This window comes from Pseudomonas sp. WS 5503 (assembly GCF_012985385.1).
GTDB classification, from domain to species: domain Bacteria; phylum Pseudomonadota; class Gammaproteobacteria; order Pseudomonadales; family Pseudomonadaceae; genus Aquipseudomonas; species Aquipseudomonas paracarnis.
This window is the reverse complement of sequence record NZ_JAAQWI010000014.1, coordinates 57,672-115,342: the sequence shown is the minus strand read 5'-3', so window position 1 is coordinate 115,342 and position 57,671 is coordinate 57,672. Positions and strand designations below refer to the sequence as shown.

Below are 57,671 nucleotides of genomic sequence, written 5' to 3'. Positions count from 1 at the left end.
GACGCTGGCCCTTTTTGAGGAGGCCAGGCCGTGCAGGGGTAAATAAGGGAATTCAACGCTTTATCTGGAGCCCGACAAACCATTGGGTGATCTGTCGGACTTCTCAATGGGACCGATCGAAGGTCAGCCGTTCTGCGCCGTCAGCTGTGCTCGTCGCTTATCAGTGGCGGCTAGATCCAGCTGAACCTGCTCGTCCAGCACCACGCCATAGACTTCATAGGCTTGGTCCAGGCTGCAGAAGTCATCCAGGACATCTTCGCGCACCTGCTCGGCGCTACGCTCCAGCGGATTGCCGTAACCACCGCCGCAAGGCGAGTAGTACGCCATGACATCACCGGCCCGGGAGGCGTAGCCGGAGAACTTCGATGGCATCGAAACGATATCGTCAGGGGTTGCCACATTGTAGATTTCAGTCTTGCCGACCACGCCCTCACAGCCGCCGAAAATACCCCACGGCACGTCGTAATGGCGTTCGCTTTCATGGGTGATGAACCCGTTGGTCAACACCCGTTGCGCTTTCACCACGCCGATCCCACCGCGATATTTTCCGGCGCCGGGCATGACGTCATCGCGTAACTCGTAACGGTCACAAATCATCGGCAGGTGCATGCCGAGGTCTTCAATCGGGTTATTGCGGGTATTGGCCATGAGGTTGTCGATGGCGTCGGGACCATCAGACCGGGGCCGCCCGCCGTAAGCGCCTTCGTTGACCTCCAGGAACACCCAATAGTCGCCGCTGGGTTTGATGCCCGAATAGGCGGCAAAAGAGATCGACGCCGAACTGCCGGCAATGATCCGCTCTGGCAGTACCGGCGCCAGGGCCTTGATGATCAGGTCAATCATGCGGTTGCACTGGGTGAAACGCGCCTCGGCCGCTGCCGGGAAAATCGGGTTGAAAATAGTCCCTAACGGCGCCAGCACGCTGATCGGTCGGAACGAGCCTTCGTTGGACGGTACCGGGCTTTGCGTGGTGTAGGCATCCAGCAGGATCTTGCGAAACGCAGCAAATGCCGCGACCTTGCACGAGCCCTCGAAGGGTACGTTGTACGCAGTCAAGGTTTGCGCCGCGGAACCGGTCAGGTCCACGATTACCGAATCGCCCTGCACCTTCACCGTCACCACCACCGGTAAGCGCTGATCTCTATGGCGACCGTCGTCGTCGAGAAAGCCTTCGGCGCGGTATTCGCCGTCAGGAATTTCCTGAATCTTCTGGCGCATGATGGTTTCCGAGTAGTCAATCAGTTGATTGATCGCATCGAAAGTGAAGTCCTTACCGTAACGCTGCAGCAACTCCTTGAATCGCTTGACCCCCAAATGCGCAGAGGCCACTTGGGCTTCGATGTCGCGGATCAACTGCGTGGACGCGCGGCTGTTGTACTTGAACATCTGCACCAGCGCCTCATTGCGCACACCCTTCTCGTACAGCTTCAGACCTGCCATGAGCATGCCTTCGGCGTACACATCACCCACATCGATGATCAAGCCCGGTGTCGCCGCACCAATGTCAATGTGATGCGCGGTGTTACCGGAGAAGCCGACCAACTCCCCTTCATGAAAGATCGGAATGATAATGGCCAGATCCGGGCTGTGGCTCGAACCGTGGTACGGGTGGTTATGCACCACCACATCGCCCTCATGCCAAGCGCCGCCTTGCAGGGTCGCTTCAATTCCGCGCAGATACGCCGGGATGGAACCGATGTGCATGGGCGTCGATTCGGACTCACAGATGGTCTGATATCGGGTGTCGAACAGACCTGCGCCCATGTCTTGGGACTCGCGAATGATCGATGAGAACGACATGCGGTACAGCACGTGGCCCATTTCTTCGGCGATGGTTTTTAAGGCACCGTTGATGACTTGCAGGGTAATCGGATCTACTTTTTGCTGGCTCATGGCGCGGACCTCAAAGATTACGAACGGGAAATGATCAAGTTGCCATGTGCGCTCACTTTCGCGACCCAGCCTGGCGGCACCAATGAGGTCGAATCGTGTTGCATGAGCATTGCCGGGCCCTCGATGTATTGTCCTGCTTGCAACTTGTTGCGGTCATATCGCGGCGTTGACAAGCTCTGGCCGTCATCGAAAATGGTGGTTCGTTCGTACAGGAAAGCGTCACCGGTATCGCTGTCCTGAGCTTCCGGCAGCGCCGACCAGGCCAGTTTTTGCGACTGTGAATGACCGATGACCCGCAAGCTGACCACTTCGACCGTGGCATCGTCGAAACAATAGCCGTAGTCCTTTTGGTGCTCGCGATGGAACTGCGCCATGACCTCGGCAATGGCCGCACGGTCAACTGCCCCAGCGGGTATCCGCGAGCGCAACTCGAACCCCTGCCCGTCATAGCGGCATTCGGCGATGCGGGTCAGCTGCATATCAGCTGCGCTCACACCATCATTTTCCAGCTGTTTGCGGATGTCCGTCTCCAGCCCCTGCAATGCCTGTTCAATGCGCGCCATGTTCAGCTCGCTGATATCGTTGAGGTTGCACAGCAGCGACCGCAGCGCTTCGTATTGCAGGTCGGTGGTCAACAGCCCGGCCGCGGCAGTGATGCCCGGTGCAGGGGGAATCAACACCGACTTAGCGTTAACCTCATCCGCCAGCGCCGGACCGTGTACGGGGCCTGCGCCGCCAAACGGCATCAGTACGAAATCCCGGGGATCGATCCCTTTGGCGACGGAATTGGAGCGTATCGCCAAGGCCATGTTGTTATTGACGATCTTGAGAATGCCCAGCGCGGCTTGATGGACATCCATGCCCAGTGGTTTGGCAATTTTCTCTTCGATAGCTTTATAGGACAGTTGCGGGTCCACTTGCAGATCGCCGCCAAGCATCTGATCGGGGTCGAGCCGCCCGAGCACAATGTTGGCGTCCGTTACCGTCGGTTCCACACCGCCACGGTTGTAGCACGCAGGGCCAGGGTTGGAGCCAGCCGAGCGCGGGCCGACCTGGAAGCCTCCCGCCGCGTCAATGAACGCCACCGAACCGCCCCCTGCTCCGATAGTGATCAGATCGATCATAGGCACCAGCACCGGATGCCCGGAGACGTAAGAGTCCCGTGGGTTCATGATTTTGATCTGTCCGTCGACCAGCGTCGAAATATCGGCAGAGGTTCCACCGATGTCCACTGTAATGATGTTCCGTTCGCCATCCAGACCCGCGAAGTAATGCCCGCCCATCACACCGCCTGCCGGGCCGGACATCAAAATGTTCACAGGCCGATCGCAGCAGCTTTCCACGGTGGCCACGCCGCCGTTGGACTGCATGATGCGCAGGTCCGCATGAATACCGTTGTCTCGTAGCTGGGTGGATAAATGGGTCAGATAGCTTGAGGTGCGCGGTCCGACGTAGGCATTCATGGCCGTAGTGGAGAAACGCTCATATTCGCGCATGACATCGACCACTTCGCTGGAGCAGCAGACGAACGCTTGCGGCATTACCGCCTGAACAATGGCTTTGGCTCGAAGCTCGTGGCTGCGCTCGAGAAACGAATACATGAAGCCGATGATCACCGCCTCGACGCCGCGAGCCTTGAGCGTCAGCGCGGCGTTACGGACCTCCTCATCGTCCAGCGGCGTCTGAATTTCGCCATGGGGCGGCAGGACGCGCTCGTTGATCGCGATGCGGTTGCGCCGACGGACCAGCGGCGCGCTCTGCCACGGAACTTCGAAATGCAGGGAAAAGTTAAACGGGCGCTTGTGGCGGCCAATGTGCAGGATGTCGCGAAATCCCTTGGTGGTCAGCATCCCAACATTAGCGCCGTTGTGCTCAATGGAAATATTGGTTGCGACAGTGGTGCCGTGGACAATTTGTTTGATTTCGTCGAAGCCGATTTTCGCCTTGGCACATAACTCCATGATCCCGCGCATGACTGCCAGGGACTGGTCCTCGACCGTGGTAGGAACTTTATGGGAAAAAATCTTGCGGCCAATGGAATCCAGCTCGGTGGTTTCCAGAATCAGGTCTGTATTGGTGCCGCCAACATCTACGCCAATGCGTGCCATGTCATGATGCTCCTGCATTATCGCGAATGCCTCAAACCGGGCGTCCGGGGCAAGTTCGCCAGTTAGTTTTTATGTTGCAAGCGTTTCAATGATTGTACGGTCAGGCCAAGGGCTTTAAGCGGGGCTGTGATTCGAGCTCGCGCCCATCCAGTGCGCGCCCGCAAGTTTCCGGCAGGGAAAGACCTCCGGCGAGGGCAAAGATCGCAATCGCGGCGAGATAGAAAGCCGGTGCCATGGAGTTACCGGTCTGCTCGATCAACCAGGTGGCCATGAACGGCGCGGTGCCGCCAAACACGGTGTAAGCCATGTTGTAAGTGATGGCAGAGGCCGTGTAGCGGGTGTGGGTCGGAAAGACTTCGGACAACAGCACCGCTGTGACGACACCGCAAAGCACCGCGCCGACCGCGAGTAGACACGCACCCATCAGGCTCGCAACAAACGTCCCTGAACCGGCCAGCAGAAATGCTGGATATATCGTCACCAGTAGCCATAAAGCGGCGGTCAACATGGTGCGACGCCGGCCAACGTAGTCCGAGTAAGCTCCCGCCAGCGGACAGAGCCCTGCGGCGAATACCAGCGTGAGTACCGAGATCAACAAAGCCGTAGGCCGGGGTAAGCCCCCCTGAAGCTGCAGATAAGTTACAAAGTAGGTTGTGCAGATATAGAAGGACAAGGCCGTCAACGAGATGAATGCACCCAGGCAGCACATCGCGCCGGCCTGGTCGCGCAAGGTTTCTCTGAGCGGCGCATGGACACCGCGTTCGGTGGCTGCGATGGCCTTGAATGCCGGGGTTTCATCCAGCTGCCAGCGCAGATACAAACCCACCAGACCAAGGGGGGCGGCAATCAGAAACGGTAGACGCCAACCGTAGCTGGCCATTTCTTCGGCGCTCAGAAAGGTGTTGAGCAGGTAGGTAACGATGGCGGCGGCAGCAAAGGACGCAAACGTTGAAACCAGTGCGGCACTGCCGTATCGGGCACGTTTGTGGGATGGAGCGTGCTCGATCAAGTAGATACACGCGCCGGCGTATTCACCTCCGGCGGAGAACCCCTGTACACAGCGAATCAGCGTTAACAGCACCGGAGCCATCAAGCCAATGCTTGCATAAGTCGGCAAAAGACCGATCAGGGTAGTTGCACCTGCCATAAGCAGGATGGTCATCGATAACACCCGACGGCGCCCCAGCCGATCCCCCAACATGCCAAAGACCAAACCGCCCAGCGGGCGAAAGGCGAACGCCACGGCGAACACCGCAAAAGTGTTGAGCAGCGCCGTCGTCGTGTCGCCGCTGGGGAAGAAAATTTGCGCAATCGTGGTCGCAAGAAAGCCGTAGATCGCGAAATCAAACCATTCGACAAAGTTGCCGATTGAAGCCGCCCAAACTACTTTTTTCAACTCCACTGGTTGCTGGGGCGTGTGCGAATTAGTTGTCATATCCACCTCACTGTCAGTTGTCGGAACAAGCGATGGGCAGAAGCTAACTAAAAAAAAGAACAGCGGGGCTGTTGGTCTCTGGCGGACCTTGGTTGCCGCCCGCAACGACACGACTCTTACCGACCAAGTCGCTGCGATGTCACTCCAATCGCTTCCTCAGATCACGCTTGGAACGCGCGCTTGCTGAAAATAAGGCTGGCGTTTGCGCCACCAAAACCGAAGCTGTTACTCATCACGCAATCCACCGACTGGTTCAGGCGCGTAGTGCGAATGATTGGCAACGGTTCGACTTCAGGATCAAGTTGCTCAATGTTGTGGGACGCGGCGAGAAACCCGTGTTGCATCATCAACAGCGAATAGATCGCTTCATGAACGCCGGCCGCGCCTAGTGCATGACCGGTCAACGATTTGGTAGAACTGAACGCAGGCAAGTTGCCGTCGAACGCCAGCAAGGCAGCGCGCAACTCGACCAAATCGCCCGCCTGGGTGCTGGTGCCATGGGTGTTGAGGTAATCCACAGTTTCATCACAGGAGCTCAATGCCGCCTGCATGGAACGCAGTGCTCCGTCGCCACTGGGTGACACCATGTCCTGGCCGTCGGAGGCGGTGCCATAACCGATTACCTCTGCGTAGATCTTCGCACCACGCTCAAGGGCGTGCCCCAGTTCTTCAAGAACCAGCACGCCACCCCCACCGCTTATCACGAAGCCATCGCGTGCAACATCGTATGGCCGACTCGCCTGGGTGGGCACACGGTTGTAGCTAGTCGAGAAAGCCCCCATGGCATCGAACATACAGCTCTGGCTGACATGCTCGGCTTCGGCGCCGCCAGCGAATACGACATCCTGTTTACCGAACTGGATCTGCTCAAAGGCGTGACCGATGCAGTGAGCACTGGTCGCGCACGCAGAAGCGATGGAATAGTTGAGGCCCTTGATGGCAAAGAAACTGGCGATACAAGCCGAGACAGTGCTTGTCATGGTGCGCGGCACTCGATAGGGACCGACCTTGCGAATGCCCTGTTCCAGCAACTGGTTGGCCTGGACAATATCTTCGCTGGAGCCGCCGCCGGATCCCATCACGCAGCCCGTTCTGGGATTGGACACCTGCTCTGGCTCAAGCCCGGCGTCCGCAATCGCATCGCGCATCGCCAGATAGGCATAGGCAGCGGCATCGCCCATGAAGCGCCGCTGGCGGCGGTCAATCTGCAGCAAATCCACGTTCAGCAGCCCGCTGACATGGCTACGCAGTCCTGCTTCGGCGTAGGTCGGATTGAAGCCGATCCCCGAGCGCCCTTCACGCAATGCCCGCACAACCTCCACCTGGTCATTGCCCAGGCAGGAGACAATGCCCATCCCGGTCACTACAACGCGCCGTAGGCCTATGGTGTCCCTGGATGATTTTTGAGTATGCAACACGTAACTCCTTTCTCTTTTCGCAACGTGAACAATGCGGCGATGTGGTCGAGTCTAATGGTGATTTTTCATTCTGATAATTCGTATATCAACTTGGTTTATTGCCGAAAAACGCATCAATTAAAATGGGGGCACGGACGTTCCCGGCCGTCGAAGAGACCGAGACAACAATGCAGTCTAGGAAGCTGGCGAGAGGTGACCAGCGCACCGAAGCGATGTCGAATGCACCGGCCTTCCCTGAGCAAGTCAAGCGGTTACCAGGGAAGGCCAGCATGATTCGCTGGCGAAAGTGGCTTAACCTGTGAATCGCTCTACGCGCGCAGGGCTTCGCTGCATCAGAACCTTTCCGTTGCGGATCGACATCAGCACTTGCCCCTGGCTGCGGATCATTTCGTAGTCGTCTGGCGCGGACAGGATCAATACATTGGCCGGTCGGCCGATCTCAAGCCCGTAGCGATCACCCAGGTGCAGCGTCTTGGCGCTGTTATCGGTGATCAGATCCAGAGAACGCTTCAGGTCCTCGTAGCCGAGCATATGGCAGATGTGCAGACCCGCTTCCAGAATGCGCAGAATGTTGCCATTCCCCAGCGGATACCATGGATCGACGATTGAGTCCTGACCGAAGCAGATGTTCATGCCAGCCCGGTCGATCTCCGCAACCCGAGTCAGGCCGCGACGCTTGGGATAACCGTCGAAACGACCTTGCAAATGGATGCTCTCGGTCGGGCAGGAAATAAAATTTATGCGCGAACGCTTGAGCAATCGAAACAGCTTGTAGCAGTACGCATTGTCATAGGAGCCCATCGCCACCGTATGGCTGGCGGTTACCCGCTCACCCATGTCGCGCACCCTCGCCTCCTCGGCCAGCACTTCCAGAAAGCGCGACTGTGGATCGTCGGTCTCATCGCAGTGCACATCTACCAGGCACCCCGTCCGCTCCGCCAGGTCCATCAGAAACTTCACCGAGGATTCGCCCTGCTCACGGGTATTTTCAAAATGCGGAATACCGCCCACTACGTCAGCACCCATGGCCACGGCTTCGGTCATCAAAGCACGGCCATTCTTGAACGATTCGATACCCTCTTGAGGGAACGCAACGATTTGCAGGTCGATGAGGTGCCGGGTTTCCTCACGCACCTCCAGCATGGATTTGAGCGCGGCAAGGCTTGGGTCGGTGATATCGACATGGGTACGCACATGCTGGATACCGTTATCGACCAACATGTCGATGGTCTTGCGCGCACGTACTTTAGTGTCCTCATGGGTCACTAGCGCCTTGCGCTCGGCCCAACGTTCAATTCCTTCGAACAGCGTACCGCTCATATTCCATTTCGGCTCGCCGGCGGTGAGCGCGGCGTCCAGGTGGATGTGTGGCTCGACAAACGGTGCGGTAACCAGATTCTGTCCGGCATCCAGGTCGGTTGCGTCAATGGTTTGAAGCACATCAGTCTGAGGGATAATGGCCGCAATATGCGCCTCATCGAGCTCGATTCGAAAAAGGCCGTTTTTACCGCGCAGTCGCGCGTTTATGATATTCATACTTACTCCTTGCTATTGACGTCGGTCATGCGCCATACCAGCAGCGCGACCGAGGCATTCATGCGAAATAGAGGGTCATCCAGCGACAGCCCGCTGTGTTGTTCGATGCGTTGAATACGTTGGGTGATGGTGTTGCGATGGATCGCCAGCCGGGAGGCGGCCTTGAGGGCATTGCCGTTTTCCTGCAGCAACGCATCCAGGGTCTCAATCAGAGTGAACGGGTGCTTGCGGGTAGGCTCGATCAAGGCGCCGAGGGTCTGCTTCACGAAGTGATCAATCACCGTACGGTCGCTTATGCCCTGCAACAGCCGCAGTACTCCCAGCTCGCTGAAGTCGCAGAGGCCGCTGGCCGGTCGCAGGTTTTCCGCAACGTCTAGCGCTTGACGCGCCTCGCTTAAGGCCTGACGGTATTGGCCACAATCCTCGACCCGGTTTGCCAGCCCCATGAAAACCGTCATGGTTCCAATCAAACTGCTGAGTTCGCGGTGCAGATACAAAAGATCGTCACGCAGCTGTGCACGGTTCGCCAGTAGCACGATGAACAAATCACCTTGTAGGATTACCGGCAATGCTTCAGGTAAACGGCGGTTCCAGGCTTCCAGGTAGTCTTGCAGTGCCTGTTGCGTCTGCTGCAACAATTGCTCAGCCTGGGCCGGGGGATGGTTTTCGAACAGACCTCTGACCGACGACAGCCGCAAGGCCACGAGATGACGTGGCCCTTCAAGAGGAAGCTGCACGTGCTCGGCACGCTGGCGCGCGATAGCCAGGCTCGGGTAGTCGCCGGTCAGCAGTTGGCTGAGGATGTCATGACGTGAACGCCGCGCCTGAGCGGTCTGCACCAGCGCCGTGCCGATCGTGTGGCTGACGAAGACCATCTTTAGAAGATAGGGCTGCTCAATCAGAGGCAGGCCAAGTACCTCGGCCCGCTCGATAACCGCTGGGGGGATGCTTTGAATGAACGTTCCCCCGGTGAGAACCACCAGACCAGCAATCCCCATATCCACACCGTCTTCGACTACTCTCAGGAGATTAGCCTCGTTCCTGGTGTGATTGACACCAGTAATAAACACCAGCTCGCCCCCCATCACCCACTCGGCGATCCCTTCGTTCTCAGCCACATAGGGCCAGCGGACACTGCGATGCAGCTGACCCGCACCAGCACGCACGCTCAGCTCCTCGAGGCCGGTCAGTTTGAGGACTTCCTCAACGGTCAAACTCACTACTCCCCCTGTGCGGCGCTCACCGCGACACGACGACCGCTGAACTGCAGCAATCCTATATAACAGACGGCTGATACAGCGATACCCACCAGCGGAGCGACCCAGGGCGAGCAGTATGCGACCAGGGCCCCCACGGCGTAGGCGCCCAGGCCCATGAGGTTGTAGCGAGGCAAGCTGGCATTCGCTAACAGCGGGTATTTACCACGGTGGCGATACCAGAAATCAGCCATGATTACACCGCCCACAGGAGGAATGATCGAGCCCAGCAGCACCAGAAACGGGATCAGCATTTCGTACATACCGCCGATGGCCAACAGCACACCGACACCCGCGGCAGCAACCGTCATGGTGCGTCGTCGCTCGCTGCGCAGCAGATGGCAAGACGCAGCGGCGACGTTGTAGATGGTCGGACCTTGAATGGTCCAGAGGTTGAGGCAGAGCATGATGACTGCTGCGAAGGACAAGCCTTGAAGGATCATTACCTCAACGATATCGGCCTGCTGATAGACGATTGCACACCAAGCTCCGGCGACCACCATCAAGCCGTTACCTATCAGAAAGCTCACGACACTGGCGATGATTGCCACGCGACCGGTACGCGACAACCGGGTCCAGTTGGTCGCCTGAGTAGCACCGCTGGCGAAGGTGCCAAACACCATCGTCACCGCCGCCGAAAAGGTCATGGTCTCATGGGGAATGACAGCCGCCAGCCCCTTAAAGCCTCCAATATCGCGGGTGGCGATGTACATGGAAACGATCAGCAAAATAAACATCAGCGGTACAGAAACACGCGACAGGACATCCAGGCCTTTGTAGCCCACGATAGCCGTGATGCTGAAACCAAAGCCGAACAGGATCATCAACGGAATCGTCAGTCCTTCGGACAAGCCAAGCATTTTTACCAGAACAATAGCCGCCGTCGCGGTGCCCCAGGCGTACCAGCCCAACTCAGCAAAGCCCAGCAGAAAGTCGGACAGCCTGCTACCCGCCTCGCCGAAACAAAACCGTCCCATCAGGACGGTGTTAAGGCCACTACGCGAAGCAATGAAAGCCAGGGCCGCAGCATAGAGTGCCAATAGGCTATTGCCGATGGTTGCAATCCATAACATGTCGGTGAACGAAAATGCCATGCCCAGCTTCCCACCGGCGAACATTGTGCCGGTAAAGAACGTGAAACTGAACAGAACCATGGAAATGGAAAGAAGCCCCTTGCGCGCAGATTGCGGGGCTTCGCTTAACGGAAAATCGCCAGATGCACTCATGTCTTTTTTCTCCAGATCGAAAGCGTTGATGGACAGGCCTGCAAGGGCTGGAGCAAATACTGGGCCTGTTCTCAAACGCTAGAAAATTAAGAATTAAGCGTGCGAAGCGAATACAAGGTAATGTGCATCTATCACATTTTTATAGGCAATTAATTTGGCTGCGTATGCACGACGCCCTTTTATGTAGCGCGAACGCACTGTTTAGGTACGAAGCCCGGCGTAGCAAATACCTTGCTCAGCATATAGCTGAGAATCTTGCAGGGGCCCTCAAGTCCGTCAATATGGCTGTCGACAGTTCACCGACCCAACACTAAGTCTTTTCTCTGACTGAGCTTGTAGCAAGGCAACGATTTAGCTCGTTTGGGCGAACCCGTTTATAGCGATGCATCAAATCGAGATTGATGTCTCTCCGTCTCTTTGGTGATATTGTACCCCCACTACCGATACCCTCAGTTTTCAAACCAGGATCACCCGCTCCATTGAGGCATTGTTCTGACAACCCCTACGACAAGTAACGGCATGGGCATGGGCTAACGCCAGTGACGGAGGTGAGACGGATGTCTGACGTATTGCGAGTCCCTGCACGACCTCAAGGCTTTGTGTGAGGTAGAATTTTAACGGGTTAGGCTAACGGTATGAGCATTGATCAGCCACCCGTGCAGGATGCAAGCAGTACACCCACGCAAACTCATATTTGGGCGAGACCGAAAATCGCTCTTTATATCGTCCGACGCAGGGCCAGGCGAGAATTCCAGCAAAATACCGCCTAAACTGCTTGGTGTTTAAGCACAGCTGGTGGCGTGACCTGGCAGGTTAAAACATACATGCGGTGGACTTTTCCCCTGCATTCACTTGCTCGGATCAGGCTGCTAACCGATCGCCTTCTTTAGCCAGACAGCCCTTGCGTGCAAGCTAGCACTGCACCGTCTTCAGCGGCCGTTGCCGATGCTCCCGGTGCAGGTACCTCGTACTATGGAGTGCTGGTTGTGGCGCCGGCCGCGATTGGTGCGGCCGAGCCAGCGCCGTATGCGCACCACTGGGCCATGGCTGTGGCACCCGGGCGGCTGCGGTGACTCGCCGGACCGTTGCGGTTCACGCCGGGTGTGCCCGAAGGGGCGGAAGAGCGGTCGCGGTAGGAACGGCAGTTACCTGCCGCCCCCCGCACAGATCCGTACGTGCGGAACTACCGCATACGGCTCCTGCCTCGGGTATGTGACGCAAAGCGATCCTCAGGGTAAGGATGTGCATTTCTAGGTCTCGGGATGTAGAGATCGGCAAGGCGTCCGTACCGTGACCATTGAAGCCGATTACGCTGGCTGCGTCGCTTAAGGGCTTGCCGCCAGAGACGGCATACCGCCAAACGAAAACCGCTAAGACGTATCAGGTTCCCCGGTACCGCGTGGTAATTGAAGTAACCGCTCACCACACGTTTGAGCCATTGCCCTTGAACCCGGACAAGGTCATGACGCCGGCGACTCAACTCCTCACGGATAGCAAGAAGCGTCGCACGCATACGCTTTTTGACAGTCAGTCGCAGTACTTGGAAGTCACCGCGTCGGCTGACACTACAACAGTGGGTGAAACCCAGAAAATCAAAAGTCTCCGGTTTTCTCAAACCTCGTTTCCTGCGATTCGTCACAGCAAAACGACCAAACTCGATCAGTCGTGTTTTCAAGGCGTTGAGCGATAGGCCGAACCTGGCCAACCGTTCCTGCAACTGCACCAGAAACTGCTGAGCCTGCACTTTCGTCCTGAACCCCACCACACTGTCATCCGCGTAGCGCACGACAATCACATCGCCACGGGCGTGGCGCTCGCGCCACTGCCTTGCCCATAGATCCAGCACGTAGTGAAGATAGATATTCGCCAGCAGCGGCGATATCACTGCGCCTTGGGGCGTCCCCTTGGTCGCAGCCACCCTACGGCCATCCTCCACAACGCCCGCTTGAAGCCATTTGCAGATAAGCCCGAGCAAGCGCCGGTCTGCAATTCGGTGTCCCAGAAACATCAGCATCCATTCATGGTCGATCTCATCAAAGAACGACGTGATATCCGCATCAAGTATCCAGTTCACCTTTTGGCTTTTCAGCGCGACCGTTAACGTAGCCAGCGCATCGTGCTGACTGCGGCCCGGTCGAAACCCATACGAGAATCCAAGAAAGTCCTCTTCATAGATCGCATTCAGAACGGTAATAACCGCCTGCTGTACAATCTTGTCCTCCAAAGAGTCAATGCCCAACGGGCGCTGCCTGCCATCGGCTTTGGGAATGTACACCCGCCGCGATGGCGTTGCCCGATAGGCTCCACTGTGGAGCCTTGCGTGCAAATCGGTCACCCGCTGGAGAAGACCTTCCTCATATTCTCGCCACGACATGCCGTCCACGCCCACCGCTGCATCGCGGCGCAAGGCATAGAAGCTCTGCGCCAATAACTGCGGTGTGATGTGGTGCAGCAATGCCGTGAACTGCATGCCCTTGTTCCTTCGGGCTGCTTCACGTACACCTTCAAGTCCCATCGACGCGCAACTGATCCGACTCTGTGTCCGGGGCGCGGGGGACGTGTCGGTGTTTCCCTTGGCTACGTCCCTTTCCTCCACTATCTCCGCAGGGCTTGGCCCCTTGTTCGATGGCTTCTCAGGTACTACGGACGTATCCGACTTCTCAGCGACGTAGGCAGCAGGGTTACGGCTTTTGGCCTTTCCTCCTCCGCCCGGTGCTTGCGCACCGGGCACCGCTGAGATCTCCCAGTTTCTGTGCAAAGGACTTCCCGACGTGCACAGGGTCTCCGACCGCGCGGGATCAGAGCATGACTGGCGTATAACGCCATGCTCCGTATTGCCTTCTGCTTCGGTTAACAGCATCGGCATCCCGAATTCCTGATTACGCGGCTCAATGGCTGGCCCATCGGTTTCCCCTGTCAACGCTTCACCCTGCACCTCACGGTGCAACATGCATGACTCGGGGTCTGGTTGATTCGCCATTTCTTACCAGTATCGAACTTTCATCGACTATCCTCTGCCAGCTTTAACTGGCGCTCTAACCGTCCGGCAAAGTCACCTACCCGATCCCAGCAAAGGGCGATGTTCTCCACCTAAAAATACGTGGACACCATCACTCTTATCGTCAGGATTCCCATGCGCCGAAGAACGTCTTAGCCCAAACCCCTTAAAGCCCAGATAGTCCAGGAATGCCTGCAACCCGGCGTGTCGATGGCCAGCGTCGGGGGAAGGTTCCGTGTTTCCAGGTAATGCTAGGGGACGACACCTAGATCAGTGCCCCCCGCAGGAAGCAAGCGACGCATCCAAGCAAGCTCGCCTTTGCACCAAACCACAAATTTTGTCTCGATATAGATTGGCGATGGGCCAGGGTGAGAATGAAGCAGCATTCCGTATACACTGCTCGATATTTGGCCCTACTGGCGGTGGGATTTGCTCGGTAACTGCATACATGCGATGGACATTCCCTTCCGTAGCCATTTGGTCGGATCGACCGGCTTCAAATCGACCCCCAAGGAAAACCTTGAGTGCAAGCAGGTATCGCTTTGTCTATTGATCGGACACTCGGAGTAAGATCCTAAGACTGAAAGCGGGGTTAACCCTCGTAGAAACAAAATGATGTTGCGAACGTCGGCATATTGCCGCAAAGCGCGTCACTTATGCAGTTGAGGAGTGCGAACAATGGCGAAACTCCAGGCGGCGCTCCCCCCCGCGGCGGGACGTTCGGCTAATGAACCACGGCCAGTGAAAACCGTAGGTTTTCTGGTCATACCAAATTTCACCACTATCGGCTTCGCCTCCGCCGTGGAAACATTGCGCATAGCCAATATGGCGGCGCGTCAACCGATGTTCCGCACGGTTATCATCGCAGCGAACATGGACCCGGTCACGGCCAGCAACGGCATGCGCATCCTGCCCGACTACACCATCACCGATGCACCAAAACTAGATATTCTGTTTGTTGTCGGATCAAACCCGATCGTCTCTAATCACAGCAGTCAACCGTTACTCAACTGGCTACGCAAGCTGGCGCATGATCAGGTGCCACTAGGTGGTATTTGCACTGGGAGCCACTTATTGGCGCGCGCTAATTTGCTCAAGGGTTATCGCTGCACGATTCACTGGGAAGATATCGAAGCCCTGAAGGAGCGTTTTCCGGGGATCATTATTTCCAACCAGTTATTCGAGCTCGATCGTGATCGCTACACCTGCTCCGGTGGCGTCGCCTCTATGGACATGACACTACAGTTGATTGCCCGCGAACCCGGTGGTCGGGACATCGCAGCACATGCGGCCGAGTTGCTACTGTGTGATCGGGTACGGGGCGCACAGGAACAGCAACGCGTCCCATTACGACAGAAACTGGGCACGTCCCAACCTAAGCTCAGCCAGATGGTGGCAATCATGGAAGCCAATCTCGATGAGCCATTGAGCCTTGAGGAGCTCGCGCGGTTGAACGAAGTATCGGTGCGGCAATTGGAACGCCTATTTCACAAGCACCTGCAACGCACACCGAGTCAGTATTACCTGGAGCTGCGTCTTTCGCGAGCGCGGCAATTGCTATTGCGCAGCGAGTCGCAAGTGCGCGACATTGCCCTAGCTTGCGGATTTGTCTCCCCAGCGCACTTCTCCAAATGCTACAGCCGTTTCTTCGGCATATCGCCCATAAGTGAACGAAAAAAAGTGGCTGCCGTGCATTGATTGTAGGAGCCGAGCCTGTTCGTCACGGCGACCTCAAGGACGCGATCAGAGCATGCTCGGCCTATACAGGGTAGTGATGGTGCTGGTCAATCCTGCAAGGCTTTATGCGCGGTCTCGCGACTGGCGAGCATGGCAATCAAAGCAACGGCAGCGGCCGCCAGTAGATACCAGGCTGGCGCCATTTTGTTACCGGTCAATTGAATCAGCCAGGTCGCAATAAAGGGCGCAGTGCCGCCGAAAACCGCATTGGCGATATTGAAGCTAAAGGCAAAACCGCTGAAACGCACGCGGGTCGGGAATATCTCGGCGAGGAAGCACGGCAAGGTGCCATCATTCATCGCCAAGATCGCGCCAAAAGCGATCTGGATCATTAGAATGACGACCAGCGGCTGGTTGTTCAGCATGCCAAACAGCGGCCATGTAAGGGCTAGGAACAGCACCGACGCGGTCAGCAACATGGTCTTTCGTCCGAACAGATCAGACAGTTTGCCCATCAGGAAAATCAGCCCGATATAGGTCGCCAACGACACCGTTGACGCCATGAACGAATCACTCTCGCTCATGCCCATCTCGGTGGACAGGTAGGTCGGCATATAACTGAGCAACAGGTAGAACGCCACCGCATTCAGGCATGTCACACCGATCCCGGTAATCACGCTACGCCGGTGCAAGGTCAAAAGTTCGCGAACTGGAGCGTGGGTCGCGCATTCCTTGGCCTCGAGGCGTTTTTCCATCTCCAGAAATTTGGGTGTGTCTTGCAAACTCATGCGAATGTAACGCCCGACTAGACCGAACGGTGCCGCCAACAGAAAGGGCAAACGCCAGCCCCAGCTGTGCAGATCCTCAACGCTCATCCACGAATGCAGACCGGCCACGAACACTGCTCCGAACAACAAGCCGGCAGCAGTGCTCGCAGGCACGATGCTGGTATACAAACCGCGTTTACCCTCGGGGGCATACTCGGCCAGAAAGGCTGATGCACCGGCGTACTCTCCGGAAGCGGAAAAGCCCTGAAACAAGCGGATTAGGAACAACAGAGCCGATGCCCACAGACCAATATGGTTGTAAGTCGGCAGGATACCGATGCAGAAGGTCGAGACTGACATGATCAGAATCGACCATGACAATGCGCTGCGCCGCCCGTATTTGTCTCCGAAGTGCCCCCAGACTAGCCCTCCCAGCGGTCGGACGATAAACGACAGCGCAAACACCGCGAAGGTTGCCAGCAGACCGGTCGCCTTGTCGGTCTGAGGAAAAAACGTCAGTGCAATAACGGTTGCCAGATAGCCGTAGGCTGCGTAGTCGAACCATTCGACGAAGTTGCCCATGAAACTGGCACTGGCCGCGCGCCGCAGTGCCTTGCGCTCGGACACCTGTTCAAGCTGCTGGTCCAGGATCGGCGTCAGACTTGCGCTTCAGGTGCTCATTGCGAACCTCCGGTGGTAGAGGTGCAATTATCGGAATGAAGAGGCAACGCTGTATCGCTACCTGAAGCGGTATGGAAGTTGGTTTGGTTTGAGCCAGTGGCCGGAATCATGACGTAGAACATGACAAATACCCTCTATTGTTTTACTTGGCAGGGTTTAGGGTCAGTAAATGATGCGCGATATTATCGTGCATACGTTGCTTTTTCCGTTTAACTCAGCCGCCGGGACGGTTTTTTCTACACGTTTGCCACTAATAAAAGAGAACGCCGCACAGGTTCACTGTGCGGCGCGTAATCTCACTTCTTGATGATGTTGTGTTCCGGGCCATACGGGAATTTGGTGATGTTCTCCCCACCCTGCTCGTTGACGATCAATATGTCGTGTTCGCGGTAACCGCCCGCACCCGGAAGGCCTTCAGGCAGCATGATCATCGGCTCAATAGAAACCACCATCCCCGGCTCTAATACCGTGTCGATGTCCTCGCGCAGTTCCAGCCCAGCTTCGCGGCCATAGTAATGGCTCAGCGTACCGAAGGAGTGGCCGTAGCCGAAAGTGCGGTATTGCAGAAGATCGTGCTCAAGGAAAATCTCGTTAAGTTGCAGGGCGATATCACAGCAGCGCATGCCCGGCTTGATTAGTTTCAGGCCGGCCTCGTGCACTTTAACGTTCACTTCCCACAAACGCAGATGCTCGTCGGAGCAATGGCCCAGGAACATTGTGCGTTCCAGCGCAGTGTAATAACCAGCGATCATCGGGAAGCAATTGAGGCTCAGGATGTCGCCTTTGTTAACCTTGCGCGAGGTCACCGGGTTATGTGCACCGTCGGTGTTGATGCCAGACTGGAACCAGGTCCAGGTGTCCATCAGTTCCGAGTCCGGGAAGGTGCGGGCAATTTCTCGCACCATTGCCTGGGTAGCATGCAGGGCGACTTCATACTCCGGCACCTGATCACGCAAGGCTTCCACGATTGCTGCGCCACCGATGTCTGCCACGCGGGCACCATGGCGGATGATTGCATGCTCTTCGGCGGATTTGATCATGCGCATACGCATACAAGGTGCGCCGATGTCCACCAATTCGGCCTGCGGGTAACGACTGGCAAGTTTGTCGCGATTGAGCAGGTTCAGATGGTCAAATTCGATGCCAATGCGTCCAGCTTTCGGCAATGCTTGCTGGATCGCGACGAAATAATTGTCGCGCTGCCAGTCGGTGTAAACGATGTTTTCAGTACCCACGGTGCGGCGCCAAGGCTGACCGCCATCGATGTTGGCGCTGATAGTAACGGCACTGTCTTGGGTAACGACCAGCGCGTACGGGCGGCCGAAGGAGCAAAACAGGAAATCGCTGTAGTAGTTTATGTTGTGATAGGACGTGAAAACTGCCGCATCAATATTGTTTTGCGATAGATACGCTCGCAATTTGGCCTGTCGATTGGCGTATTCCTCAACCGAAAACGTCGATTTCACTTTTTCGCCGTTCTTGATCTGGATGGTTTTAGGCATTTGCATGTCATTTATCCTTGTCGTTGATTCAGCGACGTAAGACGCCACTCTGGCTGGCCGCTGAAGATCATTCGAACAGATGCGAAGTAGGATTTTTTGTGCGAATCCGACCTGTAATTGACCAGACCCGCTATTTTCGAAGGGGAACTCAGGGCTAATCAAAAAGCGCTACACACCGCGATGTTTTGGATGACATATGTCCATGGACGATCTCGACCGTCGATATCGAGTCATAAACGCAGCTTAGATGCTGACGATAGGTGACCAGCGCAACGAAGCGAGCGAGTTCGAGTGCATGGGTCTTCTCTGGGTGAGGCGAGCGGTCATAGGGGAAGGAGATGCAACATTTACTGACACAAACGGTTCAACCGGAGAATAACTCCATGCGCGCCGAGCTGCGCTGCATCAGGACTCTGCTTTGTGGAGCGACATCAGACTACAGATTATTACGTAGTCGCCTGGGGCGGACAGGATCAAACATGAGCAGGCCGCCTAACCGCTAGCCTGTAGGGGTCTGCCAAGTGCAGCGTATTTGCGCTGTTATCGGTGATCAGAGCGAAAAAACGCTTGAGTTCCGAGTAGCCCAACACATCTCAGATGTGCAGACCGGCTTCCAGAATGGGCGAGGGATGCAATTCATCAGCGGATATCATGATATAGACGATAACATTCTTGCCGAGGCAGATCTTCATTCTAGCCCGATCAATCTCGGGACAAGGGTGGCCACGATGCTAGAGAGATTACCGAAACAAGCTTGGTGATGGATAATTTCGGTCGAGAAGTAAATAACATTGATATGCGAACGGTTGAGCACTTTCGAATCGGCCACACAAAAAAACCCAGGGTTCTGTCTCTTAATTTACATCGATAAGCCAGCTCACAACGATTATCTGGAATTAAGTTCGGACCTGGGGAATCGTACCACTTGCGCCTGATTTGACTGCCAGATTCTTTTCAACTTCTAACATAATATACCGCCCATACTCTTGTGCTAGAAATTCGCACATGAGCCCTTGAACAGCTTGGCGGCCAATACATGTCAGGCGTCCACGGTCGACACAGAATGGCGCGGTAACAAATTTGATGTCTTTGTAAATACCGAGGTGCTGGGAATACCCTGTTTCAGGTAGGCTGCAACGAAAACCATTTAGCGCGCCACTCATTGCCAACAACCAGCCCGCACCGCCGAAGGCCCCCAGATTAACAGGCTCGGTGATCCAATGGTCCAGCCGCTGCATGACAGCATCGTAATCCGCATCGGAATGTAGATTCTCCGCGGTACACAGGATCAACACATTAAATAACTGCGCATGGTCCAGCCGAGTAGTCTCGGTAGCTATGCCGCTGCTTGCGTTAAGCGTGCCCCCTTCTAAACTGAGAATTTGCCACTCACAAAGCTGAAAGCCTGCTACATGATTAGCGGATCGTAATGGCTGTATAGCATTCGCTAATGAATATAGGTCAAACCCCTCAGAGAGCAAGAATCCAAATTTCACAATATGCAACTCACCGCCAGGGAATTTAGACACTTTTCTGCATCCTCAGTACCATGCTTAAACGCAACACCGCACAAGATAATATTTAGCATCTAATGCTTCTGGAAAGAGATCAAATGATAGTTTGATCACAAAGTAAGACCATATTGATGTAAATGCAATTCAATTTACACTGCCACCATTCTGCCGCTCATTCCATGACGTAAGGAACTGAAGTAAGCGAGGGCTGGTGGGAGCCCCAAATATTTGGCTAGGAGGTCCCTGTTCCTCTACGCGACCATCAGCGAGAAAGACGACTTTATCCGATACCTTTGCCGCAAATCCCATCTCATGCGTCACGATAACTAATGTCATACCTTCACTCGCAACGTCCTTAATGACATTGAGCACCTCTCCTACTAATTCGGGGTCTAAAGCTGAGGTAGGCTCGTCAAACAGCATAATGCTGGGTTCCATCGCCAACGCTCTGGCTATTGCCACCCGTTGCTGTTGACCTCCGGAGAGTTGACTCGGGTAGCTGGAAGCCTTATGAGCGAGACCGACCTTTTCAAGCTGGGCCTCCGCCATTGCATATGCCGCAAGTTTCGGCATTTTTTTTACAAGCCTCAGGGGGGTGGCAACATTATCAAGAACACGCATATGCGGCCATAAATTGAACTGTTGAAAAACCATGCACACCTTGCGAAGCGAACTCTGGATTGTGTTTTCGGGTAATTGGTACAAACCTCCAGTAACAGAGCTTCCGTAACCAATAAGGCGGTTATTTACCAATACCTCACCACCGTCATATTCCTCAAGAAAGTTTATACATCTCAGCAACGTTGATTTACCAGATCCAGAACCTCCGATGATGCTAACAACCTCGCCTTTTGCGACGGTGAGTGAAATGCCTTTGAGCACTTCATGCTGGCCATAGCTTTTTTGCAAATCACGAATTTCTATAGCGTATGAATTGGACATGCATAACCTCAGCGCTGCAGATAGTTTTTAAAATGACGCTCAGCTCTGGAGCCAATGCCAGCTAGTACAATGGCAATAGCCCAATACGTCAACGCCAATATCGTATATGGTTCCAGCATCGAGTAGCTCTGAACAGCAATTGTCATCGCCACATTAGTTAACTCAGCGACTGTTATAATCGACAAAACAGACGACTCTTTTAGTAGAATTATCGTCTGCCCGACAACTGCTGGTACGCACCGAGCCATCATCTGCGGCCACAGCACAACTCGAAATGCCTGGGTACCTGTCAGTCCCAGATCTCTTGCAGCTTCGAGTTGACCTTTTGGAATTGACTCACGTCCAGCACGAAATATCTCTGCAAAATAGGCTGCACCATACAACCCTAGACCTATCAATCCTACGGTTTCTGCAGTCCAGTCAATACCTATGTATGGTCCCCCATAGAAAACCAAAAATAATTGTAGAAGAAGCGGCGTACCCCGAAAAACATTTAAATACAGCTGATATAAAAAGGCAGCTGGTTTGTTATTAGGCTTGTAAAAACTCTGTAACGCCAGGCCTAAAACCATCCCCAGCGCAATTCCCCCAATACTCATTTTCAGCGTAACGCAAATCCCGGCTAGGATTGAGCCACCGTACTCGTCAAACAGACCAATGCCAATCAAAGGCACCTCCTATGCAATTTTTAGCCTAGCTTCCAGCCAGTTACCCACCCGTCCAGTCGCCATTGTTAGGGCCAAGTAAAGCAGTCCAGTCACGATAAAGAATTCGATGGGGCGGTAGGTAGTTGAGGCAAGGGTTTGAGCTGTCCTCATAAGCTCATGTACAGCGACAGCAGAAATCAATGAGGAATTTTTAATGATATCGATAGTTTCGTTTACAAGAGCAGGCAACATGGCCTTCAACACCTGGGGTGTTTTAATATAAATCAATGCTTGCCAGCGCGACAGACCAAGATCTCTGGCCGCCTCAGTTTGACCGTATGGCAGAAGCTGGAAACCGGAGCGCAATATTTCACCCTGGAAGGCTCCACTATTCAAAGTTAACGCGACAATCGCGGCGGCCAGTGGAGGTAAACTTATCCCAATAGAAGGCAGTGCATAAAATACTAGAACAAGCTGTACCAACAAAGGCGTGCCTCGAAAGAAGCTTACATAAGCAGCGCAGAACATCCGGAGCCACCTATGCTCACCCATCAGACCAAGGCAAACAGCCCAGCCCACCACCAGCCCTAACGCAATAGCGGTCAAAGATACCCATAGTGTGGTAAACAGGCCTGCCAAAAGCTGTGGCAAATAGTGGGCTGTAGCTGTTAAATCAAACATACCTAATTTTCCCGACTAGCATTACTGCATTCAGTTTATCGGTGCTGGAACAGCATCAGTAGGTAGAGGCATTTCGAAGCCGAACCATTTGCGCTGGAGCTTGGCTAACTCACCACTTGCGTTCAGCTTTGCAATACCGTCACTGAAGAATTTAACAAGAGAGGCGCTGTCAGCATCTTTACGACCGGCCCACGCATAGTATGTCGGCGGTCCGAAGGGAGGCTGTACAATTTCAAATACATCTCCACGTTCCTTGATTAAAGGCGCGAGATTGGGTAGGGATTGAACGACTGCATCGACGCGACGGGAGGCCAAAGCCGCATAAGCCTCATTATAGTCCATAAATGCCTTGATTTCTTTCACGCCCGAGTTCTTCGTAGGCTGCAGTACAGTCCGCTCATACTCCTTGAGCACGTCGATTTGTGGGGCTCCAGCTTGACTTCCTACTACCATGCCAATCAAATCTTCGGCACTATTGATCCGAGCGTCTCCTTTACGCTTCAATACTGCCACACTAGCAGTGGAAAAAGGCAAGGTAAAAGCAAAACTTTCTGCTCGCGCCTTAGTTATAGTAAGTGACGTGGCAACGAAGTCGAATCTTTTGCTGGATAATCCAGGAAGTATGCCCTGAAATGGCACATCTAATTGTTTAAGTTTGACCCCGGGCAAATCAAGCATAATCGCGTCGAGCAAGTCTTTCCCGTACCCGACAATTTTACCGTCCTCGATCATCTCAAAAGGCGCATAACGTGCTTCGGTTGCGACGACAATCTCGCCACGCCCCTTGATGTCAGAAAGTAAATCAGCCTTAGCCTCAGCAGCTGCAAAGGACGCTAAAGTGCCAACTAACAATGGAGTCAGCAGCGAGTACAGTGGTCTCATGACGCGATCCTTTCGATGAGTTACGAGTAGAAGTGGGCGAATCGGTTGGCGCTCACACAGCATGTCCACAACCGAAATCATGAACAAACGGCTATTTTTAACGTCGACTCATTAGGTTTACTAATGTCGGCATGACTCATGCTTGTACTGGTAAAATCCCAACTGCTGGAGCCTCGTCATGTCTCGTGCCCTACCTTCTCTTGAGGGATTGCGCTACTTCGATGCTGCTGCACGGCACTTGAGCTTCACTCGCGCATCAAAAGACCTGTTCCTTACACAAAGCGCTGTAAGCCAGAAGATTCAAGCGCTTGAGCAGGAACTGGGCTATGAGCTTTTTTATCGCCTGCCTAGGGGCTTGAGGCTTACGCACCGCGGTGAACGCTTGCACATCGGAGTCGACCAAGCGTTGAGGCTTTTAGGAACGACTTTGCACCAAATTGGAGATGAAGAGCTAAGTGGCACGCTAAAAGTGCGCGTGATGCCCTCCTTCGCTAGCAAGTGGTTGCTGCCGCGGATGCCATCCTTCAATCAAGCCTACCCTGGCATACAGTTGGAGGTAGAAGCGGATCTGAGTACCCCTAATTTCAATAGCGACGGCGTCGACTTGGCAATCAGCTGCGCTTGGACTGACAATGCCAAGCTCTCTCAGCTACACCTATTCGATGACCTCGTTTATCCAGTAGCCAGCGCGGATTTGTTGGCACGATTAGAAATCAAAGATTATGGTGATTTGTGTCAGACGATCTTGTTACATGACTCTATGCCTCACGCTGCCTACAGCACCAACTGGGACGCTTTTTTCTCCCGGCACAGCCGCTACGATATCAATACCCGTGGAGGCTGCTCATTTTCGCGGGCAGACCTTGTGTTGCAGGCGGCTTGTGATGGCCAGGGGGTCGCGTTAATGCGGCATTCGCTGTGTGCCAAAGAGATAGCAAACGGTACTTTGGTCAGGCCGTTCCCTGAGGTAATGCAAGATGGCCAAGTATGGCTAGTGCACCCTAGCATCCATGAAGACCGCCCTAGGGTTCAGGCGCTGAAGAAGTGGATTAAGAGCGAGGTGGAGCAGCACCTGTCACAGCGGCGCTTGAACCTAGGTAGCTAGATATCTGCCTGAGCCATAAGCTCTGCTAATAGTACGGAATTAAAAATCGTCATTTGTTCCTATTGGGCGTGAAGGAGATGCTACGCGCTGCCTTCACTAGACAGGAACCTCGGCATGAGCATGCCTAATTACATTACACTTCAAAATGGACCTAAAACACGGTCTACTTTCAGTGTGAAGGAAATGTCCCGACGCCTTCAACTATTACGTCAGCATATGACCAACACCAGTTTGGACGCCATTGTATTGAGCTCAATACACAACATAAACTATTTTGGCGACTTCCTCTACTGCGAGTTTGGGCGTAGCTACGCATTAGTAGTAACGCACGATAGCTCCATTCTTATCACGACCAATATTGATGGAGGCCAAGGTTATCGCCGCAGCTGGGGAGATAATCTTGTCTATACAGACTGGAAGCGTGATAACTATTTTGTTGCTCTACGTAAAGCAATCCCATTAAAATCTCGCCGTATAGGCGTAGAGTTCGATCATCTATCCCTCGATAAATTTCGCAAGGTAGAAGCCGCTCTTGACAATGCGGAACTAATTGGCATCGCGCCTGGCACCAACCGTATTCGCATGTTCAAGTCAACCGAAGAAATCCAGCTGATTCGTATTGGTGCAGCCGTAGCGGACGTAGGAGGTGCGGCTTGTTTAGAGGCGATATCTGAAGGTGTGCCTGAATACGAGGTAGCACTTGCAGGGACGGCTGCAATGACCAGGGAAATTGCTAAGCGCATGCCTTACTGTGAGCTTCGTGACACGTGGACGTGGTTTCAATCCGGCCTGAATACTGATGGCGCCCATAATCCCGTTACCAGTCGTCGAGTTAAATCCGGCGATATACTTTCAGTTAACTGTTTTCCGATGATCGCAGGCTATTTTTCTTCATTAGAACGAACGGCTTTTTTGGGTGAGCCAAATGCCCAGCAGCGTCGCATATGGGAAATCAACTGCAAAGTACACCAACGCGGGCAAGAGATAATTAGACCAGGGGTTCGTTGCTGCGATATTGCGGCAGAGCTAAATGAAATCTATCTACAAGCGGATCTGCTCAATTATCGCACTTTCGGTTACGGTCACTCAAATGGAGTCCTTTGCCACTATTACGGACGGGAGGCTGGGCTCGAATTACGCGAAGATATCGAGACGGTGCTAGAAACGGGCATGGTGGTATCGATGACACCAATGGTAATGCTACCGGAAGGTACGCAAGGTGCTGGCGGATATCGAGAGGGCAGCGTGCTCATTGTAAATGACAGGGGTGCGGAAAATATTACGAAATTAGGCTCTGGGCCTGAGCACAATATAATCAATCTTCCCTAGCTATTAACATCCAGAGCGGTTCAATTGATCAAGAAGTTCCAAACATCAAGAATCTGCATCATTGATTAATGATATCTGCACCTCTGGGTCATGTGGAGGATACCTAATCAGAACCCGAATTTTTGGTTAAGAGACCGAGATTGTGGCTCTGGATCGCGTAAAAAATCGATTGCTACTCGGGTATTGCTTTCTGGTAGCACTCGAAATTAAATGACCTCACCGATTTGGTCGATGGAGGAAACAGCTAGCATGAATCGCTAGTTTGAATATTGATAGTCGGTGAGAGGCCTATCCATTAGGAATGGAGGTCCGTCACGCTATGGCTATTAATGTTTTTAATTCGCATAGCAAAAGCTTCTATCGCCCTATAGATGCAGCATTGCGCTGGTGCAATCTCACTCGCTACGAAGCCCAAATTATGCACGCGGATTGGTCTCGTCCTGAGAACCTTGCAACCCTCTTTCCCCGATGGCCCAATCTTCACATCGCTGTCGAAAGGATTTTAGACGCCATACGCAATGGAGAACTGCCGTACGGCTGCCTCGGCGTTTCTGTTCCTTTGGGAAGCTACGTAGAGCCCTATCAGCTGACCATACGCCATTCAGACTTACGCCGCTGGATGGAAATTCATTATCCCGACCATAAGCCCAGCTTTTTATTCGAGTCCGGTGAGGATACATCTGCAAAGGTCAGTCTCGGAACGTTTCTTTCAGTGAAAGCAGATCGAGACGAGTTATCGAGAGCGTTGAAAGCGCAACAGCAACACATTCAAGAAATCTTGGGAGAACTCCAGTCGATTGGACTTGAAAGAGATGATCTCAAAGCCTTGGCCAAAACGAATGGTCAACTCAGCGAGCGTAGTGAACTGACCTATCACAATATGATCGGGGCATTGGTCAGCCTTCTTTTGGACCATTCGCCCGCCGGAAAACCTCTTTCGGTATTCACGAATCAAGCAGCCATCGTCGACGCCATTGTCGCCCGTCACAAAGATGTGCCCGGCCTCAGCAAGCGGACGCTGGATGAAAAGTTTGCTGTGGCCAATCGTAGCCTCAAGAAAAACAACTGATCCAGTCAATTGCGTTGCAATGGGCTTGATTGCAGTGCAATGACTCAGCCGCGCTAGTGCGATTCAATCCAAGTCACTTCCCACCACGCGCCAACAGGCGCCAGGAGTGACTAGCATGTCCAACCCATCGGTACCCGAACCCGAAGCGCCTCAACCCCAACGCCACATCATGCGACGTGAAGAGGTTGAACTAAAAACCGGCTTCAAACGTGCGCATATTTACAACCTGATGAAGGAAGGCAAGTTCCCGCGGGCGAAGCGTATCGGGCTGCGCGCGGTCGGCTGGGACTCTCTGGAAATCGAACACTGGATTGCAGAACGCCTTTCACAACAGGAGTGAGGGTGATGCACGTGGTCTCGGTGGTTTCCACCAAGGGTGGTGTAGGCAAAACTACAGTAGCGGCGAACCTCGGCGGCCTGTTGGCCGATGCTGGTCTCCGTGTTCTGCTCTTGGATCTGGATAGCCAACCCACCCTCTCCAGTTATTATTCATTGAGCCAGAAAGCGCAGGCAGGTGCGTACGAGCTCATTGCACTCAATCTAACAATACCTGAACGAATAATTTCTAGGACTGCAGTCGTCGGTCTCGACCTGATTTTCTCTAATGACGATCAAGGTCGACTGAGCACCTTGTTGCTACATGCCCCTGACGGACGACTACGCCTACACAATTTGCTCAACGATTTGCATCTCAATTATGACCTGCTTTTGATTGATACTCAGGGAGCCCGCAGTGTGCTGCTGGAAATGGCCATCTTGGCCTCCGATCTCGCCCTCTCTCCCATCACGCCGGAAATGCTCGCTGCCCGCGAAATGCGTCGGGGCACCTTAAAACTACTGAGTGAGCTCGAACCGTTTCGTCATCTAGGCATCGACCCGCCGCCGTTGCGGCTCTTACTGAACCAAGTGAACGTCAATCGGCTGGACACCCGGATGATCATCCGAAGCCTGCGCGAGAATTTCCCAGAGGCTACCAAGATCTCGGTTCTAGACACCGTAATCCCGGATCGGGTGGCGTATCTCAATGCCGCCTCCCTAGGCTTACCGGTCCACCGAATAGACGCTCGCCCGTCGAGTAAACGCCGGCGCTCGCAGTCTGCGCTAGAAATCATGCAGGCGCTGGCCATCGAATTATTCCCTGAATGGCGTGAAGCGATCTCTTCGGTAATGAGGTGTGCGGAGCCTCGATAAAAAAATCGCCCAATCAGCATTTCACCGATTTTTTTTTGATCGACCTTGAAGCCAATAGAGCTTGGTAAGGAGTTTTCTAATGTTGGATCAGTTTCCTATCGTTGTTCAGCCTTCCATTCGACCACGCGACGCGGCTTGCGAGAAGTACTGCACCGTGGCTTTTCGTTTGCAAGGGGGGCGCTCGGCCATGGTGTGTTTCCTCGCAGAACTCTCCCAACATTTCGAAGGTTCAGGGACTGCCGAAATCGTGAAATTCGAGGTCGGTGACCATTTACGTAGCCGACGTTAACCGAGGCGGTTCCAATGAAGAAGCTCAGTCAGGAGGAAATCACCGACAAGCTGCACCAGGACCACTTCACTCAAGGTCCTGGACTGGAGCGACTGTCCGATCCCGTCATCGACACTCCCATGCTGGTCACTCTGGAACAGTTACGTCCCTACGAACACAACCCACGCTTCATTCGTAACCCGGTTTATGACGATATCAAGGCGTCGATCCGTGAACGCGGGCTGGATCAACCGCCACCGATAACCCGCCGACCGGGTGAAGCCTCTTTCATCATCCGCAACGGCGGTAATACGCGCTTAGCCATTCTCGGCGAACTGTGGCAGGAAACTCGCGACGAGCGTTTCTTTCGGATCCACTGCCTGTTCCGACCTTGGAGCAATGAAATCACCGCCCTACTCGGCCATTTGGCGGAAAGCGACCTGCACGGTCAACTCACGTTCATCGAACGGGCGCTGGCAGTAGCCAAACTCAAAACCATGCTTGAGTCCGATGGCGCAGATCTCTCACAACGGGAGCTGGCTCGACGTCTTGCCGCTGGAGGCTATCCGATTTCGCAGTCGCATATCAGCCGTATGATGGACACCCTCGAACACTTATTGCCTGCCATTCCACAAACTCTGTATGCCGGATTGGGTAAGCCTCAGATAGAGCGCCTGATCGGTCTACGTAGTCAGGCTGAGCGAGCCTGGAACCGTTATCCAACCGCTGCCGTTTCATTTGCAGAGTTCTGGCTAGAGACCATGAGCTACTTCGATGGCGATCCTGAATCTTTTGATCTTGAGCAGATCCAGGACGAATTGCTCGAACGCATGAGCCACCTGCTTGGACAGTCCTACCGTATGCTGGCCCTGGAGCTGAGCGATACCCAACGGGTCGTCGCCACGCCTAGGGCTGTCACCACCACGCCTTCAGAAAACAGCCATCGGCCAAGCGGGCATGAAACTGCGGCAGAGTCGCCCTCCTCCGACCCTAACCCCGAATCAACTGATGCCCAGAGCAAGATAGAGCCAATTTCAGAAGAACGACTCACAGCCCCCGAAAAAAATACTTCACCTGCGGTCAGTCATCTATCACGCGTTCAACAGATTCGTGAGCAAATCGATCGCGAGATCTCCACCGAGCCGACGTCTCCAGTCGAAACCTGCCCAATCGACGACATTTGGATCATCACACCACAGCTGGATACACCTGAACAACTGCGTTTAGCCATTGCTGGACTGGCTCGAGAAATGGCGGCCTATGCCGGAGATGCCGAGAGCATCATTGATCAAAAGCGTGGCTTGGGCTTCGCCCTGAACATTGAGCGACTCGATCTTTCAGCGCCTCGCTCGACGGGCGTTCACCTAATGCTCCTGGCCCTGTTACGGGCTCAAGACGAGGTGAACTGGGAGGATCGCAAGCAAATCCCCTCCGCACTGTTCGGGCAGTTGTTGCTGGGGGTCTATCAACTCCCTCTACCAGATAGACCAGTCACGGACGTGGGTCTGGAGCGACTGCCTGACAGTATGCTAATCAAACTGTTTCGCCTGATCCGCTTGGCCCGGCGCCTAATCGACTTAACACTCATCTTTGAAGACAAAAACTCACCGGAGGAGCTGAGATGAACTTGTCCTTCAATATGCTCAATCAAGCCATGCTAACCCAGGTACTGCACGAACTACGCCTGGGCAACCTGCAACGCTGCAAGGCACTTGGACTGAGTGAGGATGACATCTTCATGCTGCAATCCTTACCACCGACCACGTTATCGCGCCTGGCCCATGCCACTGTCCCTTGGCTTGAGGTCAAGATTGACTCGCCGGTGCTGCATCGTTTGATCGAACAAGCTGAACGTGATGAACAGAACGAACGGTTGATCAACCGAGCGCTCAAGCTCGGCGCCAGCAGCACCATCATGTATCAGTGCTTCGGCCTGGCGCATTCGGAAACAGCCATGCGCCGGCGTCTACTCAAAATAGAAACCCGTAAAGGCCGCCCCCAACATTTGAGCGAAGCGCAGGAGCATGCGTTGTGGCAACGTTGGTGCCAAATACGAACAGAGGACGGCACCGAGGATAAACTCGACGCCATGATGATGCTTGCCGAAGAACAGCAGATCAGCTTGACCATCGTTTGGCAGCAAATCGACCAGTACAGCAACAAAACATGAATGCTGTTCCTTCCGGACGCTGGCAACGTGTCCTGCAGCAATGCACAAAGCAGCTGCATGAGCGCTGGCCTGCACGCCCAACCACTGAGCAGCCCTCCAACCAGGCTCTACAGGCTGGCTTTCTGTTTAGTGGCCAATCTCACGAAGTCGTGCCACGTCGGCTGCTGTTGGATAGTCGGTTGACGCCGTTGGAACGCAATGCCTGGCAGGTGTTTCGACTCATGCTGCAAGGCCAGGGCGTGGTCACGCCGCGCTATGAGGATTTGCAGCCTTACCTGTCGAGCGTGCCCTACGGTGCGTCAGCCTCCCGTGAAACCATTGCTCGGGTGTTGACGATGCTCAGGTTGACGCGCTGGCTCAGTTTGGTGAGTCGCGGACGCGATCAGCTCAGCGGACGTCTTCAAGGTTCGCTGTATGTTCTGCACGATGAGCCGTTAACCCCCGCCGAAGCCATGGAACTGGATCAGGATTACCTGGCGCTGGTCGGGCATGCCCTCGGCCATGCGACGAAGGCGGTGCGTATTGTCGCTCAGCACGTTGTGGAGGAAGTCCGCCAGGACACGAATATCGATCGTGATCGGTTACCGACGCGGCTCGACAGCTGGGGCGAACACTGGACGCAGCAAGGATTGGATCAGCCAGCCGTTGATGCCTTCCACGATTCCGAACGGGAGGAAGATCACCGCGTTCGGAATCGTGCAGGCCCTCGTTCGGATTCCGAACCGGGCCTGAACGTCAATGTTTCAGACACCGTTCGGAATCCGAACGCCGCCTGTACTGTATTAAAAGAAAGTATTTGTACAGTACCGCGCGCGACCCCAGCGGTGGATAACCTGCACTGGCCCGCTGCGCTGCACCTGAGCCCAAGCGAGCGTCAGGCCGTCGCCGTGGCGCTGAACAAGCTCAAACCAGCGGATCGGCAGGCGGTGCTCAACGAAGCGGGAGCACGTTGTGCGGCCGGTGGAATCCGCAAGCCAGCGGCGTATCTGATGGGCCTGATCCAGCGCGCACTGAAAGGTGACTTTCGTCCTTGGGCAGGTCAGGCCGAACCTTCACCCATTGCAGAATCACCTCCACCCGCTCCCTCGCGGCCATCTCGACAACAGGGCGAACCCGCGTCTGCCCTCGCACAAGCGTGCCTGAATGAGCTGCGCCAACTGCGTGGCAAACGCGGTGGACCTCAGTAGATTTGATGCCAGTGGCATCAAATCCATGGTGTTCCACTCTACGAACACATCGGACCAAACTATGAAACTCTTAGGGAAAAGCCGGGACATCTCTTTCGATGAACGTAGACGTCAGTAGATTTGATGCCGGTGGCATCAAATCTACTGACGTCTCCATAATTAGCCCTCTTAAACCAAACCGAACAGACCGCATTCAGTTTTTTGGCTGCCCTCGACCCTCATCTGTCGCAACGTTCCCGTCCAAGCGAATGCGAGGACAACACCGTGGCCGATCACTATCAACTCAACCTGGGTTCATTGCGCAGCAGCATCACCCTGACCCTGCACACCCACCACGCCGCCCGTATCTGGCAAGGTCGGACCGCACGCGAAGGCGTCCACTCGATCATGGGCATGGCCGGCTACATCAGTGTCACCAACCTGATCAAACAAACCGCGGCCCAGGACGATCCCTATGCCGACTGGGCCATGGTGCAACTCGAAGAAAAGCTGATGCAGGCCAAGACCGGAATGCTGGAACTGACCCAACAGCTGGATCGAATCAGGCAGGACCTGCCGACACAGATCGACATGAGCGACAACCTCAACATCCACCCCGTCACCTTGCCGTTGTACATCGGCAGCCAGCTGGGTTTTCTGGCGGTCTACCTGCTGACCGACTACGACACCCTGGTGCGCCGGACCCTATTGGCCCATCACACCGCCTTGATCGGCCGCGTCGACATGGAAGCCTGGATCGACGACGGCGCCCATCTATTGCGCAGCCTGTTCGGCCAGGCGCAACGCTATCGGCATGCTGGCGTCACACGCGATGACATGGCGGCGAACAACGCGCGTGCCCTGGCGGCCATCGATAAACTGGGTTTGCCCCCCATGGACATTCTTGAGGGTCATCGCCGCTCCCAGTTCGCGCCGCCAATCGTTCGCCGTGGTGCGGCGGCAGTGGATGATGCCGACGCGTTGTTAGAAGACGCGGAGGAGCTGCCTACGACAGTGGATGATCCGGAGGACGAAGCATGAATCCCATGAATCCGGCTCACCCAATGCCCTTCGATACGTTGACACAGGATTCCTATCGACAGCTCGAACACGCAGCCTCCCTAAAAGGCCTTTTAAAACCTTTTAAGGGTAAGGGGGAATTGGAGCACCTGGCGCAGGTGGCGAGGGAAATCGAGGCGCAGTTGTGTCACCTGATGGTGGCTGTGGTGCAGCAGGCCGGACAGCCTCCTTACTCACTGCTGGACATTCGATTGGTGCTGCAGAACACCAGCGCGGGCAGCACCTTTTTGCGTTGGCGCACCCGTGATTTTGCCCGTATGGGGGTTGCGGTCTGGGAACGCCAGGTCCGCAACAACTCCCTGTCCCAGGTCGTGCGCGAGGGATTGCACCGTTTCGAATGCGAGCGCATTGCACTGAACCTACAGATGAGCGTGGTGCATTCGCTTTACCGCCAGGCCTCGACCTGCGCGATCAAAATGGCCAGTGCCGAACGGCTGCTGCGCCAGTTCACAACCGCAGCGGAGATATCACGATGAGTACTTTTTTCGTCGGCGAAGGCAACATCGGCAGTGCGCCAGAATTCCAGGAGTTCGCCTCTGGCAATGACGAGCCGCGGCGTTTGCTACGGCTGAATGTGTACTTTGACAACCCCATCCCACGCGAGGGCAGCTATGAAGATCGGGGCGGCTATTGGGCGCCGGTTGAGCTCTGGCACCGTGAGGCTGAACACTGGAGCACCCTGTACCAGAAAGGCATGCGCGTACTGGTCGAAGGTCGTACGGTGCGCGATGAGTGGGAGGACAGCGAAGACAATGCGCGGGTGACCTTCAAGATCGAGGCCCGTCGAGTCGGCATCCTGCCTCACCGGGTGCACAGCGTGGTCATGCGGGAACGCTCCAGTGAACCGACGGCCGCTCAAAATACTGAGCAGGCCAGCTCGCCGACCTCGAAACCCAGGAAACACAGAGGGCAATCACCTAAGGCCTGAACGACTTCAGGCATAAAAATTGCGCCTTTGCGCGAAGTTCCTGGCCTGTCATTGCTCGCGGCTCATGAAGCCCCCCACCCAGTTGCAAACGCTCCAATAAGGTAGCAGCTTCAGCCCATTCAAAGCCGCCCTCACCGACTAATATGAGGAACCTGCCATTCGGGTTTCTCATATCTCGCACCTGCTACTTCGAACAACGCTGCTCCGAACTCAATCCGGAGTAGTTATATGCGCCTCTTCCTCTGCGAAAAACCTTCCCAGGGTCGTGACATCGCCAAGGTTCTCGGAGCCACTCGGCGTGGTGATGGTTGCCTAATCGGCCCCGAGACAACTGTCACCTGGTGTATCGGCCACCTACTGGAGACGGCCCCGCCTGAAACCTACGGCATTCAGTACAAAAACTGGTCGTTGGATCATCTACCTATCATTCCCGTGCAGTGGCAGGTCGAGGTCAAACCCAAGACTGCCGCGCAGTTCAAAATCATCAAACGCCTGCTCAGCGAAGCCACCACCGTTGTCATCGCAACCGACGCCGACCGAGAAGGTGAGATGATTGCCCGCGAGTTGCTGGAGCTCTGCAAGTATCCAGGCTCCGTTCAGCGCCTCTGGTTGTCCGCCCTCAACGAGGCGTCGATTCGCAAAGCCCTCTCCTCGCTGAAGTCTGGTCAGGAGACCTTCCCGCTCTATCACTCGGCCCTCGCCCGCAGCCGTGCCGACTGGCTGATCGGCATGAACCTCAGTCGTTTGTTTACCCTTCTTGGTCGGCGGGCAGGCTACGACGGCGTTTTGTCAGTGGGGCGCGTCCAGACACCCACCTTACGTCTGGTGGTCGATCGGGATCGTGCGATTGCCGGCTTCGTCCCGGTACCTTACTGGAACATTGAGGTACACCTATCGTCGATGGGCCAGCGATTCATCGCGGCGTGGTTACCGCCATGCTCAGGACGGGACGAGTCGGGGCGTTGCCTACAACAAGTGCTTGCCCATCACGCGGTCCAAACAATCACCGACGAGAAGTCCGCCACGGTAATCTCGTTACATACTGAGCACTTCCGAGAACCGCCGCCCCTGCCCTTCGACCTAAGCACGTTGCAGGAAGTCTGCTCGCGTAAGCTGGGGCTCGGCGTCCAGGAAACCCTGAACATCGCCCAAGCCCTGTATGAAACCCACAAAGCCACCACCTACCCGCGCAGCGATTGCCGCTATTTGCCAGAGAATATGTTCAACGAGGCTCCCGCGGTACTAGACGCCCTGCTCAAAACGGATCCTGCACTCAGACCTGCATTCGAGGACCTCGATCAATCATTGCGCTCCCGCGCATGGAACAATGCCAAGGTCACTGCGCACCACGGCATCATCCCCACCATCGAACCGGCAAACCTGGTGCGGATGTCCGAACAAGAACGCCATGTCTACGAACTGATCCGTAGCCACTACCTAGTGCAGTTTCTTCCGCATCATGAGTTTGATCGGACCCAGGTCGAACTGGCGCGTGGCGAAGAACGATTGACCGCTGTGGGCAAACTGATCTTGGTCCAGGGCTGGAAAAGCTTACTCTCCGAAAACACCGAGGAGGATGAGCCCAGTCACAAATCCCAAGTCTTACCCATCTTGCAAAAGGGAGCGCAGTGCGCAGTGGACAATGCCGAACTCAAATCCATGCAAACGGCCGCTCCTAAACCTCTCACCGAGGGTGATCTGATCAAGGCGATGAAAAACGTCGCCAAGCTTGTCAACGACCCACGCCTGAAACAGAAACTTCGGGACACCACCGGTATCGGAACCGAAGCCACACGAGCCGGCATTATCAAAGGGTTAATTGATCGCGGTTATTTGCTGAAGAAAAAACGCGCCTTGATGGCCACCGCCGCGGCCCATACCCTGATCGAGGCGGTACCAGCAGCAGTCGCAGATCCGGGTATGACCGCAATCTGGGAACAGGCGTTGGACGAAATCGAAGCGGGACGCCTGACCCTAGATGCGTTCGTTGCCAAGCAGGCGAACTGGATTGCACAATTGGTCGAACACTGTGGCGCACTCACCTTGGCGGTACCGGTCGAAGCCGGCCCGACCTGCCCCATTTGCAACGCCTCAATGCTCAAACGAAAGGGCAAATCAGGACCGTTCTGGTCATGCTCCCACTACCCCGACTGTAAGGGAACAGTGCCGATCAGAAAAGATACGCGTCGCTCATGACGCTTCACTGTAGATCGGCATGAGTATTGGGGTGATGTGCTGATCAGTGCATCATCAACGGCGGCTGATCCCTCTCTAAGTCGATAAAGTGTTGTCCGATTTCACGGGCCAAGGCAAAGAAAGTGACCGCGCCTTTATCCTGGCAACCGTCGAACAATTGGCCGCTCATCTCGGCAGTAAGTAACCTCTTTCATCGTGCTCAATGTAGTGGCTTATGCGGGATCGCCCACTGGCTTGACGTGATCCCACCCTCTCTGCTGTAGTGTCTCAGGATCATCGCCAACGGCGACCCAAGACCGAATCGCTCCGGGCAGGTCGGTCGAACTCCTTGAGTTCGGAGCCTTCTCTTTCTGCGGAATTTCATTCCTGATTTGTGCTCGACCTGATCACTGTGGCGGATGACCACTGTTGCCTCTACCAGGCAATAGCGGTCATCCGCTTCAGCGATCGTATTCAGTTCCGGAGCCCACCGGGGAAACACTGGGCACCCTTTGTGCGCGGATGCGTGCCAGCATGTTCCGACCCGGGCCACGACAAGGGTCGGTTGGCGAAGCGTGACGCAGTGAATACAGTTTTGCGAGGAGCTTGTCGACTGCGTACGACCGTCAAAGGTGGCTTTTCTCTTCTTCGCCTGGCACCCCGCCAGGCGCACTCTTCACTTTCTTCAGTCCAGTGACTACCACTATATTCCGGCCATAAAAAATCGGGTGGCAGCGTCTTGACGCTCCCCTATGACAGGCTTATACAAAGGGCGTGGTTCGCTGTCGTTGACAGCCCAGCCCAGGTAGCCAGAACCTTCAAGGCTACGCCACGTTCGTGGTGGTTTACCCAAGTGCGATCAGCGTTCGGAAGCTCGCGCGGTTACCGCTTCAGCGGTAATGAATGCCCACTACCCTATGCTTGCGGATCACCACCGCAGATGCTCCTCTGCTGCACCGCTATTTCCCCAGACGCATCGTTCTGATCGTCATCGGCTTGCCGGTGCCGAGTCGTTCATCGCTCGCCTTCACCTTACCCACCCTGACGGGGGCTCGCTTCCCCGTCAGGGGCTGTGCGTCGCCGTTTTCCCTTGAAACAGGAGAAACACCATGGCCCACGCCAACCACTCCCAAGAAGCGACCACTTACTTCAATCTGCACACCGTCGGTATCGGTTATCTCAACCGTGTTCGTGAAGTACAAGTCCGCCGCGGCCAGCCATTCATGGCTTGCGATATCGCAGCCCTGCACGGTGCCACCGATGCGGTGGAGTACACCCGTTTCGACTGCAAAGTCGCTGGGGGTGAAGCTGAACGCTTGATTCGTCTCTATATGGGCGCCGTCAAAGCCGAGAAAAAGGTCTTGCTGTCGTTCCGTATCGGCGACCTGTGGATCGATCCGTTTCTCTACGAGAAAGGCGATAAACAAGGTCAACCGGGCGCCAGCCTGAAAGGTCGTTTGCTGTTCATTGACTGGATCAAGGTCAACGGCACGTTCGAATACAAAGCGCCCGTCAGGCAGGAAGTAACAGCACCTGCTGAGCAAGCGCCAAACAGTGAGCCATCCCCTTCATCGGCTGATACCGAAGCTGAGGAGACCGCAAACCCAACAGAGGCTCGGGTCGAACCTGAATCTCCACCCGCTCCCCGCACGGCTCGCCGTGATGCTACACGTACCGTTCAGTCCGCCTGAACAGTCCACGATGTTCCCATCAAGGCGCTCCCTCGAGCGCCTTTTCTTCAATCCGCACAAGGGAACCATCATGGAATCGTTCTGGCTTTGCGACGACTGCCTGTTCGCTACTGCTTACGAGGACTACAGCACGTTATCGCTCTATTACACGACGGATGAAATTGAGAAACGCATCGCCGGTATCCATCGTGGACTGGTTCGGTTAATGCCCATCAGTGCCGACTTCGATCCCGAAACTGGCTGGGGAATAAAGGCTTTTTCCCCATTGCCCTGCGACGGTTGTGGTTCACACCTACACGGTCAACGCCACCGATTCACTCGGCTGTAAACAGCGCGTCACCTGCTAACGCCCACAACTCTATATCCACCTCGGGGACACCACTCCCCTCGGGTGTGTACCCCTGATTGTTCCCTTCGGAGGTACCACCATGAGCACCCAACTCACACTGATTGAGACCTCGGATTTCGAGGCTGATCGTATCGTCCAAGAAAACCAGGTGATCGACGAAGCACTGCATATTCTGGATCGTCGGCTGTTCGCCCGCGGCCCTAACCTGATGTCGCCTGACGCCGTGGCTTCATACCTAAAACTGCATCTTGTGCAACAAGAGCATGAAGTCTTCGGTGTGATATTTCTCGATGCCCAGCACCGGGTGTTGGCGTTCGAAGTCCTCTTTCACGGCAGCATTGATGGCGCCAGCGTTTATCCCCGCCAAGTCGTTAAGCGTTCCCTCGCGCATAACGCCGCGGCCGCCATTTTTGTTCATAACCACCCCTCAGGTTGTACAGAACCCAGCCAGGCGGATCGCGTCTTGACGGCACGGCTGAAAGAGGTCTTGGCCTTGATCGAAGTGCGCGTACTGGATCACTTCATCGTGGGTGAAGGTCGTCCACTTTCTCTTGCCGAACATGGCTGGCTTTAATCCTCACAGGCGTCTTCGGGCGCCTTGTCCATTATCATTCTGGAGATCCTTCATGAACCCCACGCACCAAGCTGCAGCCCTGCTGACGGCCTCCAACCCATTTGCTCGCGGTTACGACAACCTTCATATCGAACGGCTGCTACTGATCACCTACGAAGACGACTGCCCTCCCTGCTGTCGACCCGTGCACGACGCACAGGCCCATCTGCCCGACGACGAGCTGCAACTGTTCCCCTGCCTGTTCAATGACGATTTCGCCGTGATCAGCGAAGGCCAATCCATTTCGGATGATTTGGATGAACGCTGCCAGTCCACCGGGCTAGTGCGCCAAGTAATCTACGCTGTGACGGGCGAAATGCTCAACGAGCGGCATCACCTCGGAGATCTGTACTCCCTGGAAGAGGCACAAGCCATGGTACATCGCTTAAGCTTCGAAACGGGACACTACAGTCGAGCCTGGGAAATCAGCACCGCACACCTTCCCGAAGCAGCGATGCTTTATCTGAAAGAGTGGGTCAGTAACTTCGCTCTGCGGCAGACCGGCCTTTTGTTCGAGCTTTTTACGCTTCCAGATTGCTGCGGTATCGGTTGCAAACTGATCGGCACGCCATGGACGGACGATAACTTGTTGAACAATGAGGGCAATCGTTATTCGAGCTTGAGACAAGAACAACTCGACGCAGGCACACCGGAAACCTTGGTCAACGTACTGTATTTGGCGGCATTGGCGGATGTGCGATTGTTGATCTTCGACCCCGACGCTGCCGTCTTGGATGGGCTCGCCATTTTCGATGAATAGCAACGTGTTCAGTGTTAACACGACCCACCTTGAATCAACTTTCTCACTGAATCGTTCCTTCACCTCATGTCAGGTTCTGCACTGAATCTGACATGAGGTTTCTTCCATGGAGCGTTTTTTCACGCCTGTCTGCCTGCTGGGTTTGTTGAGCGCCTGCACCGCGCAAATCCCCGATCCTTTGCCGACCAATCCAGAGATAGACAGTGGCTCCAATCGGGCCCAGCACTCGAAGGGCATAGCCGAAGAAAGCTATCCGGCAGAGCTTCGTTATGGCCGCTACACGCTGGTTAGCACCGAGCCCACCACGGAACAACGCGATCTTCTTGCCCAAATCATTGACGTGAGCATCCCGTCCAGCCTGAACCCTTCAGTGCAGGATGCATTGCAGTACGTATTGCAGCGCTCGGGCTATGCTCTCTGCCCCGTTACCGCGTCGGTGAGGGTGCTGTTTACTCGGCCCCTGCCCGCGGCCCATTACCGGCTCGGCCCGATCTCTTTGCGCCGCGCGCTGCAAGTGCTCGCTGGCCCCGCCTGGCAACTCACGACCGACGAAGTCAGCCGTTCGGTCTGCTTCGAACAGCAGAAAACGGAGGCCGGCGGCGCGCTGATCACACCCGTCTCGCCCCATCTGTTGGAGGCACGCCCATGAGAGCCTCGACGTTTCAAACCCTCATCATTGGGCTGCTTTGCTTGGCGGTCGCCGGCCTGAGCGGTGGTTTGTATAACCAGTATCAACGCGTGGCCGAACTGCAGAGCACGAACACCCAACACCTACAAACCCTGGACACCCTGCAACATGATTCAAGCGCACTCAAGGATGCCCAGGAGAAGCTGCAGTACGCGCTGAAAGACCTGAAGCAGATGGTCGATACTGGTGAGCAACAGGTCAAGACCCTCGATCCGATGTTGGATCAGTGGGCGCAAGAGATACAGGAACTGCGTGATGGTCTGGCAGCCCGCGCCACCCAGGCAGACCTGACAGCGCTGCGCCCACGCCTTGAACAGGTCGAGCAGCAGCTCCTGGAGCACAAGACCCAGCCATCCCCCCCACCGCTGACGCCTTCTGCGACCAAACCGAAAAAGACCGCTCGCCCCAAACCCACCCCGCTCTCGCCACCGTTTTCAGTATTGAGTGTCGAGTCCCGCGGTGGTGAGCGCTTTCTGGCGATCGCACCTCATGACAGTCGCTCGCTCACGGATGTCCGGCTGCTGCATAGCGGCGAGCATCTCGGAACTTGGCACCTGAAAGTGCTGGAGCCGAACTCAGCCATCTTCGCGGTGGCCGCTCAGCCAGATCAGACCGTGCACCTCCCTTGAGTAGTGATCATGAACAGAGCGCTACTGCCCACCGTTGTCTGTCTCGCTTCGCTACTGGCCATGGGCGCTGCGGTGGGCAACCCCGTCGCGACACAGTCACGGATCCAGGACACGCAGTCCGCTCCCCTGGGGCGCTCTGACTCTGAACAGGCGACGAGCTGGGGTCTGACGGAGCAGGAGTGGACGCGCTTCGAACAGATCCAAGCCGGCCCGCGCGGTTTCTGGAGCCCGAACCTCGATCCGTTGACCGCACTCGGGGTCGAAGCCCAGACCGACCAAGAGCGCCAGCGCTATGCCGAATTACAGATAGTGCTGGAAGCCAAACGCGCCGAGCGCGAGTTGGCTTACCAAAACGCTTACACCGCGGCCTGGACCAAGCTGTTTCCCGGGCTGCTGCCGATCCAGGGCATGGCGTCCCCACCCCCTGCCAGCTCATCGGTCATGTCGCGCCAGGCCCTGTTTGTGGAGGACCACTGCCAGACGTGCACCGACGAAGCGCAGCGTCTGCAAAGCAGCGACACGGCGTTCGATATCTACCTGGTGGGCAGCCAAGGCCAGGATGAACGCGTCCGTCGCTGGGCTCGGCAAGCGGACATCGATCCGGTCAAGGTCCAACGCCGGCAGATCACCTTGAACCATGACCGTGGTCGCTGGTTCAACCTGGGTGCCCCGGGGCCATTGCCTGCCACATTTCAACAGGTGAATGGACAATGGCAACGCCTCGACTGAGTGGTATTGCGCTCCTGCTGACAATGCTCGCCGTCCAGGCTGACGAACTTCCGCCTCCTGCCTACCAATTGGCGGCGCATGACGCCGACATCCCTTCTACGGTGCTGTTCGCGATTGCCCTGCAGGAGAGTGGTATCCGCGTCCGTGGTCGACTGCTGCCCTGGCCTTGGACCCTGAACATCGCCGGAACACCCTACCACTTCGCCACTCGCCAGGCCGCCTGTCACGCCTTGCTTCAGGCGCTCGCCCTGCATGACGCCAAGCGGGTCGATGTCGGTCTTGGACAAACCAACCTGGGTTACCACGGGCAACGTTTTTCCAGTCCCTGCGAAGCCCTCGATCCCTACCGAAATCTCGCCGTAACCGCCGCGCTGTTGCAGGAGCATCACGCCGCCACCGGTGATTGGGTGTCAGCTGCCGGACGCTATCACCGCCCGGCAGGAGGAGCGCCCGCCGCGCGTTACCGCGCAGGTTTTTCCCGGCAACTCGAACGGTTGCTGGTTTCCTTCGAACAAGGCACACCACCATGAAGCGAATATCCCTTACCTGCTATCTCATCCTGCTCTTGGCACCTTTTCGCCCAGCCGGAACTGAGCGTTGCCGAGGATCAGCCGAGCGACGTCACCCGGCCCCATTTTCAAGTTTCCAGGCCGCCAATAAACAACAAGATCCAGCCTGATCGGGTCATGCATGCGGACCTGTCCACGTTTGCCGATGAAGCCTGGATACTGCCCGTCCGCAGCTTTCACTTGAGCCCCGGCCAGATCATGTCTCGCGCCCTGAGCATGCCTGGTTTGCGGCCATTTGTCCTGGTCGGTGACGATCCCCAGTCGCTGGCTTGGTTGCGTCAACGCGCGACTGAACTGCAGGAAATGGGCGCGGCTGGCCTCGCCGTCGAAGTGGCCGATAATGAAGCCCTGGCCCGGATTCGAGCAGCCGCTCCGGGCATTACCATCCTGCCGGTCAACGGCAACGACATCGCCACCCGCCTGCAGATTGAGCACTATCCCGTCTTGATCACTGCCACCTCACTGGAACAGTGAGTCCAGGTCATGGCCGAGCATGCGATGGAGTCCAAGCTCCGGCCAGCGGTGGAGCTGTACACCGTAGCGATCTGCATCGCTGCCACGGTGTTGTGCGTGTACTCGCCCTGGGCTGTGGCCCTGTCACCCGAGATCGGTCTGGTTGCGGCGCTGGCCTATGCCCTGTTCGGCCTGATCCGGCTGCGACAAGCCTGGGAGGTGCTGCGTTATCGGCGCAATATCCGTCGGCTGCCCCGCTACGAACTGACCAGCCGACAGATTCCAGTCAGCCGTAAGCGTTTGTTTATGGGGCGCGGCTTTCGCTGGACACACCTGCACACCCAGCGCCTGGTCGAAGCCCAGGATCCGGCGGTCGCCCACTATGTCGACCAACCGACCTGTTACCGGCTGGCACGTGAACTCGAACGCCGCCTGGAGCATGCACCGTTTCCGCTCTCGTCACTGGCGCGTGTCACGGCCTGGGACAGCGCCTTCAATCCGTTGCGGCCTTTGCCCCCGGTCGGTGGTTCGCCGCTGTTGCATGGGGTCGAACCCAACGAAACGGAAGTCAGCCTGACGCTGGGCGAACGGGTCGGACACACCCTGGTGCTGGGCACGACCCGTGTCGGCAAAACGCGACTCGCCGAGGTGTACATCACCCAGGACATACACCGCGTTGAACACGAGGTAGTGATTGTCTTCGATCCGAAGGGCGATGCCGACCTGCTCAAACGGATGTACGTCGAAGCCAAACGTGCCGGTCGGGAGAAGGAGTTTTATGTCTTCCATCTGGGCTGGCCAGAAATCTCGGCCCGCTACAACGCCGTGGGACGTTTCGGTCGTATCTCGGAAGTGGCGTCACGCATCGCCGGGCAGCTTAGCGGTGAAGGTAACTCTGCGGCTTTTCGCGAGTTCGCCTGGCGTTTCGTCAACATCATCGCCCGAGCGCTGATCGAGCTAGGCCGACGTCCAGACTACCTGCAGATCCAACGGCATGTGGTCAACATCGACGCACTGTTCATCGAATACGCCCAGCAGTTTTTCGCCAAAACTGACCCGAAGGCGTGGGAAGTGATCGTCCAGTTTGAAGGCAAACTCACCGAGAAAAACATTCCCCGGCATATGATCGGGCGCGAAAAGCGCGTGGTGGCGATCGAGCAGTACCTGGCGGTGAAGCGGGTATTTGATCCGGTACTGGATGGACTGCGTTCGGCGGTGCGATATGACCGTACTTACTTCGACAAAATCGTTGCCTCCCTACTGCCGCTGCTGGAGAAACTCACCACCGGCAAGACCTCTCAACTGCTGGCCCCCAACTACACCGACCTGAATGACCCACGACCGATCTTCGATTGGATACAGATCATCCGTAAGCGCGGCATCGTCTACGTCGGCCTGGATGCACTGACCGATGCCGAGGTCGCCGCTGCCGTGGGCAACTCCATGTTCGCCGATCTGGTCTCGGTCGCCGGACACATCTACAAACACGGCATCGACCATGGCTTGCCTACCGCTGGCAGCAGCGCCGACAAGCTACCGATCAACCTGCACGCCGATGAGTTCAACGAGTTGATGGGCGATGAATTCATCCCGCTGATCAACAAGGGCGGCGGGGCCGGCATCCAGGTGACGGCCTACACCCAGACCCTCAGCGATATCGAAGCGCGAATCGGCAACCGCGCCAAAGCTGGCCAGGTTATTGGCAACTTCAACACCCTGCAGATGCTGCGGGTGCGCGAAACCGCCACTGCTGAACTGCTCACCCAGCAGTTGCCCAAGGTTAACGTGCTGACCAAGACCCTGGTGTCCGGCGCCACCGACACCTCCGATCCTGAAGCCAACACGGATTTCACCTCCTCCTCGCAGGACCGTGTCAGCAGCACCAGTGTGCCGCTGATCGAGCCAGCGCATATCGTCAGTCTACCCAAGGGACAGATGTTCTCCTTCCAGGCCGGTGGCCAGCTCTGGAAAGTCCGCATGCCGTTGCCAAAACCCTCCAACGACGATGCCATGCCCAAGGACCTGCAGGAACTCACTCAGCGGATGCGGGCGACCTACAACGAGCAGGCGAGACAATGGTGGAGCGCAAGCGGTGGCGGCCCGACGCTCGACTTCGATCCAGATCGGGTTACGCCTCCACGCACTTCTTCAGCGGTGGATGCAAGTGTTCCTGCTCAGGAGGCCCCATGACACCGTCAGCCCTGCAGTGCATCTCGCGGAGTCAAGAAGGATGACTTCAGCTCAGAACCCTCCACCGCAACCCATCCAGCGCCCAGGGCTAATCGTCTCGGCGATTAACCTGGTCCTGCACGTCATCGGTTTGCTGATCGCCTCATTGCTGTTCTCGATTCTGATCGAGTGGGCCGGTCTGCTGCTGTTCTGGGGTGATCAAGGCCGGCGACACAGTCAGGCGATGCTGAGCAGCGAACTGGGCTGGCTCAGTGAGCACTTCACATCCTCACTGATTATCCAACAGCCTGGACAGACGATTGTCCAGTGGCTGGATTTCCTCCAGCAGTGGTTACTGGTCAAGACCGGTTTTACGGATTTCGCCCAGCAGGCGCGGGCGTCTAGCCAGGACAACCGCTTCTGGAGCGGGCTCAATCAGCTGTATGTGAGCATCGAGGATTTTGTACTGGCGGCGGTGTATGTCACTTTCACTTTCGTGGTGCGTCTGACCATTCTGGTCTTGGCGACCCCCCTGCTTCTGCTGGCCATGTTCACCGGCTTCATCGATGGTTTGATGCGCCGCGACCTGCGGAAATTCGGCGCTGGGCGCGAAAGCAGCTTTGTCTATCATCGGGCCAAGCGAGCGGTCATCCCACTGCTGATCGTGCCCTGGATTCTTTACCTGTCCCTACCCTTTTCGCTCAACCCAATGGCGGTACTTCTGCCTTGCGCCGTGATGCTCGGGGTCGCCATGGCCATCACGACGGCGACATTCAAAAAATATCTCTGAGTGCGACACGAATGCTTATCTGCGGAAGTGTTCAGGAGGCCAGCTCTTGAGAGGCCCAAGCTCCCGGTCGTAAGGAGCCGCCAGTCTCGCGTTAGTGGACAACCCTCACAGGTGTTTGGCTTCGAGAGGAGTTTGATCATGGCATTGGTTGGTAGACGAGATGGGCGCAATTTTGGCTATGGCCGACAACTGAGTTATGCCGGACCGCAAGCCTTGCGCGATCTTTTTGGTGGTGGGCATTACGCCACGGTCAAGGCGCACAGTGATCGCTGGCAGGCGTTTGTCCGCTGGTGTCGTTCGGAGGATGGGCCGGGGTTTAACGATGCGCGACAGATAGATCGGCAGACCTTGCTGGACTACGCAGGGCATCTGCGCCAACTAGTTGAACAAGGCGCTATCGGCATCGCCACCGCGCAAAACCGGTTGTCCAGCGTGAACCGGACTATGGCGGCGCTTCGCGGCGATCAGTCTGTGGCGGTGCCGAGCCCGAGTAAGGCCTTGGGAATGCGGCGTACCAGTGTTCGTCGCTCGACGCCGCAAGGCCAAGACCATGAGCAGGTGAAGCGGATCGTCGACGTGCTCTGCGAACACCAAATGCCACGCGCGGCGGCCATCGTTCAGTTGGCGCGAGCCACCGGCATGCGCTTGCGCGAGGCCATTTTGGCCGACCTACCGCGCCTAAAACATGAGACCGAACACTACGGCAAAATCAACATCCGAGATGGCATCCAAGGTGGCCGCTCACGTGCGTCGGCGCTTCGTTGGATTACGGTAAATGATCCTATTCGTGACGCGCTGAAATTTGCCGAACAGGTTTCACCCAACGGTAGCCGCAATCTGCTTGCACCGAACGAAAGCTATGTCGATTTACAACGGCAAATCGTCCGCCCCGCACGAGAGATGCTCCATTCGCACAACCTCAAAGGCTTCCACGAGCTTCGGGCCGCCTATGCGTGCGAACGCTATGAACAGAGCACTCATCATCTTGCGCCCATCAACGGTGGCCGTTGCTACCAACTCGACCGACGCCTAGATCAGGATGCCCGAGTGCAAATCAGCTACGAGTTGGGACTCGGCCTTATCGACCTGTTATCGACTTACATTGGTGGTCGAACATGAGTAAGCCATTCGATATGAAGCCGTTGCTACTGCTCGCGAACATAGTCCGACATGATCGGATCGGCCGTGACGTGTGAATTGTGCTGGTGGATCTTTGGGAATGGCATGGTCGTTTCCTATGCGGATGGCTTCGGGACGCGAGACATCAGCAACCCGCACACTTCGCATAAATAGCTGCCATCTGGCCCGTTTCTGAGGCCCTTGATCGAAATACTCTCCCAGCACTTCGAATATGGCTGATCGTTCTCGGTGGTTTTCTCTTCGCCCTGGTGGCCGTTGGGGCAAGCAAAGTATTCATATGTGCGCATGGTCATAGCCGTGGTTTCCTCTAGCTGGTGATCAGCCTGCGAACATTTCCCGGAACAGTTCAGTAGCTTTGTAGATCTGCGACAGTGATCCCTTGTGCAACCACCTCATTACACGCGACGTCATATCCGTCACTTGGATAAATTAGCCATTCGCATGGCGGGCTGTACCCATCACGACGTTCTTGTTCTTCGAACAGGGTGTACCACCCGTCCTCTGGCGCGAAGACCCAGCCGTTGAGTTCAGTACCATGAAACTGGTCGTGCGTGATATCGATAATCAAACCGTCGACTTCGAACCAGGCATGAGAGGCATTTTGGCTAAGGAGTGGATGTCCCGTAGCACACACATAAACCCCCTCGTACCCCAGAGCTTCCCACAAGATGCGGCCAACGATGTCTGAGGCGATTCCGCATGCTCCGGTCGGAAACTGCTTAAATGCCGATCCAGCTGTATCCGAAAGGGTCTCAAGCCCCCGCCGACATGCTTTCACAACGACATCCAGCTTCACCCGATCAATAGAACCCATTTCGGTGCTCATGCACTTCCTCAGTAACGATCTTCAGGGAAGCGCAAATCGCCCCCCAACTACTGCCTAAACCCCAGTAGACCGGGGCTTGGGGTGCGGTGAGAGACGCTACTTACTTATTCCAAACTGTCCCTCGAACCCCGGAATCCCAAAAGCCGAGGCGCCCATCAATTGCGCGAATCGGGTGCAGGTAAACCAAACCACAGTAGTTGCAACGCTTAGCCCCTCCGTGAGCCGTGATTTCACCGCGAACCGCCTCTGGAAATTCACTTTGAAGCCTTTCCGCTACAATCACCTGGCGATCAGACTGACCGCCACTGCATTTGTCAGGGCAATACCCTGGCGGGTAAAAATTTGCCATGCTTTTTCCTCCTTTTCTTTCACTTCCGTATGTCCGATTGTGGCTCACCTAATAAGAGGCCTACGTCATGCAGGCTTAGCTATTTTCTTCAAATACGAGCGTAGATGCGTGAGTGCCGCACTCTCTGCACTCATGCCATTCAATGTCGTCTGGCGGCATTCACCGTCAGGCAGATACACATACAGCTCCTCACCATGTACCTCGTACTCAGCTGTGCAGTGGACACCATCTTGCTCCAACGAAATCTCATCCATTTTCCGCTCCAGCTCACAAAAAAATGATCATGTAGCACGGAAGCCCTGGGCGCGGTAGCCGCGTTTCCGTGATTACTTGAGCCTAATTTTCAGGCTATCGCCCCGATAGTGTTCAGCGTCTATTTGGCCGTTCGTGGAAACAATTCGTCACATGCGCTCGCCTGATAACGATTCTTCGCATCAAGCAGGCACTCTTCCACAGAGGAATATCCGTAGACCTTCTTTGAAGCCCACGGCCCCACTGCTAGACCAACAGCGAAGGCAATAGCGGCAATCGCTGCTATAGGAACTAAGCCAGTCAGCTTTTTCGCAGGGGCCGAATCTGGCACGCTGCCACTGGGTCGATTTGATCGAAGGGATGCCACTGCTTGCAAATACTCACGGGCAGTCAGCTCCCCTTCATCGTATTTGCGGAAAAGTACAATCTGCTTTGCCAGTTCCGGGGTCAAGGACTTGAGGTCAATAATCGCCAGTTCGTCGGCGCTCAGATCATCCAGTTCATCTGCCATGTTCAAACCCTTCCGACTCCGCCAGAGCGTGCCGTAGCTCAATGAGCTGGGTACGCGCTGAGTCAACAATGGTTTTTTCGAGCTGGTTCATCTGCCGCTGACCCTCAACGATTTCGCGGACGCGAAAACCGCGCCTCTCCTACTGCCGAAGCCCGCAAGCGCGGGCAGTGAGTGGCAGTCTTTTCCTATCGACTTTCGGCCAATTTTTGAGCTAGGTCCTGGAACGATCGATCATCTGGTCCATTACGTCTGAACGCAGAAAGCAACGTCAGCATAAAATTGTAATTTCTGGCATCCATCGCACGTAGCTGAGAGCCTATGTCGAATGGATATTTTTGGGCGTTCCAAAGGTGCAATACGAACGCTTGCAGTGGCGGTTGCTGCAAGATTGTCTGGGCATGAATAGCAAACTCACTGGTAACCCCGGTGGCCATGTTGATTCCCTGTCATTTGCGGGACGCGAAAACCGCGCCTCTTCTACTGCCGCTGCCCAGCGTTTGACGGCTGGGCTTGGCATGCACCTGGGAAGGATTTTCCCTGATCAGTTGGTCGGGATGGTTGAGGTGGAATTTTCAACCTTATAGACCACGACACTTGACTGCTCTAAAGCCTGATGGATGCGGGGCGTCTCTACCTCACCTCCATACCAATCAAGATCGATGATCACAGGAACAACTCCGGCTATCGAGGCCTTGAGGCGCTGCGCTTCACAGGTCCAGGTAGTAAATGGACTGCTATCGCCCTGCAAGGTGAAAATCTCGACCGCAACATCCAGATCGCTGTCTGGCTTATGCGCGCCACGAACTCGGCTGCCAAAGAGATACGCCTTTCGAATTAGCGGCTCGGAGCTGGCCCATTTCGCGACGGCTGCTGACATAGTCTCAATGTTCATGGTCCTTTTCCGTGCTGGTTTCGCGGACCCAAAATTGGGCGTCCTTCTATGCACCTGCCCCACGTTTGACGGCGGGGCTTGGGTGTCCCTAGTGCGATTTCCCTAGGATCTTCGGTATGAGGGAGATATGTGGCTGAACAGCTCATCGAGTTCACCTGAGGTGGGACTATAAGCGGGTTCAAATTGGCCGCTAGCGCCGGCAAACACGTACTTTGAGCACAGGCATTCATCCGCTGACTGCTCGCAGTTTTTGCATGGGGGATTACAAAGCTCGATCATCTGATCAATAGCTGTTGAAGGGTCATCGGGATCATAGATATCAGGGTAGTAGGAGCTTTCCATAACTATGAAATCGCCCCTCGCAAACATCAAAACATCTTCAACACACTTAAACTGCCAGTTTGATAATGCCTTCAGTGCTGGCAAAAGCACCACCCGGCAGTAGTCGAATCGATAGTTCTCAAGGTGACACATAACTCGGCCCTCATCCTCCGCGAGGCTTTGGTACGAAATTTCCCCATACCGTTCCTCTACACTCTCATATCGCTTGGTATCGAGCCGGATGTGCTTTAAGGCATTGTTGATCGCGTCAATAAGTTCCATTTTACGGTTGCCGAGGTATGCGCCGGCCACCGAGAATCTCTCGTCAAAAGTTTTTACCAGATCCTTACGAGATTCTTTTATCCCATCAGCAGATCTCACAGCCTGTAAGTAGTCAACGCTGTGTGCCAAAAGTAGGTTCACTCCAAATACTTGGTGGAGCGCAACCGCGTTCAGTTTGACCTTCGCTTCGAGATCATCCTTTGCAGGCTCAAGGATATTAGTGATGAATTGACGATAGTCATCACTTGCCAATTGAAGGGCTTCGGTCACTTCAGTTTCGGGTTTAGGCTTAAGATTGCCGATGATCGCCATACCGTACCTCGGGTAAAAAACCAACTTGCAGATGGATCCTTGGCCAAAAGAATCGAGCCTAACTCTTCCTTGAGCAGGACGGTTACTCACCGAGAAATATCATCGACGAATAGGGTGATTCGGTCGGTAATGGTACGCTTCTAGATCGCTATCTAAAGACCAGATGAATAACTCGCTCATGGGGAACCGCGCTAAGCACCTCTCATATTCTTTGATGATGCTGAGATCACCAAAGCTAGTACCTTCACCGATTCGAGTGTCAGACTTATTTTGGCCAGCTTTGTCCGGAAACTCAGCCAGCCACTCGAGAATTTCTCTCGTGTTGGGAAACTCGCTGAGCCTATAAGGGGGCTCGTCGGCGAACGCGGCGCGTACTGCATCACAGAAGCGCTGTGCTGTTTGTCGGCGGAGTCTTCCATCGCCGTTTTGAGCGACATGATTACCGGTCTCGAGGATAGTGGCCATCGGCAGAATAAACGTGCAACTGTTGTCTGCATACTCGAGGAAATCGGCACCCACACGCTCGGCGTCCTGATTGAGCCCCGGCACGTTTAGCATGTTTACGAACACGCTAGTATCGATCAAGCAGATTGAGCTCATTATGCCTCTCCCTGCATTTTCCGGAGCCAATTCAACGCATTTTGCCGTTTCTGCGTGACCGTGACGGGCGATTTCACAAAACGATCCACGATACCGTTGGTTACGAGCTCCCCTAATGGCCCTTGAGAGACCAACCCGGCGTAGTCCTGCAGATCAGCAAGGCGTACCAAGCGGCTGTCGCCATCCTGCGGATCACGGTAGCAAAACACCACATCGCCCAATGCACTATCTGGAAGTGCATCCATCAAAGCTGGGTTGTGGGTGCTGAGCAGCAGGCGCACACCACGGAGCTCTGCTTGCTCACGCATAGTTTTCAGTAGTTGGCGCGCACGTGACGGGTGGACACCGTTATCGACTTCCTCGATTACCAGCGTCGACTCCGCCGGTGCAGACAGCAGAGCAGCGGCGATAGCCAGCACTCTAAGGGTGCCATCAGAGAGCAGTTCAACGGACCAATTACGCTCGACCGATCCGAAGTTCTCAACCAGCTCCAAGGATACGCGTCCGCGGCGATCCTCGAAGAAGTTCACATCCTTTACGTCTTGCTCGGGCAAACTCTTGATGAACTCGATGATCGCAGGACGGGCCTCCTCGTCCTGCCAGAGTGTATAAAGCACACCGGACAGGTTAGAGCAGTCACCACGCAGCTTCTTGTCCGGATAACTATCGCCACGCATCAGAGCAGGCACGGGATCAAGGAACAAGGTATTAGCAAGTAGGTACTGGAAGTGCTCAGTCGTTTGCGGGATGACTTTCTGTGCTTTCTTGTGCCCTGAGTCGAACAAAGCTGAACTGGCGAGCTGGTTTAGGATGGCGATCTGGTCAGTGCATGTGATTTGTGGCTTCTTACCACCTGTGGAGAAATTATTGTATGCAACGCGTACGTCAGTACTCAAACCGCTAGAGGACTGCTCGATACGGTAAAGCGGGAATTTTTGGAGAGGCGAGCTGATACTTTCGTGAACGATGTGCAACTCATCTTCTCGCAGGGCGATTTCAACACTTAGGCTATTCCAGTCCAAGTCGTCGGTTTCGCAACCCAAGGTGAATGACCGGCCCTGGTGGTAGGGAAGGTCCTTAATTTGACCACGGAGAATCTGCTCAGACTCATCGACCCGGTGGCGTAACACCGACAGCTTCTGACCCTGGCCCAGCCAGCATAGGAAGCGGAAGGCCTCTAGCGCGTTACTTTTGCCTGAGGCATTGGCGCCTATCATTAGCGTCAAGGGCGACAGCGGTAACCGCTGCTCCCGATAACTTTTGAATCCCTTGATAATGATATTTGTCAGCATGGTCACTCCTTCCAAGGCTTGTTGATCTGCATCCGTATTTTCTTGAACTCGTCCGGTGTCATCCTGATGCCCATCAAATAATTCTCCGCACAATATCGCCCAAGCGGGCAGGATCCCCCGCACAGAGCTTCTTGACCGCCTCCAAACTTTCGATGCCCAAAATCTCGCTGATATGCCTCAAGTCGATGCCACGGCGCTTGAGCTTTACCGCGAGCGTCCGCCGCCCTGACTGCGCACTGGCCCCCTCAATCCCCGCAAGGCCAAACAGGCGCGTATATAACCGGCTGAGCTGATTCGCACTGTAGTAGGTCTTGCCGTCTCGACGCTGCGCACTGATTTTCAACCCTTCACCAGTTCGACCGGAGACGAACAAGGGCGAGTCCGGGTCGAGGCCACGATATGCCATCACCCTGGTAGAAACGCCATGACCGCGTACAAGGCGTTCTGCAAGGTGTGTATCTATAGCGTTAGTCAATTTCTTGCTGGTCCAGCACAACGGCCTTGAACGATGGTTGTAGGCAATCTCTGCCCGCACCTGAGAGTCGATCATTACAGCGCCTGATTGCGTCAAGTAGTCGCTCACACGCAGACGGCAAATCTCCGTCACGGTCATGCCGGTGCCAAAGCAGGTAAGCAGAAGGGCAGCATCCCGGCATCCGTTCTCAGGGCTGCTAACTTTCGCAACCCGAAAAGCATGCTCAAGCTGCTCATCTTCGATAACAATCGCTTTGGGCATTATTCACTCTAGATGCTGATTTATCATCAATCCTGACATAGTACGTCAACAAAAAGGCCGGAGATAGCCCCGGCCTGTTGGTGTTACTCACGTTCACGGAAAATGGGTTGTGACGATATCGTCATCAACTAAGCTCATCGAGAGTGGAATTTCCCTAGAGCCTCAACCACTCTCTCCATCAAAGATCGAAGGACCACATAGCTGTAAGTAAACATCTCCAGTACCTCCCCAGAAAAAGCGATTCATCAGACCTCAGGTTTCTTGCGGAAAAATTCGACCTCTAACTTGATTCTGCTCCCAGATCCATATGGGCCAGCATCATGCCAACTACCATCTTTCGCTGCTTGTTACTGCTTTCACTGGCCATCGTTCATGGCAGCGGCTATGCCGCATCGGCTCATGAGCAGGAACAGCTCAGCCTGATCCAACAGCAGCTCGACATTATCGAACGCCTTGCGACGCGAGCGAAGGCAGCCCGTACCCTTGAACCAAACGAACGCTATCGCTTCGACTATCCCCGCCTGACAGAGGACATCCAGCGCATCCGCCAAGGTATGCGGAACTACCTATCCCCGTCCCGTGCTCAGCCCCGCGACCCCGATGAGCTGGTCGGCGATTACCGCCTCGACACTCCGATTGCGAAGCCGTCGCCATGAGCATGACTGACGCTCAGATCTCTGCCTTCCAAAATGCGTCCGGCTTCTCGGTGCTAAGCAGCTCGACGCTGTGGCTTTCCCTGGTTCTGGTCCTGGCTTTGCTGTGGTGCGCCTGGGTGATGTGGACGGCTTACCGGGGTTGGGCCACCGGCAGTGTGCGCTTCGGCGCGCTTGGCGGAAGTACCGCACGCGTGCTGCTCACCTTGTTGGTCCTGATGTTCTTCACCCTGTCCTAACCCAGGAGATCGCCACCATGCTCAAGTGCTTTACCCCTCTGAAAAAAAATCTGCGAGATCGTGCCAGCCAACGCTTGATCGGTCTGCTGCTGGTACTCGGCCCAAGCCTAGCTTTCGCCGAGCTCCCCACCATGGAAGCCCCTTCGCGCGGTGAAGGATCCGGATTGATCGAGACGATCAAAAACTACGCCTACGACGGCGGCATCTTGCTCGGTCTGCTAATCGCCCTACTCGCTTTTCTAGGTGTGGCCTGGCATTCCCTGACTGTCTATGCCGACGTGCAGAACCAACGCAAGACCTGGAAAGACTTAGGTGCGGTGGTCGGTATCGGTGCTCTGTTGGTGGTGATCATCATCTGGTTCCTGACCAAGGCTGCCGCGATTCTGTGAGGACGGCATGAACGACACAATCGAACATCTTGCCGACGGCACCTTGGTCTTTCTGCCGGAGCGGCTCAATCGCGATCCTGCCGTATTACGCGGTTTGACCAATGATGAGATGTGGGTAGCGCTTGGCACCGGCGCAATCATTGGCCTGCTGCTGGGCGTTCCTCTGACGATCGCCACCGCTTCCATTGCCGTGGCGCCGACCAGCATGATCGCAGGCATGGCCGTGGTGTTATTGGCCGGTGGCACGCTACTGCGTCGGGCCAAACGGGCCCGCCCCGATACCTGGTTGTACCGCAAACTCGAATGGGTACTCGCCAGCCGTTGGCGCCTGGGGCGCGGAAGTTTGATTCTCCACTCCGGCGCCTGGACGGTTCGCCGTTCGCGTCGACTGCGCCCTGCCCTGTCCCGGTGGCAGCCATGAGCCGATTTCGAAACAAGGTCGATGCCCAACAGGCGCATATCTTCAGCCTGCGTCTGGCGGTAATGATCCTTGCCCTGGTCTGTGCCGGGCTCTGGTACGGCTGGCGTTCGGCACCGACCGATCTGACCGTGCATGTCCCCCCAGATCTGCGCTCGGGCAGCACGCGCAAGTGGTGGGATATCCCCTCAGAGAATGTCTATGCCTTTGCCCTGTACATCTTTGGCCAGCTCAACCGCTGGCCCTCAGATGGCGAGCAGGACTATCGCCGCGCCATCTATGGCTTGCAGTCCTACCTGACACCCTCCTGCAAAGCCTTCCTCGATGGCGACTACGAGTACCGCAAGGCCGCTGGCGAGTTGCGCCAGCGGGTGCGTGGCGTCTACGAAATTCTGGGCCGAGGCTACAGCGAAGATCCGGAACTCAGGGTCAAGCAACTCGATCGCGACAGCTGGCTGGTCAAGCTCGACCTCAACGCCGATGAGTATTACGCCGCCGAACCGGTGAAACGAGTGGTGGTGCGTTATCCATTACGCGTGGTGCGTTTTGACCTGGATCCCGAACGCAATAAGTGGGGGCTGGCACTGGATTGTTATCAGGGCACGCCGCAAAAAATCGCCCTGCCTGGAGGTGAGCCATGAAGCGGATTTCTACCCTGGGGCTCACCGTCGCACTAATATTATGGGAAGCTGCAGTGCAGGCCGTCGAGCTGATGCACTGGGAACGCCTTCCCCTCGCGGTCCCTCTGGTGATCAATCAAGAGCGGGTGGTCTTTATCGATGAAGATGTTCGAGTCGGTGTGCCCTCAACCCTGACGGGCAAGCTGCGCGTGCAATCAACCGGCGGCACGTTGTACCTGCGCGCGTCGGACGCCATTGCACCGACCCGCCTGCAACTGCAATCGGTCGCGACGGGCGAGGTCATCCTCCTGGACATCGCGGCCACACCTGGCGATCAACCGCTGGAGCCCGTGCGTATTCTTAAGAATGCTCCGGCGCAGGCTGCCGAGGCAGAATCTAGCACTGTCCCTGTTCCAGCACGCACGCCGATCCCGGTCGCTTTAACGCGCTATGCCGCACAGAGCCTGTACGCGCCGCTGCGCACCGTAGAATCCCTGCCCGGCGTACGCCGCCTACCGCTCAAGCTGCGCAGCGAACTGCCAACCCTGCTGCCGAGCGAAAACGTTTCCAGCACACCCATCGCCACCTGGCGACTCGGTGATTACTGGGTGACAGCGGTGAAGTTGCGCAATCGTGGTTCAGAGACGGTGCAACTCGATCCGCGCCGGCTTCAGGCCAAGCTGTTCGCCGCAGCCTTCCAGCATGCTTTTCTCGGGCCGGTCGGCAGTGCGGAAGACACCACGATTGCCTACCTCGTCACCCGTGGTGCTGGCCTCGAACACGCCGTGCTGCTTCCGCCCGTTGCGCGAGGTGCTGATGATGAAGGCTAACGCCTTGCTCAAATGGCTGGTACCGGCTGCGCTGCTGGCCGTGGTGGTGATCATCCTGAAAAGCTGGGTCGCGGGTGGCAGCACGCCCTCTCCAGAGCACCCGGTTGATCAGGGCAATATTCAGTTATCCGCCGAGCAAGCCAAGTCGCTCGGCATTGCGGGCGATACCCCGCGCGACACGGTCGCCACCCTGGTCGGCCAGGTGAAGGCCATGCGTAGCGACATGCTCGGGTTGAAGAAACACAACGAGTCGCTGTTGACGGAGAACAACCGCCTGCGCGAGCGGGAAAACAGTGTCGATTCGCGTATCCAGACGGCGCTTGGCAGCGTGACCCAGCAGGTCGACGAAGGTCGCCGACAAGCCAACGAGGCCCGGCTCAAAGCGGAACAAGACAGTCGTCAGGCTCGCGGTCTGCTGACGCAATTGCAGGACCAGTTGTCGGGGCTGACCGGCAAAGGCAAGGATATGCCAATAGGATTGGGGCTTGAGCCGGGCGACGGAGCTCAGTTCGACGGGCAGCATTCTGCCAATGATGCGCTGCAGTGGATTGAGCCCTCGGATGCTCCGCCCACCAACGCCCGAGGCAAAACCAAGATCTCTTCCGCACTGAGTCTGCCTACCGCCTTCAACTCACTGGAAGGCTTGAACGATAACGCGAATGATCGCAGCCAGAAACAGCTACGTGCAGTCACCCAGGGTGAGCGTGACCTCACGCGATCCGTTGATCGTTCCGAAGACGCGAAACCGGTCTACACCATTCCCGAAAACGCCACGCTGATGGGCTCGGTCGCCATGACCGCGTTGATCGGCCGAGTCCCGGTAGACGGCACCGTGAATGATCCCTATCCCTTCAAGGTGCTGGTCGGCCCCGAGAACCTAACAGCCAACGGCATCGACCTGCCGGACGTTGCGGGTGCCGTAATGAGCGGCACGGCGTCCGGTGACTGGACCCTGTCTTGCGTACGCGGACAGGTCGAGTCAATCACCTTTGTGTTTACCGATGGCACCATCCGCACAGTGCCGCAGCCGAAAGCAGTAGCCAGCCGCAATGCCTCCACCAACAAGAACTCGAACACCGACAAGATACGTGGCGGGCTCGGTTACCTGTCCGATCCGTACGGCATTCCTTGCATCGCTGGCGAGCGCCGCTCGAACGCCCAGCAATACCTCGGCAGCCAGAGCCTGATCACTGCCGCCGGTGCCGGTGTCGCAGCGCTGCTCGAGGATGAGCGGAACAACAGTAGTGTGATCAGTTCGGGCGGCAGTACGCTCGGAGTCACCAGCAGCAGTGGCAATAGCGCACTGAATTCAATTCTCAGTGGTGGGGTCAGCGACATCCGCGAGTGGGTGAACAAACTGTATGGCGAAGCCTTTGCTGCCGTGTACGTACCACCTGCAGCACAGGTCGCACTGCACCTCGACCATGAGATCACCATCGACTACGAGCCCAAGGGCCGGAGCGTTCGCCATGAAAAAGACCATGCTTCTCTGCCTGACCTGGATTAGCTCGCTCTGCTGGGTCCTGACGGGGTGTTCCACCGACAAAGACACGCTGCTGCCCCATGGCGAGCAAACCATGATGGATATCTGGAACGGCGCCGGTTCGCAAGGCACTCAGCAGCAACTGCTGGATGCTCGACAGCAGTTACGCCGCCCGCTGGCTCAGGCAGATGTCTCCGCGGCTCTCCAGGAACCGTACACGCGCACAGCGGCGAACGAGATCCGCAACCTGTTCCCGCGCCTGCCCAATCCCGATCTGGTGCTGTACGTGTATCCGCATTTGAGTGGTACCGAGCAGGCACCGGTTCCGGGTTACTCGACCGTCTTTCCGTTCTACCAACGGGTGCAGTACGCATTACCCGGTGAACGTCAGGAAGACTTGTAGTGCGTGCCGGCGATGCGGGCAACCGCACTTCTGCATGGA

The 57,671-nt window shown here is 55.8% G+C and carries 56 protein-coding genes and 1 pseudogene (1 of these 57 only partly in view); 34 read left to right on the top strand and 23 right to left on the bottom strand.

Translation table 11 applies throughout. The features are described 5' to 3' along the window. Positions 1-123: 123 nt before the first annotated feature. From HBO10_RS28645 to ltrA, 8 genes are all read right to left on the bottom strand, one after another. Positions 124-1,893 carry a hydantoinase B/oxoprolinase family protein gene (locus HBO10_RS28645; protein ID WP_010565165.1) on the bottom strand — a complete coding sequence of 590 codons (1,770 nt, stop codon included), beginning with the start codon at positions 1,891-1,893 and terminating at the stop codon, positions 124-126. 17 nt (positions 1,894-1,910) lie between these two features. After that, a complete protein-coding gene (locus tag HBO10_RS28640) occupies positions 1,911-4,001 on the bottom strand; it encodes a hydantoinase/oxoprolinase family protein (protein ID WP_034128260.1) in 2,091 nt (696 codons plus the stop codon). Positions 4,002-4,101: 100 nt separating this feature from the next. Beyond that, positions 4,102-5,436 carry an MFS transporter gene (locus HBO10_RS28635; RefSeq protein ID WP_010565163.1) on the bottom strand — a complete coding sequence of 445 codons (1,335 nt, stop codon included), beginning with the start codon at positions 5,434-5,436 and terminating at the stop codon, positions 4,102-4,104. A 161-nt stretch (positions 5,437-5,597) separates the two neighbouring features. Then, on the bottom strand, positions 5,598-6,851 hold the full coding sequence (locus HBO10_RS28630; protein WP_086008187.1) for a beta-ketoacyl synthase N-terminal-like domain-containing protein: 1,254 nt from the start codon (positions 6,849-6,851) through the stop codon (positions 5,598-5,600). A 294-nt stretch (positions 6,852-7,145) separates the two neighbouring features. After that, positions 7,146-8,390, bottom strand: a complete 1,245-nt coding sequence (gene codA, locus HBO10_RS28625; RefSeq protein WP_010565161.1) for a cytosine deaminase — start codon at positions 8,388-8,390, stop codon at positions 7,146-7,148. A gap of 2 nt (positions 8,391-8,392) precedes the next feature. Then, positions 8,393-9,610, bottom strand: a complete 1,218-nt coding sequence (locus HBO10_RS28620; protein WP_010565160.1) for a PucR family transcriptional regulator — start codon at positions 9,608-9,610, stop codon at positions 8,393-8,395. Then, entirely contained in the window at positions 9,610-10,872 is a 1,263-nt protein-coding gene (codB, locus tag HBO10_RS28615) for a cytosine permease (RefSeq protein ID WP_010565159.1), read from the bottom strand. Before codB ends, HBO10_RS28620 begins: the two co-directional genes overlap by 1 nt. Positions 10,873-12,055: 1,183 nt before the next feature. Further along, complete coding sequence (gene ltrA, locus HBO10_RS28610) at positions 12,056-13,342, bottom strand: group II intron reverse transcriptase/maturase (protein ID WP_169918778.1); 1,287 nt, start codon at positions 13,340-13,342, stop codon at positions 12,056-12,058. 1,206 nt (positions 13,343-14,548) lie between these two features. On the opposite strand from ltrA, the gene HBO10_RS28605 reads away from it, so the two are divergent. After that, the gene (locus tag HBO10_RS28605; protein ID WP_010565157.1) at positions 14,549-15,568 is read left to right on the top strand and encodes a GlxA family transcriptional regulator; all 1,020 of its coding nucleotides are present in this window, start codon (positions 14,549-14,551) and stop codon (positions 15,566-15,568) included. 86 nt (positions 15,569-15,654) lie between these two features. Here the strand turns inward: HBO10_RS28605 and HBO10_RS28600 are convergent, their stop codons facing one another. From HBO10_RS28600 to HBO10_RS28570, 7 genes are all read right to left on the bottom strand, one after another. Then, positions 15,655-16,974 carry an MFS transporter gene (locus tag HBO10_RS28600; RefSeq protein ID WP_086008186.1) on the bottom strand — a complete coding sequence of 440 codons (1,320 nt, stop codon included), beginning with the start codon at positions 16,972-16,974 and terminating at the stop codon, positions 15,655-15,657. Positions 16,975-17,291: 317 nt separating this feature from the next. Then, positions 17,292-18,503, bottom strand: coding sequence for a M24 family metallopeptidase (locus tag HBO10_RS28595; protein WP_010565155.1), 1,212 nt, complete (start codon positions 18,501-18,503; stop codon positions 17,292-17,294). An 890-nt stretch (positions 18,504-19,393) separates the two neighbouring features. Beyond that, positions 19,394-20,026 carry an AraC family transcriptional regulator gene (locus tag HBO10_RS28590; protein ID WP_010565154.1) on the bottom strand — a complete coding sequence of 211 codons (633 nt, stop codon included), beginning with the start codon at positions 20,024-20,026 and terminating at the stop codon, positions 19,394-19,396. Positions 20,027-20,155: 129 nt separating this feature from the next. After that, positions 20,156-20,953: an amino acid ABC transporter ATP-binding protein gene (locus HBO10_RS28585; RefSeq protein ID WP_034128263.1), complete on the bottom strand. Its 798-nt coding sequence runs from the start codon at positions 20,951-20,953 to the stop codon at positions 20,156-20,158. Positions 20,954-20,961: 8 nt separating this feature from the next. Then, on the bottom strand, positions 20,962-21,621 hold the full coding sequence (locus tag HBO10_RS28580) for an amino acid ABC transporter permease (protein WP_010565152.1): 660 nt from the start codon (positions 21,619-21,621) through the stop codon (positions 20,962-20,964). A gap of 9 nt (positions 21,622-21,630) precedes the next feature. Further along, entirely contained in the window at positions 21,631-22,281 is a 651-nt protein-coding gene (locus HBO10_RS28575; protein ID WP_010565151.1) for an amino acid ABC transporter permease, read from the bottom strand. A 30-nt stretch (positions 22,282-22,311) separates the two neighbouring features. After that, positions 22,312-23,163 (bottom strand): transporter substrate-binding domain-containing protein, encoded by an 852-nt coding sequence (locus tag HBO10_RS28570; RefSeq protein ID WP_010565150.1) that lies wholly within the window; start codon positions 23,161-23,163, stop codon positions 22,312-22,314. 178 nt (positions 23,164-23,341) lie between these two features. Here HBO10_RS28570 and HBO10_RS28565 point away from each other — a divergent pair, with 178 nt between their 5' ends. From HBO10_RS28565 to HBO10_RS28450, 24 genes and pseudogenes are all read left to right on the top strand, one after another. Further along, positions 23,342-24,268, top strand: coding sequence for a LysR substrate-binding domain-containing protein (locus HBO10_RS28565; RefSeq protein WP_010565149.1), 927 nt, complete (start codon positions 23,342-23,344; stop codon positions 24,266-24,268). A 114-nt stretch (positions 24,269-24,382) separates the two neighbouring features. After that, on the top strand, positions 24,383-25,597 hold the full coding sequence (locus tag HBO10_RS28560) for an aminopeptidase P family protein (protein ID WP_010565148.1): 1,215 nt from the start codon (positions 24,383-24,385) through the stop codon (positions 25,595-25,597). A 319-nt stretch (positions 25,598-25,916) separates the two neighbouring features. Beyond that, the gene (locus HBO10_RS28555; RefSeq protein WP_010565147.1) at positions 25,917-26,666 is read left to right on the top strand and encodes a hypothetical protein; all 750 of its coding nucleotides are present in this window, start codon (positions 25,917-25,919) and stop codon (positions 26,664-26,666) included. A gap of 115 nt (positions 26,667-26,781) precedes the next feature. Then, positions 26,782-27,006: an AlpA family transcriptional regulator gene (locus tag HBO10_RS28550; protein WP_010565146.1), complete on the top strand. Its 225-nt coding sequence runs from the start codon at positions 26,782-26,784 to the stop codon at positions 27,004-27,006. A gap of 5 nt (positions 27,007-27,011) precedes the next feature. After that, positions 27,012-27,857, top strand: a complete 846-nt coding sequence (locus HBO10_RS28545) for a ParA family protein (RefSeq protein WP_010565145.1) — start codon at positions 27,012-27,014, stop codon at positions 27,855-27,857. Positions 27,858-28,160: 303 nt separating this feature from the next. Beyond that, positions 28,161-29,750 (top strand): ParB family protein, encoded by a 1,590-nt coding sequence (locus tag HBO10_RS28540; RefSeq protein ID WP_010565143.1) that lies wholly within the window; start codon positions 28,161-28,163, stop codon positions 29,748-29,750. Then, positions 29,747-30,295 (top strand): DUF2857 domain-containing protein, encoded by a 549-nt coding sequence (locus HBO10_RS28535; RefSeq protein ID WP_010565142.1) that lies wholly within the window; start codon positions 29,747-29,749, stop codon positions 30,293-30,295. The genes HBO10_RS28540 and HBO10_RS28535 overlap by 4 nt, the downstream gene beginning before the upstream one ends. Beyond that, a complete protein-coding gene (locus HBO10_RS28530; protein ID WP_034128264.1) occupies positions 30,292-31,482 on the top strand; it encodes an STY4528 family pathogenicity island replication protein in 1,191 nt (396 codons plus the stop codon). The genes HBO10_RS28535 and HBO10_RS28530 overlap by 4 nt, the downstream gene beginning before the upstream one ends. A 264-nt stretch (positions 31,483-31,746) precedes the next feature. Continuing rightward, a complete protein-coding gene (locus HBO10_RS28525) occupies positions 31,747-32,502 on the top strand; it encodes a PFL_4669 family integrating conjugative element protein (RefSeq protein WP_010565140.1) in 756 nt (251 codons plus the stop codon). Continuing rightward, on the top strand, positions 32,499-33,017 hold the full coding sequence (locus HBO10_RS28520) for a DUF3158 family protein (RefSeq protein ID WP_034128265.1): 519 nt from the start codon (positions 32,499-32,501) through the stop codon (positions 33,015-33,017). The genes HBO10_RS28525 and HBO10_RS28520 overlap by 4 nt, the downstream gene beginning before the upstream one ends. Beyond that, positions 33,014-33,469, top strand: a complete 456-nt coding sequence (locus HBO10_RS28515; protein ID WP_010565138.1) for a single-stranded DNA-binding protein — start codon at positions 33,014-33,016, stop codon at positions 33,467-33,469. Before HBO10_RS28520 ends, HBO10_RS28515 begins: the two co-directional genes overlap by 4 nt. 228 nt (positions 33,470-33,697) lie before the next feature. After that, the gene (locus tag HBO10_RS28510; RefSeq protein WP_010565137.1) at positions 33,698-35,665 is read left to right on the top strand and encodes a DNA topoisomerase III; all 1,968 of its coding nucleotides are present in this window, start codon (positions 33,698-33,700) and stop codon (positions 35,663-35,665) included. 1,088 nt (positions 35,666-36,753) lie between these two features. Further along, a complete protein-coding gene (locus tag HBO10_RS28505) occupies positions 36,754-37,335 on the top strand; it encodes an STY4534 family ICE replication protein (protein ID WP_010565136.1) in 582 nt (193 codons plus the stop codon). Positions 37,336-37,405: 70 nt separating this feature from the next. Continuing rightward, on the top strand, positions 37,406-37,663 hold the full coding sequence (locus tag HBO10_RS28500; RefSeq protein ID WP_034113377.1) for a hypothetical protein: 258 nt from the start codon (positions 37,406-37,408) through the stop codon (positions 37,661-37,663). Positions 37,664-37,763: 100 nt separating this feature from the next. After that, positions 37,764-38,258 carry a DNA repair protein RadC gene (gene radC / locus HBO10_RS28495; RefSeq protein WP_010565135.1) on the top strand — a complete coding sequence of 165 codons (495 nt, stop codon included), beginning with the start codon at positions 37,764-37,766 and terminating at the stop codon, positions 38,256-38,258. 52 nt (positions 38,259-38,310) lie between these two features. Next, a complete protein-coding gene (locus tag HBO10_RS28490; RefSeq protein ID WP_010565134.1) occupies positions 38,311-39,057 on the top strand; it encodes a hypothetical protein in 747 nt (248 codons plus the stop codon). 106 nt (positions 39,058-39,163) lie between these two features. Continuing rightward, positions 39,164-39,706 carry a PilL N-terminal domain-containing protein gene (locus HBO10_RS28485; protein ID WP_010565133.1) on the top strand — a complete coding sequence of 181 codons (543 nt, stop codon included), beginning with the start codon at positions 39,164-39,166 and terminating at the stop codon, positions 39,704-39,706. Continuing rightward, entirely contained in the window at positions 39,703-40,374 is a 672-nt protein-coding gene (locus HBO10_RS28480; protein WP_010565132.1) for a chemotaxis protein, read from the top strand. The genes HBO10_RS28485 and HBO10_RS28480 overlap by 4 nt, the downstream gene beginning before the upstream one ends. Before the next feature lie 9 nt (positions 40,375-40,383). Next, entirely contained in the window at positions 40,384-41,103 is a 720-nt protein-coding gene (locus HBO10_RS28475) for a TIGR03759 family integrating conjugative element protein (protein ID WP_034128266.1), read from the top strand. Further along, a complete protein-coding gene (locus HBO10_RS28470) occupies positions 41,085-41,633 on the top strand; it encodes a hypothetical protein (RefSeq protein ID WP_010565130.1) in 549 nt (182 codons plus the stop codon). The genes HBO10_RS28475 and HBO10_RS28470 overlap by 19 nt, the downstream gene beginning before the upstream one ends. After that, a pseudogene (locus HBO10_RS28465) lies at positions 41,630-42,146 on the top strand (integrating conjugative element protein). Before HBO10_RS28470 ends, HBO10_RS28465 begins: the two are co-directional and overlap by 4 nt. Positions 42,147-42,155: 9 nt before the next feature. Continuing rightward, positions 42,156-44,315 (top strand): type IV conjugative transfer system coupling protein TraD, encoded by a 2,160-nt coding sequence (gene traD, locus HBO10_RS28460; RefSeq protein WP_010565128.1) that lies wholly within the window; start codon positions 42,156-42,158, stop codon positions 44,313-44,315. Between the two features lie 40 nt (positions 44,316-44,355). Further along, positions 44,356-45,084 carry a TIGR03747 family integrating conjugative element membrane protein gene (locus HBO10_RS28455; RefSeq protein WP_010565127.1) on the top strand — a complete coding sequence of 243 codons (729 nt, stop codon included), beginning with the start codon at positions 44,356-44,358 and terminating at the stop codon, positions 45,082-45,084. 138 nt (positions 45,085-45,222) lie between these two features. Further along, positions 45,223-46,203 carry an integrase domain-containing protein gene (locus HBO10_RS28450; RefSeq protein ID WP_034128267.1) on the top strand — a complete coding sequence of 327 codons (981 nt, stop codon included), beginning with the start codon at positions 45,223-45,225 and terminating at the stop codon, positions 46,201-46,203. Positions 46,204-46,570: 367 nt separating this feature from the next. Here the strand turns inward: HBO10_RS28450 and HBO10_RS28445 are convergent, their stop codons facing one another. The 8 genes from HBO10_RS28445 to HBO10_RS28410 form a co-directional block, all read right to left on the bottom strand. Further along, entirely contained in the window at positions 46,571-47,050 is a 480-nt protein-coding gene (locus HBO10_RS28445) for a hypothetical protein (RefSeq protein WP_231998167.1), read from the bottom strand. A 414-nt stretch (positions 47,051-47,464) separates the two neighbouring features. Further along, entirely contained in the window at positions 47,465-47,653 is a 189-nt protein-coding gene (locus HBO10_RS28440; RefSeq protein WP_010565124.1) for a hypothetical protein, read from the bottom strand. A 119-nt stretch (positions 47,654-47,772) separates the two neighbouring features. Then, positions 47,773-48,162, bottom strand: a complete 390-nt coding sequence (locus tag HBO10_RS28435; RefSeq protein ID WP_034113360.1) for a hypothetical protein — start codon at positions 48,160-48,162, stop codon at positions 47,773-47,775. A 541-nt stretch (positions 48,163-48,703) separates the two neighbouring features. Continuing rightward, positions 48,704-49,054, bottom strand: coding sequence for a nucleotidyltransferase domain-containing protein (locus tag HBO10_RS28430; RefSeq protein WP_010567717.1), 351 nt, complete (start codon positions 49,052-49,054; stop codon positions 48,704-48,706). Between the two features lie 102 nt (positions 49,055-49,156). Then, complete coding sequence (locus HBO10_RS28425; RefSeq protein WP_034115539.1) at positions 49,157-49,969, bottom strand: hypothetical protein; 813 nt, start codon at positions 49,967-49,969, stop codon at positions 49,157-49,159. 99 nt (positions 49,970-50,068) lie between these two features. Beyond that, positions 50,069-50,569, bottom strand: a complete 501-nt coding sequence (locus HBO10_RS28420) for a hypothetical protein (protein ID WP_010567719.1) — start codon at positions 50,567-50,569, stop codon at positions 50,069-50,071. Then, positions 50,569-51,861, bottom strand: coding sequence for an ATP-binding protein (locus HBO10_RS28415; protein WP_010567720.1), 1,293 nt, complete (start codon positions 51,859-51,861; stop codon positions 50,569-50,571). Before HBO10_RS28415 ends, HBO10_RS28420 begins: the two co-directional genes overlap by 1 nt. 73 nt (positions 51,862-51,934) lie before the next feature. After that, positions 51,935-52,597, bottom strand: a complete 663-nt coding sequence (locus tag HBO10_RS28410) for a tyrosine-type recombinase/integrase (RefSeq protein WP_010567721.1) — start codon at positions 52,595-52,597, stop codon at positions 51,935-51,937. A gap of 320 nt (positions 52,598-52,917) precedes the next feature. Between HBO10_RS28410 and HBO10_RS28405 the strand changes: the two genes are divergently transcribed. The 9 genes in view from HBO10_RS28405 to HBO10_RS28365 are tightly spaced (at most 17 nt apart) and all read left to right on the top strand, a layout consistent with a single transcriptional unit that may run on beyond the window. Beyond that, on the top strand, positions 52,918-53,253 hold the full coding sequence (locus HBO10_RS28405; RefSeq protein ID WP_010567722.1) for an RAQPRD family integrative conjugative element protein: 336 nt from the start codon (positions 52,918-52,920) through the stop codon (positions 53,251-53,253). Further along, positions 53,250-53,489, top strand: coding sequence for a TIGR03758 family integrating conjugative element protein (locus HBO10_RS28400; RefSeq protein WP_010567723.1), 240 nt, complete (start codon positions 53,250-53,252; stop codon positions 53,487-53,489). Before HBO10_RS28405 ends, HBO10_RS28400 begins: the two co-directional genes overlap by 4 nt. A 17-nt stretch (positions 53,490-53,506) precedes the next feature. After that, the gene (locus HBO10_RS28395; RefSeq protein ID WP_010567724.1) at positions 53,507-53,878 is read left to right on the top strand and encodes a TIGR03745 family integrating conjugative element membrane protein; all 372 of its coding nucleotides are present in this window, start codon (positions 53,507-53,509) and stop codon (positions 53,876-53,878) included. 7 nt (positions 53,879-53,885) lie between these two features. Then, positions 53,886-54,299, top strand: a complete 414-nt coding sequence (locus HBO10_RS28390) for a TIGR03750 family conjugal transfer protein (protein ID WP_010567725.1) — start codon at positions 53,886-53,888, stop codon at positions 54,297-54,299. Next, positions 54,296-54,937, top strand: coding sequence for a PFL_4703 family integrating conjugative element protein (locus HBO10_RS28385; RefSeq protein ID WP_010567726.1), 642 nt, complete (start codon positions 54,296-54,298; stop codon positions 54,935-54,937). Before HBO10_RS28390 ends, HBO10_RS28385 begins: the two co-directional genes overlap by 4 nt. Next, positions 54,934-55,746, top strand: a complete 813-nt coding sequence (locus tag HBO10_RS28380; protein ID WP_010567727.1) for a TIGR03749 family integrating conjugative element protein — start codon at positions 54,934-54,936, stop codon at positions 55,744-55,746. The genes HBO10_RS28385 and HBO10_RS28380 overlap by 4 nt, the downstream gene beginning before the upstream one ends. Beyond that, positions 55,736-57,253, top strand: coding sequence for a TIGR03752 family integrating conjugative element protein (locus tag HBO10_RS28375; protein ID WP_010567728.1), 1,518 nt, complete (start codon positions 55,736-55,738; stop codon positions 57,251-57,253). The genes HBO10_RS28380 and HBO10_RS28375 overlap by 11 nt, the downstream gene beginning before the upstream one ends. Further along, positions 57,216-57,632: a TIGR03751 family conjugal transfer lipoprotein gene (locus tag HBO10_RS28370; RefSeq protein WP_010567729.1), complete on the top strand. Its 417-nt coding sequence runs from the start codon at positions 57,216-57,218 to the stop codon at positions 57,630-57,632. Before HBO10_RS28375 ends, HBO10_RS28370 begins: the two co-directional genes overlap by 38 nt. Then, positions 57,632-57,671, top strand: the beginning of a protein-coding gene (locus HBO10_RS28365; RefSeq protein ID WP_010567730.1) for a conjugative transfer ATPase. It continues 2,714 nt past the right edge of the window; the window shows 40 of its 2,754 coding nt (coding positions 1-40); it begins with the start codon at positions 57,632-57,634; the stop codon falls past the right edge of the window. Before HBO10_RS28370 ends, HBO10_RS28365 begins: the two co-directional genes overlap by 1 nt.

What these genes read in the sequence shown, in the direction of transcription:
- HBO10_RS28420 (WP_010567719.1), bottom strand. Translation starts at nt 50,569, where the DNA reads ATGAGCTCAATCTGCTTGATCGATACTAGCGTGTTCGTAAACATGCTA.
- HBO10_RS28645 (WP_010565165.1), bottom strand. Translation starts at nt 1,893, where the DNA reads ATGAGCCAGCAAAAAGTAGATCCGATTACCCTGCAAGTCATCAACGGT.
- HBO10_RS28555 (WP_010565147.1), top strand. Translation starts at nt 25,917, where the DNA reads ATGGCTATTAATGTTTTTAATTCGCATAGCAAAAGCTTCTATCGCCCT.
- HBO10_RS28425 (WP_034115539.1), bottom strand. Translation starts at nt 49,969, where the DNA reads ATGGCGATCATCGGCAATCTTAAGCCTAAACCCGAAACTGAAGTGACC.
- HBO10_RS28510 (WP_010565137.1), top strand. Translation starts at nt 33,698, where the DNA reads ATGCGCCTCTTCCTCTGCGAAAAACCTTCCCAGGGTCGTGACATCGCC.
- HBO10_RS28445 (WP_231998167.1), bottom strand. Translation starts at nt 47,050, where the DNA reads ATGAGCACCGAAATGGGTTCTATTGATCGGGTGAAGCTGGATGTCGTT.
- HBO10_RS28595 (WP_010565155.1), bottom strand. Translation starts at nt 18,503, where the DNA reads ATGCAAATGCCTAAAACCATCCAGATCAAGAACGGCGAAAAAGTGAAA.
- HBO10_RS28515 (WP_010565138.1), top strand. Translation starts at nt 33,014, where the DNA reads ATGAGTACTTTTTTCGTCGGCGAAGGCAACATCGGCAGTGCGCCAGAA.
- HBO10_RS28475 (WP_034128266.1), top strand. Translation starts at nt 40,384, where the DNA reads ATGAACAGAGCGCTACTGCCCACCGTTGTCTGTCTCGCTTCGCTACTG.
- HBO10_RS28395 (WP_010567724.1), top strand. Translation starts at nt 53,507, where the DNA reads ATGCTCAAGTGCTTTACCCCTCTGAAAAAAAATCTGCGAGATCGTGCC.
- HBO10_RS28500 (WP_034113377.1), top strand. Translation starts at nt 37,406, where the DNA reads ATGGAATCGTTCTGGCTTTGCGACGACTGCCTGTTCGCTACTGCTTAC.
- ltrA (WP_169918778.1), bottom strand. Translation starts at nt 13,342, where the DNA reads ATGCAGTTCACGGCATTGCTGCACCACATCACACCGCAGTTATTGGCG.
- HBO10_RS28520 (WP_034128265.1), top strand. Translation starts at nt 32,499, where the DNA reads ATGAATCCCATGAATCCGGCTCACCCAATGCCCTTCGATACGTTGACA.
- codB (WP_010565159.1), bottom strand. Translation starts at nt 10,872, where the DNA reads ATGAGTGCATCTGGCGATTTTCCGTTAAGCGAAGCCCCGCAATCTGCG.
- HBO10_RS28470 (WP_010565130.1), top strand. Translation starts at nt 41,085, where the DNA reads ATGGCAACGCCTCGACTGAGTGGTATTGCGCTCCTGCTGACAATGCTC.
- HBO10_RS28455 (WP_010565127.1), top strand. Translation starts at nt 44,356, where the DNA reads ATGACTTCAGCTCAGAACCCTCCACCGCAACCCATCCAGCGCCCAGGG.
- HBO10_RS28605 (WP_010565157.1), top strand. Translation starts at nt 14,549, where the DNA reads ATGGCGAAACTCCAGGCGGCGCTCCCCCCCGCGGCGGGACGTTCGGCT.
- HBO10_RS28540 (WP_010565143.1), top strand. Translation starts at nt 28,161, where the DNA reads ATGAAGAAGCTCAGTCAGGAGGAAATCACCGACAAGCTGCACCAGGAC.
- HBO10_RS28585 (WP_034128263.1), bottom strand. Translation starts at nt 20,953, where the DNA reads ATGTCCAATTCATACGCTATAGAAATTCGTGATTTGCAAAAAAGCTAT.
- HBO10_RS28480 (WP_010565132.1), top strand. Translation starts at nt 39,703, where the DNA reads ATGAGAGCCTCGACGTTTCAAACCCTCATCATTGGGCTGCTTTGCTTG.
- HBO10_RS28485 (WP_010565133.1), top strand. Translation starts at nt 39,164, where the DNA reads ATGGAGCGTTTTTTCACGCCTGTCTGCCTGCTGGGTTTGTTGAGCGCC.
- HBO10_RS28430 (WP_010567717.1), bottom strand. Translation starts at nt 49,054, where the DNA reads ATGAACATTGAGACTATGTCAGCAGCCGTCGCGAAATGGGCCAGCTCC.
- HBO10_RS28435 (WP_034113360.1), bottom strand. Translation starts at nt 48,162, where the DNA reads ATGGCAGATGAACTGGATGATCTGAGCGCCGACGAACTGGCGATTATT.
- HBO10_RS28640 (WP_034128260.1), bottom strand. Translation starts at nt 4,001, where the DNA reads ATGGCACGCATTGGCGTAGATGTTGGCGGCACCAATACAGACCTGATT.
- HBO10_RS28490 (WP_010565134.1), top strand. Translation starts at nt 38,311, where the DNA reads ATGAACCCCACGCACCAAGCTGCAGCCCTGCTGACGGCCTCCAACCCA.
- HBO10_RS28575 (WP_010565151.1), bottom strand. Translation starts at nt 22,281, where the DNA reads ATGTTTGATTTAACAGCTACAGCCCACTATTTGCCACAGCTTTTGGCA.
- HBO10_RS28415 (WP_010567720.1), bottom strand. Translation starts at nt 51,861, where the DNA reads ATGCTGACAAATATCATTATCAAGGGATTCAAAAGTTATCGGGAGCAG.
- HBO10_RS28370 (WP_010567729.1), top strand. Translation starts at nt 57,216, where the DNA reads ATGAAAAAGACCATGCTTCTCTGCCTGACCTGGATTAGCTCGCTCTGC.
- radC (WP_010565135.1), top strand. Translation starts at nt 37,764, where the DNA reads ATGAGCACCCAACTCACACTGATTGAGACCTCGGATTTCGAGGCTGAT.
- HBO10_RS28530 (WP_034128264.1), top strand. Translation starts at nt 30,292, where the DNA reads ATGAATGCTGTTCCTTCCGGACGCTGGCAACGTGTCCTGCAGCAATGC.
- HBO10_RS28565 (WP_010565149.1), top strand. Translation starts at nt 23,342, where the DNA reads ATGTCTCGTGCCCTACCTTCTCTTGAGGGATTGCGCTACTTCGATGCT.
- HBO10_RS28450 (WP_034128267.1), top strand. Translation starts at nt 45,223, where the DNA reads ATGGCATTGGTTGGTAGACGAGATGGGCGCAATTTTGGCTATGGCCGA.
- HBO10_RS28505 (WP_010565136.1), top strand. Translation starts at nt 36,754, where the DNA reads ATGGCCCACGCCAACCACTCCCAAGAAGCGACCACTTACTTCAATCTG.
- HBO10_RS28385 (WP_010567726.1), top strand. Translation starts at nt 54,296, where the DNA reads ATGAGCCGATTTCGAAACAAGGTCGATGCCCAACAGGCGCATATCTTC.
- HBO10_RS28390 (WP_010567725.1), top strand. Translation starts at nt 53,886, where the DNA reads ATGAACGACACAATCGAACATCTTGCCGACGGCACCTTGGTCTTTCTG.
- HBO10_RS28535 (WP_010565142.1), top strand. Translation starts at nt 29,747, where the DNA reads ATGAACTTGTCCTTCAATATGCTCAATCAAGCCATGCTAACCCAGGTA.
- HBO10_RS28550 (WP_010565146.1), top strand. Translation starts at nt 26,782, where the DNA reads ATGTCCAACCCATCGGTACCCGAACCCGAAGCGCCTCAACCCCAACGC.
- codA (WP_010565161.1), bottom strand. Translation starts at nt 8,390, where the DNA reads ATGAATATCATAAACGCGCGACTGCGCGGTAAAAACGGCCTTTTTCGA.
- HBO10_RS28410 (WP_010567721.1), bottom strand. Translation starts at nt 52,597, where the DNA reads ATGCCCAAAGCGATTGTTATCGAAGATGAGCAGCTTGAGCATGCTTTT.
- HBO10_RS28570 (WP_010565150.1), bottom strand. Translation starts at nt 23,163, where the DNA reads ATGAGACCACTGTACTCGCTGCTGACTCCATTGTTAGTTGGCACTTTA.
- HBO10_RS28560 (WP_010565148.1), top strand. Translation starts at nt 24,383, where the DNA reads ATGAGCATGCCTAATTACATTACACTTCAAAATGGACCTAAAACACGG.
- HBO10_RS28380 (WP_010567727.1), top strand. Translation starts at nt 54,934, where the DNA reads ATGAAGCGGATTTCTACCCTGGGGCTCACCGTCGCACTAATATTATGG.
- HBO10_RS28405 (WP_010567722.1), top strand. Translation starts at nt 52,918, where the DNA reads ATGCCAACTACCATCTTTCGCTGCTTGTTACTGCTTTCACTGGCCATC.
- traD (WP_010565128.1), top strand. Translation starts at nt 42,156, where the DNA reads ATGGCCGAGCATGCGATGGAGTCCAAGCTCCGGCCAGCGGTGGAGCTG.
- HBO10_RS28635 (WP_010565163.1), bottom strand. Translation starts at nt 5,436, where the DNA reads ATGACAACTAATTCGCACACGCCCCAGCAACCAGTGGAGTTGAAAAAA.
- HBO10_RS28400 (WP_010567723.1), top strand. Translation starts at nt 53,250, where the DNA reads ATGAGCATGACTGACGCTCAGATCTCTGCCTTCCAAAATGCGTCCGGC.
- HBO10_RS28375 (WP_010567728.1), top strand. Translation starts at nt 55,736, where the DNA reads ATGAAGGCTAACGCCTTGCTCAAATGGCTGGTACCGGCTGCGCTGCTG.
- HBO10_RS28440 (WP_010565124.1), bottom strand. Translation starts at nt 47,653, where the DNA reads ATGGATGAGATTTCGTTGGAGCAAGATGGTGTCCACTGCACAGCTGAG.
- HBO10_RS28545 (WP_010565145.1), top strand. Translation starts at nt 27,012, where the DNA reads ATGCACGTGGTCTCGGTGGTTTCCACCAAGGGTGGTGTAGGCAAAACT.